Source organism: Pseudomonas sp. UBA3153 (genome assembly GCF_002364635.1).
Taxonomy (GTDB): Bacteria; Pseudomonadota; Gammaproteobacteria; order Pseudomonadales; family Pseudomonadaceae; genus Pseudomonas_O; species Pseudomonas_O kuykendallii.
Genome location: NZ_DEYR01000045.1, coordinates 1 through 55,466 on the forward strand (window position 1 = coordinate 1; position 55,466 = coordinate 55,466).

Here is a 55,466-nt window from a genome sequence, read left to right on the forward strand (position 1 = left end):
GCGTCGGCACGCACCTTGAGCACCTCGGCGAAGCGCTCCAGCACGCCGACACGCTCCTCCAGCGGGCGCCGCGCCCAGGCCGGGAACGCCGCGCGGGCGGCCTGCAGTGCCGCCTCGACCTGCTCGGCGCTGGCCGCGCGGCCGCTCCACAGGCACTCCTGGGTCACCGGGTTGAGCGATTCCAGGGCCTCGCCCTGCCCCGCCTGCCAGGCGCCGGCGATGTAATGCGTACTCATGGCGGAAACTCCTCGACCGCGCCTGGGCTCAGGCGCTCAGCGGCACGGCGCGCACCTGGGCGCCGGGGGTCAGTTGCAGGCGCCGCGCGGTCATCGGGTCGACCACCAGGGTGCCGGCGGCCATCCGCGCGGGGGCGGCGGTGATCCGGCAATCCTGGCGCTTGCGGTTGTGGATGAGGAACGGCGTGGCATCGTCGCCCGGCGTACCGACGGCCAGCACCAGCGGCTGGCTGTCGCGAACCGCGCGGATCTTCGCCGTCTCGCATTCGATGGCCGGGCCGGCGTCGAAGATGTCGACGTAGCCCTGGTGGCTGAAGCCTTCGCTCTTGAGCATCGCCAGCGCCGGTTCGGTGTCCGGGTGGACACGGCCGATCACGTTGCGCGCGTCCTCGGAAAGGAAGCAGGCGTAGAGCGGGAACTTGGGCATCAGCTCGGCGATGAAGGCCTTGTTGCCGACCCCGGTCAGGTAGTCCGCCTGGCTGAACTCCATCTTGAAGAAGTGCCGGCCCAGGCATTCCCAGAACGGCGAATGGCCGGCCTCGTCGGACATTCCGCGCATCTCGGCGATGACCTTCTCGCCGAACAACTGGCGAAACTCGGCGATGAACAGGAAGCGCGCCTTCGACAGCAGCCGGCCATTCAGACCGCTGCGGTGGTCGGCATGCAGGAACAGCGAGCACAGCTCGGAGTTGCCGGTGAGGTCGTTGGCGAGGAACAGCGTCGGAATCTGCCGATGGATGTTCAGCTCCTGCGAGGCGCTGACGGTGAGCCCCACGCGGTAGTTGTACCAGGGCTCGCGCAGGCCGACGGCGCCGGCGATGGCGGAGATGCCGACCACCTGCCCCTCGTCGTCCTCGAGCACGAACAGATAGTCGGCATCGGCCCGCTCGGCCTCGCCGCGGAAGGTCTTCTCCGCCCAGCCGACGCGGTGCGCCAGGCGCGCCTCGTTGGCCGGCAGGGTGGTCAGCCCGGCGCCGGTACTGCGCGCGAGGTCGACCAGCGCCGGCAAATCGGCGCTGCGTACGGGACGAACGATCATGGAATTCTCCGCAAGACTGCCGCGCTCATCACACCGCCACCAGGCGCACGGAGGCGCCGTCGCCGGCACCCAGCGCTTCGGCCGCGGCGCCAGGCAGGGACACCGGCTTGCCGGGCACCCAGTCCAGCTCCACCACCAGCGCCCGGAAATCCTGCAACTGGCCATTGGAGACCAGGTACGGACGACCGCCACGGATCGGCTCGCGACGCTCCTCGAGAATCGCCACCGGAACCATGCGGCTCTGGGCGATCGAGCGGATGCCCGACGTCCGCGCATGCAGGGTCGGCCCGCCGTCGAAGATGTCGATGTAATGGTCGGTTTCGAAGCCTTCGCGCATGAGGATGTCGAAGGTGATCTGCGCGCGCGGGTGCACCTGGCCCATCGCCTCCTGGGCGGAATCCGGCAGCAGCGGCACGTAGATCGGGTAATGCGGCATCAGCTCGGCGAGGAAGGTACGGCTCTTCAGGCCGCAGAGGCGCTCGGCCTCGGCGTAGTTGATGTCGAAGAAATTGCGCCCGACCGCGTCCCAGAACGGGGAATCGCCGTTCTCGTCGCTCTGCCCGACGATCTCGGTGACGATGGCGTCGGCGAAGCGCTCCGGATGATTGGCGACGAACAGCAGGCGCGCCCGCGACACCAGCTCGGCGGCGATCGAATCGACCAGGCCCGGCTCGATGTAGAAGCTGGTCAGCAGGCTGTTGCCCGTGAGGTCATGGCACAGCGAGAGGACGTGGGTCTTGTTGTGGATCTTCAGCTCGCGCGCGGCGTGCACGAAGGTCTCGTTGCGAAAGCTGTAGAAGGGCTCGGAATAGCCGGCGGAGGCGACGATTCCTGAACAGCCGACTAGGTGGCCGCTGTCGCTGTCCTCGAGGACAAAGAAATAGGTCTCCTCGCCGTTGAAGCTGACTTCGGCGGCGAACGAGGCCTCGGAGGCGCCGATCTTTTCGCCGAGGCGACCGCTGTCGTCGGGCAGCGACGTGACACCGACCGGGCTGTCCGCGGCCAGGCGCTGCACTTCGGCCAGATCGGACATTTGCGCGGGGCGCATCACCAGCATTCTGAGACTCCTCCAGAAAAACGCGCCGCCAGAGGGCGGCGCGCGAACACGGGTAGCGGCGCGCCGAAGCGCGACGCCGGGCTTGGATCAGGCGGAAGTCAGCTTGACCACCGCCCGCTCGAAGCGCGCCAGGCCTTCGTCGATATCGGCGTCCTCGATGACCAGGCTGGGCGCGAAACGGACCACGTCCGGCCCGGCCTGAAGCACCATCAGCGCCTCTTTCTCGGCGGCGACGAGAACATCCTTGGCCTTGCCCTTCCAGGCATCGGCAAGCACGCAGCCGATCAGCAGGCCGAGGCCGCGAACTTCGCTGAACAGGCCGTACTGCTGGCCGATGCGCTCCAGCGCGGTGCGGAAGCGCTGGTGCCGCGCCTTCACGCCGTCGAGGGTCTCGCGGGTGTTGACCACGTCCATCACCGCGCAGCCGACGGCGCAGGCCAGCGGATTGCCTCCGTAGGTGGTGCCGTGCACGCCGACCGAAAAATGCTTGGCCAGGTCGGTGGTGGTGAGCATCGCGGCGATCGGGAACCCGCCGCCAAGGCTCTTGGCGCTGGTGAGGATGTCCGGCGTCACGCCGAAATGGGTGTGGGCGAACAGCTCGCCGCTGCGGCCCATGCCGCTCTGCACTTCGTCGAAGATCAGCAGCGCGTTGTGCGCATCGCAGAGTTCGCGTGCGCCCTGCAGGAAGGATTGCTCGGCCAGCAGCACGCCGCCCTCGCCCTGGATCGGTTCCAGCACCACCGCGCAGGTCTTGTCCGAGATCGCCGCCTTGAGCGCGTCCAGGTCGTTGAACGGAATGTGGCTGATGCCCTGGATCTTCGGCCCGAAGCCGTCGGAATACTTGGCCTGGCCGCCGACGCTCACAGTGAACAGGGTGCGCCCGTGGAAGCTGTTCAGCGCGGCTATGATCTCGTACTTCTCGTCGCCGAAGCGGTCATGGGCAACGCGGCGCGCCAGCTTGAAGGCGGCCTCGTTGGCCTCGGCGCCGGAGTTGCAGAAGAACACCCGCTCGGCGAAGGTCGCGTCGACCAGCTTCTGCGCCAGGCGCAGGGTCGGCTCGTTGGTGAACACGTTGGAGACGTGCCAGAGCTTGTTGGCCTGCTCGGTCAGCGCGCCGACCAGGGCGGGATGGCAGTGGCCGAGCACGTTCACCGCGATGCCGCCGGAGAAATCGACGAGTTCTCGGCCGCTCTGGTCCCAGACTCGCGAGCCCTGGCCGCGCACCGGAATGAAGGCGGCAGGTGCGTAGTTGGGAACCATGAACTGGTCGAAATCGGCGCGTTCTACTTGCGCGTGCGGAGCGGACATCGAGGTTTTCTCCTGCCATGAATGGCCAGTGGTGAGCGGATTGTAGGGACTGCACCGGGGCCGTCATTGCCGCCATGCGACAACTTGTTATAGCGGCCACCCGGCCGTTCGCCGTGCTTTCAGCAATGCGACAGAAAGCGTCGGGACTGCGCAGTTTAAACGCACTGCCCGGGCCGTTGGCGCTGCCGGGGAAATTTTCCGTGGGGAGTTTTGCAGAACGCGCCTACCGAGGTTGGTGGGCTGAAGCCCACCCTACGGCACTGCCTGGACCGTTGGCGTCGTCGGGGAAATTTTCCGTGGGGAGTTTTGCAGAACGCGCCTACCGGGGTTGGAGGGCTGAAGCCCACCTACGGCACTGGCCGGGTAACGGTGGGCTGAAGCCCACCCTACAGGTCCGTAGGATGGTTTAGCCGCGCAGCGGCGTAACCCATCGCATGACCCGCAAGACCGACAGCGACGCTACTCGCGTTCGCCCGATCCGCTCAGCTCGAAGGGGTTGGCGCTGCGCCGCTGGTTGCGGTCTTCGCGCGGGGTGGCGCCGAAGAAGTTGCGGTAGGCGCTGGAGAAGTGCGGGCCGGAAGAGAAGCCGCAGGACAGGCCGATCTGAATGATCGACTTGCTGGTCTGCATCAGCATCTGCCGCGCCTTGTTCAGGCGCAGCTCCAGGTAGTACTGGCTCGGCACGCGGTTGAGGTACTGCTTGAAGATGCGCTCCAGCTGCCGGCGCGAGACGCAGACGTGCTGGGCGATTTCGTCGGTGGTCAGCGGCTCCTCGATGTTCGCCTCCATCAGCAGCACCGCCTGGGTCAGCTTCGGGTGGCTGGAGCCGAGGCGGTTCTGCAGCGGGATGCGCTGGCGTTCGCCGCCCTCGCGGATGCGCTCCACCACCAGCTCCTCGCTCACCGCGCCGGCCAGTTCGGCACCGTGGTCGCGCGCCAGCAGGGCCAGCAACAAGTCGAGAACGGCGAGGCCACCGCAGGCCGTGAGGCGATCACGATCCCAGTCGAAGAGGTGGCTGGTGGCGATCACCTTGGGAAAGCGCTCGGCGAAATCGTCATGCCAGCGCCAGTGCACTGCGGCGCGGTAGCCGTCGAGCAGGCCGAGCTGGGCCAGCGGGTAGACGCCTGCGGACAACCCGCCGATCACGCAGCCGCTGCGCACCAGTTGCTTGAGCGCCGCGGCGAGCGGCGCGGAGACGTTCAGCGGCGGCTCGTCGGCCACCACGAAGAGCCGCTGCAGGCCTTCCAGGCGTCCGCTCCAGGGCTCGCCCGGCAGGCGCCAGGCGTCGGCCGCCGGGGTTTCGGCCTGCAGGAAGGACAGCTCGTAGACGACCTCCGGATGCAGCCGCTGCGCCACGCGCAGCGCTTCTTCGGCCAGGGACAGCGTCATTGCCCGGGTCTCGGGCCAGATCAGGAAGCCGATTCGATAAGAGGTCATGGCGGTCGAGTCTAGGGCTTATTTGAGGCTGCCGGAAAGAAACTGCTTGAGTCGTTCGGACTGCGGATTCGCCAGCACCTCGCGCGGGTTGCCGCGCTCCTCGACCAAACCCTTGTGCAGGAACACCAGCTGGCTGGAGACCTCGCGGGCGAAACCCATTTCGTGGGTCACCACCAGCATGGTGCGCCCCTCCCCGGCCAGGTCCTGCATCACCTTGAGCACGTCGCCGACCAGCTCCGGGTCGAGCGCCGAGGTCGGCTCGTCGAACAGCATCACCTCCGGCTCCACCGCCAGCGCGCGGGCGATCGCCACGCGCTGCTGCTCGCCGCCGGACATGTGCGCCGGATAGGCGTCCTTGCGGTGCGCCACGCCGACCTTGGCCAGGTAGTGTTCGGCCTTCTCCAGGGCTTCCTTCTTCGGCATGCCGAGCACGTGCACCGGCGCCTCGATGACGTTCTCCAGCGCGCTCATGTGCGACCACAGGTTGAAGTGCTGGAACACCATCGACAGCCGCGAGCGCATGCGCTGCAACTGGCGCTCGTCGGCGGCCTTCAGCGCGCCGTGCTTGCCGGGCTTGAGCTTGAGCGCCTCGCCGTTGAGCAGGATGCTGCCGGCGTGCGGCTGTTCGAGGAGGTTGATGCAACGCAGGAAGGTGCTCTTCCCCGAGCCTGAGGAACCGATGATGCTGATCACGTCGCCGGCCTTGGCCGCCAGCGACACGCCCTTGAGCACCTCGTGGTCGCCGTAGCGTTTGTGCAGATCCTGGACTTCGAGCTTGTACATGTTCTCTCTCTGGTCAGTCGCTGAGCAGGCGACCCTGGCGAATGGGTTGGCGGCCGGCGACCTTGGTCAGCCACAGCCCCGGACGGGCGAAACGCATGCGCTCGCGGACGAAGAGCACGCCGTCGACCTGGGAACGCACGACGCTGTGGCGGCCGTCCAGCGGGTCGATCACCTCGAACAGCGGATCGCCGACGCGCACCTGCGCGCCGAGCGGCTGGAGGAAGCTGACCACTCCGGCATGCGGCGCCAGGGCGAATTCGGCGCCCTCGAAGGGCGTCGCCTCGCAGCAGTCGGCCGGCGCCGCCGGCCAGTCGCCGGCGATCAGCCCCTGTTCGGCGAGGAACGCGAGAATCGCCTCGGCGCTGGCCTCGGCCTGCTCGCGGCCGGTGTCGCCCATGCCACCCAGTTCGACGGTGGTCGCCAGGCAGGCCAACGGCACGCTGGCCTCGGCGAAACGCCGCGCCAGGCTCAGCCAGGGCATCGAGCAGGCTTCATCGAAGGAATTGCCGCCGGACTCCTCGGCCAGCAGCACCGCGCCGGCGCCCAGGCGCGCGGCCAGCGAGCGCCACCGCGGCCCGTGCTGCGGAATCGCGTACAGGTGGGTCAGCGCTTCCATGTCGCAATGCAGGTCGAGCACTACGTCGGCGTCGCAGGCGTGGCCGAGCAGCAGACGCTGCAGCCCTTCCAGCTCGGAAGGTGCGGCGGGCATGCACGCCAGCGCCTCGCGCATCGCCGCGCGGATCAGCCGCACGTTGGCCGCGGCGTCGGCGCCGAGCATCCGCTCCAGCGCCGGTGCGATGAGTTCGGCGAGGTCGAGGAAACCCCGGTTGAAGTTCTTCCCGCTGCCGAATTCGAAGCGCCCGAGATGGCTCGCCTGCAACAGCTGGCCGAGGCCGATCGGGTTGGCCACCGGCACCAGTTCGATGGTGCCGGTGAGGCGGCCCTGGGCTTCCAGATCGAACAGGCGCCGCTTGAGCTCGACCGCCACGCGCATGCCGGGCAGTTCGTCCGCGTGCAACGACGCCTGCACGTAGGCCTTGGCCGTGCCGCTGCCGAAACGGAACACGCTGAGGGTGCGCTGGGTGCCTGGCGTGCCCCAGGGCAGCGGATGATCGATGCGTTGCATGGCGCTCTCCTCAGGACGCCCGGGGCGCCAGGTAGGCCAGCCAGCGACGCTCGGCCAGCTTGAACAGGCGCACCAGGATGAAGGTCAGGCAAAGATAGAACACGCCGGCGGTGATGAACGCCTCGAACGGCAGGTAGTACTGCGAGCTGACGGTGCGCGCCGCGCCGGTGATGTCGATCAGGGTGACGATCGAGGCGAGGCTGGTGGTGTGCAGCATCATGATCACTTCGTTGCTGTACTGCGGCAGCGCGCGACGCAGCGCCGAGGGCAGCAGGATGCGCCGGTACAGAAGCGCGCGCGACATGCCCATCGCCCTGGCCGCCTCGATCTCGCCGTGCGGCGTGGCCTTGAGGCTGCCGGCGAGGATTTCCGCGGTGTAGGCGCTGGTGTTGATGGCGAACGCCAGGCAGGCGCAGAAGGTGGCGTTGGACAGGTACGGCCAGAGCAGGCTCTCGCGCACCAGGGTGAACTGCGCCAGCCCGTAGTAGACCAGAAACAGCTGCACCAGCATCGGAGTGCCCCGGATGACGTAGGTGTAGAGCCAGGCCGGGAAGTTGATCGCCGGCTGCCGCGACACGCGCATCAGCGCCAGCGGGATCGCCGCCGCCAGACCGACGACGAGGGCGATGGCCAGCAGCTTGAGCGTCACCAGCACGCCACCGAAGTACAGCGGCAGGCTGTCCCAGATGACCGAGAAGTCAAGGATCATGCGCGGCCCTCCGTGATCGACCTGAGGTTCATAGCTCGGCCACCTTGATGCCGGCGCTGTAGCGCTTCTCGAGGAAACGCAGGGCGAGCAGCGACACGCTGGTCAGCACCAGGTAGAGCGCGGCGACCGCGAGGAAGAAGGTGAACGGCTCGCGGGTGGCGTCCGCCGCCTGCTTGGCCTTGAACATCATGTCCTGCAGGCCGACCGCGGAAATCAGTGCGGTGGCCTTGGTCAGCACCAGCCAGTTGTTGGTGAACCCGGGAATCGCCAGGCGGATCATCTGCGGCACGAGGATGCGGAAGAACACCTGGCGCCCGCTCATGCCATAGGCGGCGCCGGCCTCGGCCTGGCCCTTGGGAATCGCCATGAAGGCGCCGCGGAAGGTTTCCGAGAGGTAGGCGCCGAAGATGAAGCCGAGGGTGAAGACCCCGGCGACGAAGGGATTGATGTCGATGTAGTCCTCGTAGCCGAGCAGCGGCGCGAGGCGGTTCACCAGGTCCTGGCCGCCGTAGAAGATCAGCAGGATCAGCACCAGGTCGGGGATGCCGCGGATCACCGTGGCGTAGGTCTCGCCCAGCAGCGCCAGCCAGCGCAGCGGCGACAGCCGGCAGGCCGCGCCGAGCAGGCCGAGGCCGATGGCCACGGCCATCGAGGTCAGCGCCAGCAGCAGGGTCAGCCAGGCGCCATCGACGATGGTCGCCCCGTAGCCGTTCAACATCGAGCAGTCCTCAGGCGAAGCGGCGCGCCAGATGCGCGCCGCACGGGTGAGCGACGAAGGCAGGACTCATCGCCCTGCCTTCATCAGACGCGTTCCTGGCGTCAGCCCTTACTTGCCGTAGACATCGAACGCGAAGTACTTGTCCTGCACCTGCTTGTATTTGCCGTTGGCGCGGATGGCCAGGATCGCCGCGCTGATCTTGTCGGCCAGCGCCTTGTCGCCCTTGCGCACCGCGATGCCCTGGCCTTCGCCGAAGTACTGCTCGTCGGTGAAGTCCGGGCCGATGAAGGCGAAGCCCTTGCCGGCGTCGGTCTTGAGGAAGCCGTCGTCGATGTTTACCGAGTCGGCCAGGGTGGCATCGAGGCGGCCGCTGGCGAGGTCGAGGAAGACTTCGTTCTGCGAGCTGTAGCGGACGATCTCGGCACCGGCCGGGGCGAAGACGTCGGTGGCGTAGCGGTCATACACCGAGGAGCGCTGCACGCCGATCTTCTTGCCCTTGAGGTCGGCCACGTCCTTGTAGGTCGCGCCGTCCTTCATCGCCAGCTTGGCCGGCGTGGAGTAGTACTTGCCGGTGAAGTCGACCGACTTCTTGCGCTCGTCGGTGATCGACATCGAGGAGAGGATGGCGTCGAACTTGCGCACCTTCAGCGCCGGGATCAGGCCGTCGAACTCCTGCTCGATCCACGTGCACTCGACCTTCATCTCTTCGCACAGGGCCACGCCGATGTCGTAGTCGAAGCCGCTGATCTTGCCTTCCGGCGTCTTGAAGGCGAACGGCGGGTAGGCCGCCTCGATGCCGATGCGCAGCGGCTTGTCGGCCATCGCCAGCGGTGCCAGCAGGGACAGCGCCAGTGCGCCGAACAGGACGATCTTGTTCTTCATCGAAAGCTCCATGATGCGGAAATGTCGGGTGCCGCGGGGTTGGCCCGCCGGAACGAAGGGAGTTGGCAGAGGCGCCGGCGACACGAACCTTTTGGGATCGGCGGCCCTCCTTTCGGGTGGGCGGCATTCTAGCGGCAGGCCGAAGCGCGATATTTCCTCAATGCGACAACTAATTACAGAAGCACCGAAAGCGCGCAGGGGCGATATTGACAGGCCGTCCGAAACGTGACCAACCGGACAGGAAACAGCCAACCGATGAACGAAGCAATTAGCGCACCGCAAGGGCCCGAGGGCTCTGGAACGCGCCTGTGCCCGCTGCGGGCGAGAGGCGGTAACCGCCATGGCGTTTCGATTCGCCACCGCCCGGGCAGGCGGTGACAGCCGAAATGAAAACGCCCCGCCCGGCGGAACCGGGCGGGGCGTCGTGGCCAGCGGGTCAGGCGACCTGCATGGTCTTGTGGGTGTTGATCAGGTGCTCCACCACGCTCGGATCGGCGAGGGTGGAAATGTCACCCAGCGCGCCGTATTCGGCCGTGGCGATCTTGCGCAGGATGCGCCGCATGATCTTGCCCGAGCGGGTCTTCGGCAGGCCCGGCGCCCACTGGATGACGTCCGGCACGGCGATCGGACCGATCTCCTTGCGCACCCAGGCCTTGAGCTCCTGGCGCAGCTGCTCGGAGTACTCCTCGCCACTGTTGAGGGTGACGTAGACGTAGATGCCCTGCCCCTTGATGTCGTGCGGCACGCCGACCACGGCGGCTTCCGCGACTTTCGGGTGGGCCACCATGGCGCTCTCGATCTCGGCGGTGCCCATGCGGTGGCCGGAAACGTTGAGCACGTCATCCACGCGGCCGGTGATCCACCAGTAGCCGTCTTCGTCGCGGCGCGCGCCGTCGCCGGTGAAGTACATGCCCTTGAAGGTCTTGAAGTAGGTGTCGACGAAGCGGTCGTGGTCCTTGTACAGGCTGCGCGCCTGACCCGGCCAGGAATCGATGATCACCAGGTTGCCCTCGGCCGGGCCGTCGATGATGTTGCCCAGGTTGTCCACCAGTGCCGGCTGCACGCCGAAGAACGGACGGGTCGCCGAGCCCGGTTTGAGCGCGGTGGCGCCCGGCAACGGGCTGATCAGCACCCCGCCGGTTTCGGTCTGCCACCAGGTGTCGACGATCGGGCAGCGGCTCTGGCCGACGCACTCGTGGTACCAGTGCCAGGCTTCCGGGTTGATCGGTTCGCCGACCGAGCCGAGCAGGCGCAGGCTGGAGCCGTCGGCACCTTCGACCGCGGCCTTGCCCTGGGCCATCATCGCGCGGATCGCGGTAGGCGCGGTGTAGAGGATGTTGACCTTGTGCTTGTCGATGATCTTGGCGACGCGGGTGATGTCCGGGTAGTTAGGGATGCCCTCGAACAGCAGTGTGGTGGCGCCGTTGGCCAGCGGGCCGTAGACGATGTAGCTATGGCCGGTGACCCAGCCGACGTCGGCGGTGCACCAGTAGACTTCGCCCGGGCGGTAGTCGAACACGCGCTCGTGGGTCAGCGCGGCGTACAGCAGGTAGCCGGCGGTGGTGTGCAGCACGCCCTTCGGCTTGCCGGTGGAACCGGAGGTGTAGAGGATGAACAGCGCTTCCTCGGCGCCCATTTCCTTCGGCGCGCACACGCTGCCGGCCACTTTCATCAGGTCCTCGAACCAGATGTCGCGGTGCTGGTTCCACTTGATGTCGGCCCCGGTGCGCTTGCACACGATGACCTTCTGGATGCTGTTGGTTTCGGGGTTGGTCAGCGCGTCGTCGACGTTGGCCTTGAGCGGGGTACGCTTGCCGCCGCGCAAGCCTTCGTCGGCGGTGATCACGACTTTCGACTTGCAGTCGATGATGCGGCCGGCCAGCGCTTCGGGCGAGAAGCCGCCGAACACCACCGAGTGGATCGCGCCGATGCGGGCACAGGCGAGCATCGCCACCACGGCCTCGGGGATCATCGGCATGTAGATGGTCACCACGTCGCCGCGATGGATGTCCTGGCCGCGCAGGGCGTTGGCGAACTTGCAGACCTGCTCGTGCAGTTCGCGGTAGGTGATTTCCTTGTGCTCGGACGGGTCGTCGCCTTCCCAGATGATCGCGATCTGGTCGCCGCGCTCTGCCAGGTGACGATCCAGGCAGTTGTAGGAAACGTTGAGGGTGCCGTCGGCGAACCACTTGATGTCGACATGGTGATCGTCGAAGGAGGTCTGCTTGACCTTGGTGAACGGCTGGATCCAGTCGAGACGCTTGGCCTGCTCGCGCCAGAAGCCATCCGGGTTGATGACCGATTGCTGGTACATGGCCTTGTAGGTGGCTTCGTCGGTCAGCGTGTTGGCTACGACCTCGGGACTGACGGGATAAAGAGAAGCGGCGCTCATGGACTAGGACCTCGGTAGATAGTTGTTTTTCTATGGTGTCTTTGTATCCGCCGGGCGCCCCCGGCAACCATTCGACCATTGTCTTACCGGGTTAAGACAATGGTCGCAGATGGCTGCCGGCGTCCGGAAAAGGCCGTTCGGGCGTGCAGGGAAGAGGTTTCCGGGCGCCCATAAAAAACCCGTGCCGGAGGGGCACGGGTCAAGGGGAACATCGTTCGCGGGGGCATCGGCATCCGCGGGACACCGATGCGCGCGGTCGCTCAGGTCATCCCGAGCATGTTCGGCAGGATCAGAGAGATCGCCGGGATATAGGTGATCAGGCCCAGGAAAACCATCAGCAGCAGCAGCCAGGGCATCGCCGCGCGGATCACCGCGGTCACCGGCATTCCGGTCACCGCCGAGGTGACGAACAGGTTGAGGCCCACCGGCGGCGTGATCAGGCCGATCTCCATGTTCACCACCATGATGATGCCCAGGTGGATCGGATCGATGCCCAGGTGCACGGCGATCGGGAAGAGGATCGGCGCGAGGATCAGGATCACCGCCGACGGCTCCATGAAGGCACCGGCGATCAGCAGCACGATATTCACCACCAGGAGGAACATCCAGGGCTGCAGCCCGGCCTCCATCACCCAGCCGGTGATGGTCTGGGGAATCTGCTCGGTGGTCAGGACGTGGGCGAAGAGCATGGCGTTGGCGATGATGAACATCAGCATGATCGACAGCTTGCCCGACTCCAGCAGCACCTTGGGCACTTCGCGGAACGTCATGTCCTTGTAGACGAACAGCGCAATGAAGGCCGAATACACCGCCGCCATGGCCGCCGCCTCGGTGGGCGTGAACATTCCGGAATAGATGCCGCCGAGGATGATCACCATCAACAGCAGGCCCCAGATCGCCTTGCGTGCGGCGGTGAGCCACTCGCGGAAAGACGCGCGCGGCAACGCCGGCAGGTTCTTCTTCACCGCGATGATGTAGATCGCCACCATCAGCACGACACCGAGCAACAGCCCAGGCACCACGCCGGCCATGAACAGCTTGCCGACGGAGGTTTCGGTGGCCGCGGCGTATACCACCATGACGATCGACGGCGGGATCAGGATGCCCAGGGTGCCGGCGTTACAGACGATGCCGGCACCGAAAGCCTGCGGGTAGCCGGACCGCACCATGCCGGCGATGGCGATGGAGCCGACCGCGGCCACGGTGGCCGGTGAGGAACCGGACAAGGCGGCGAACAGCATGCAGGCCAGCACAGCGGAAATTGCCAGGCCGCCACGGATGTGACCGACGCAGGCGTTGGCGAAGTCGATGAGGCGGCGCGCCACGCCACCGGTGGTCATGAAGGCGCCGGCCAGCAGGAAGAACGGAATCGCCAGCAGCGTGTAGTGCTCGGAGGTCTCGAACAGCTTGATCGCCAGCGAGCGCACAGAGTCCGGGCTGAACAGCAGGATCGTCATGGAGCCGGCCAGGCCAAGGGAAATGGCGATCGGCACACCGATGAACATCAGCAGGAACAGGGCCACGAAAAGGAAGAGGATGGTCATTACTTGACCTCCTCGTGTTCGGCCAGCTTGAGCGCATCGGCGGCTTCGTCGGCGAGGCCGAGCCCGGTCTGCTGGTCACGCAGGATGCGCACGAGGATCTCGACGAAACGGATGAACACCAGAGCGAAACCCACCGGAACCACCAGACCGATCATCCATTGCTGGATGCCGAAGTGGCCGAGGTCCTCGGCGCCGATGCCCGCGGAGTAAAGGGTCTCGGTCCACTCGAAACTGGCCTCGGCGAACAGGCCGGTATAGGCGAGACAGCACAGGCAGGCGATCACGCCGAGTACTTTCTGCGTGCCGCGCGAAGTCAGCTTGACCAGCGCATCGATGCCGATATGGCCGCCGGTACGCACGCCGTAGGCGATGCCGAGGAAGATCAGCCAGGCGAACAGTGCGCGAGTGGCGGCGCTGCTCCAGGTCATCGCCTGGGCACCGCTCATCACGCTGTCGCCCAATGCGAAGAAGAAACCGCTGGTGGCTTCCCAGCGATCACCGAGGGAATACAGAACGGTGTAGAGGTTGTTCATCACGACGTAGAAGAACGTCACCAGGGTCATGGCAGCCAGCAGGAAGGCAATGATGGCCTCCTCCAGGCGCGCCCAGAATCGCATCAGCGTTTGCATTAGAGTGCTCCGCGGAAAGACTGCGAGAGGGATGGCCGCCGCGCCCGGGCGCGGCGGCCATGGCGGATCAGGATGCCTTGTTGGATTCTTCGGCGGCCTTGATCAGATCGGCGCCGATCTCGCCCTGGAATTTCTCCCAGACCGGACGCATGGCTTCACGCCACTCGGCACGCTGCTCGGGCGTCAGCTGGATGATCTCGCTGGTCTTGGCGTCGATGATCTTCTGCTTGGAAGACTGGTTCAGCGCCTCGGCCTGTTTGTTCACCTCGACCGACACCTCGGCCATGATCTCTTCGAGTTGCGGGCGGATGTCATCCGGCAGCCCTTTCCAGAACTTGGCGTTGGTGATCACCATGTAGTCGATCAGGCCGTGGTCGGACTCGGTGAAGTACTTCTGCACCTCGTTCACCTTCTGGCTCTCGTAGTTCGACCAGGTGTTCTCGGTGCCGTTGACCACGCCGGTCTGCAGGCCCTGATAGACCTCGGCGAAGCTCATCTTGCGCGGGTTGGCGCGCACCGCCTTGAACTGCTCCTCGAGCACGCTGGAGGCCTGCACGCGGAACTTCAGGCCACGGGCGTCCTTGGGTTCGCGCAGCGGCTTGTTCGCCGACAGTTGCTTCATCCCGTTGTGCCAGTAGGCCAGGCCGAGGATGTTCTTGTCCTCCATCGAGGTCAGCAGTTCCTTGCCCTGCGGGCCGTGCTGGAAGCGGTCGACCGCAGCGATGTTGTCGAAGAGGAACGGCAGATCGAAGATCTGCACCTTCTTGGTGTACTGCTCGAACTTGGCCAGCGAGGGCGCCAACAGTTGCACGTCGCCCAGCAGCAAGGCCTCCATTTCCTTGCCGTCGCCGAACAGCGACGAGTTCGGGTAGACCTCCACCCGCACCTTGCCTGGCAGGCGTTCTTCCGCGAGCTTCTTGAATAGGTTGGCGCCCTGCCCCTTCGGCGTGCCGTCGGCGACCACGTGGGCGAATTTGATGACGATGGGATCGGCCGCCTGGGCAAAGCCGGACACACCGAGGGCGAGCGTGGCGGCGCAGAATAGCGCCTTGGGGAGCTTGAGCATGAAATCACCTTTTATTGTTTTTGGAATGTTGGATAAAGCATCCACCGCGAACGATAGACCCAAGCCGTGGAAACGGCCCGGATGCAATCCAGTAGCAGGAGGAAAGACCCCAGGCTACTGGTTCACCGCTCGACGACGGAGACCTTTTCCAGCAAAGCGATGAGCAGGTTGCATAACGTGGCGCGTTTCGTAAATTAGCTTTTTTATAATCCGGCGTTCGTCATTCGCGAACACCAATCCGAGCGTCGTCAGCGCGATGGCGAAGTGCCCGGTTTCCGCGCACTTCAGCGCTGCGCACATATCCCGTTACATCAAAAGCAGCAGCGCACTACCGACCAAAGTCTTAGTGCGCCGTAGCGCTGTTCAGGGCCTGGCGAACGCCAGCAGCCTTTGTGCGCGGGCCAATACGGGCGCATCGACCATCTGCCCGTCGACCTGATAGGCCCCCGCGCCGCCACTGCCGGCGTCGATGACCCGTTGCGCCCAGGCCAGCTCCTCGGCGCTGGGCGCCAGCGCCTGGTGAATCACCTCGACCTGCCGGGGATGAATGCACAACGCGCCGGCGAAACCCATGCCAGCCGCCAGGCGGATCGAGGCACGCAGCCCCTCGGTATCGCCTATGGCCGGATGCACGCCGTCCAGCGGCGCGGCCAGCCCGGCGCCGCGCGAGTGCAACAGCACCGAGTAGCGCGCCTGGTCGAGCACGCGTCCGGCGCCCTCGCTGCCGCTTTGCAGGTTGAGGTCCAGGGCCAGGTCCAGGCCGCCGAACGACAGGCGCTCCACACCCGGCGCGCCGGCGATCTCGGCCAGCGCCAGCAGGCCGCGCGCGCTCTCGATGATCGGCCACACCGGCTTGCCGACGGCGGCCACCGCAGCCACCTGCGCGGCGCTTTCCACCTTGGGCAGCAGCACGCCGGCGACGCCCGCCTGGGCCTTGCAGAACGCCAGGTCTGCGGCGTGCTCGGCGTGTTCCGGGGCGTTGACCCGCACCAGCAGGCGCACGCCGGGTTCGGCCGCGAGGAACGCCGCCAGGTTGTCGCGCGCCTGGCGCTTGAGCGGCTCCTCAACGGCGTCCTCGAAATCGACGATGACGGTATCGGCGCCACTGGCCAGCGCCTTGGCGAAACGCTCCGGGCGACTGCCGGGCACGAACAGGGCCGTGCGAAGGGGGGATGCACTCATGGTTCTTCTCTTGTTGTGGCGGGGAGCGTGGCGCTCCCCGGTCCTCTCCCGCGGGAAGAGGGATCGTTCGGAGGACGCGGCGTCTAGATGACGCCGCTGTCGCGCAGGCGCGCCACCTCGTCGCTGGAATAACCCAGCCCGGCGAGGATCTGCGCCGAATGCTGGCCGAGGCCGGGCACGGCGTCCATGCGCGGGCTGAAAGCGTTGCTGCGCCCCGGCGGCAGCAGCGACGGGAGCGTGCCCGCCGGGCTGTCGATCTCGCGCCAGCCGTCGCGCGCCTTGAGCTGCGGATGGGCCCAGACACCGGCCATGTCGTTGACGTGAGCGTTGGCGATCTGTGCCTGCTCCAGGCGCTCGATCACCTGCTCGGCGCTGAGTTTGGCGAAGGACTCGACGATGATCCCGCGCAATTCAGCGCGGTTGGTCGAGCGCTTGAAGTTGGCCGAGAAGCGCTCGTCCACCGCCAGCTCCGGCTGCAGCAGCACCTTGTCGCAGAACGCCGCCCACTCGCGCTCGTTCTGCAGGCCGAGCATCACCGTACCGCCGTCGCCGGCCGGGAACGGGCCGTAGGGGTAGATCGTCGAGTGCGCGGCGCCGGCACGGGGTGGCGGATTCGCCCCCTGGTAGGCGTAGTACATCGGGTAGCCCATCCACTCCACCAGGCTTTCCAGCATGCTCACGTCGATGCGGCTGCCCTGACCAGTGCGGCCGCGCAGCAGCAGCGCGGAAAGGATGCTGCTGTAGGCGTACATACCCGCGGCGATGTCGGCGATCGAGCAGCCGGCCTTGGCCATCTCCTCTTCGCCCGGCCCGCCGGTGACGGACAGGAAGCCGCCCTCGCTCTGGATCAGCAGGTCGTAGGCCTTCTTCTTCTCGTAGGGGCCGCCCTCGCCGTAGCCGGAGATGTCGCAGACGATCAGCTTCGGGAAGCGCTCGTGCAGCGCCTCGAACGACAGGCCCATGCGCGCCGCCGCGCCGGGTGCGAGGTTCTGCACCAGCACGTCGGCGTCCTGCAGCAGGGCGTCGAGGATCTTCGTCGCATCGTCCTGCTTGAGGTCCAGGCTCAGGCTTTCCTTCGAGCGGTTGGTCCAGACGAAGTGCGAGGCCAGGCCATTGACGCGCTCGTCGTAGCCGCGGGCGAAGTCGCCTACGCCAGGGCGTTCGACCTTGATCACGCGGGCGCCGAGGTCGGCCAGCTGGCGGGTGCAGAACGGCGCCGCGATGGCGTGTTCAAGGCTGACCACGGTGATGCCGTCCAGCGGACGCGGGTTGTGTGCGATGTCGTTCATGTCCGGTTCCTGTGTTTCTTGTTTGTGGCGGCGCCGGCCGCTCGGTGGATCGATGAAGCGCGATCCACCCTACGACTCGTTGGTGATCGCGGCGCCCGTAGGGTGCGCCCTGCGCACCGATCCGCGACTCAGGCCAACACGCCGAGGTCGTCCAGCTCGCGCAGGCGCCAGACCAGGGCGATCAGCGCGTCGGCCTGCTCGGGCGAACGCGCGCCGGCGAAGGCCAGCAGGCGGCGGAACTTGTCTTCCAGTTCGGGGCGGCTGAGGGTGTTGCCTGGATCGCCCTTCGGCTCGTCGATGGCGGCGGCCAGCCGGCGCCCGTCGGTGGTGGTCACCTCGACCCGGCCGAGCCAGCGCGCCGGGTAGGCGCCGTCGACCTCGGGGTCGAGCTGCATGCTGACCTTCTCGCGGAACGCCGAGACGTTCGGGTCGGTCAGCGCCAGGGTGTGGAATTCGGTGAGCTGCGCCTTGCCGTGCACGGCGATCAGGCCCAGCACCGTGCCCATGGAAAACTTCGCCTGGTGCACGGTCTGCGGTACCACCACGCGACCGAGCACGTCGATGGCGCCCTGGTGCACGCGGGTGGTGACCTGCTCGATCTGCTCATGGCTGAGCCCTTCGCGCTGCATCAGCTGCAGCAGGGCGTCGGCGGCCGGATGGGTGTGACGGCAGGAGGCGTGGAACTTGAACGAGGTCTCCACCAGCGCCCAGCGGCTGCCGAGGCGGTCGGACAGTTTGCTCGGGTCGGCATCGCTGGACATCCCGGCGGCCATGCCCTGCTCGCCCTCGAGGATGTTGCGCGCCCCGGTCAGGCCGTCCTCGGTCAGGTAGGCGGCGAGCAGCCCGTCGGCGGCGGCCTTGGCCGTGTGCAACTGCTTGGAGTCCGCCGCGTCGCGGAGGAACTCCCAGAGCCCGGAGGCCTGGGTGCCGGCGTTGCCGAGCAGGTTGGTGAACTGCTCCTGGTCGAATTCCAGCAGCTTGCCGACCGCCACCGCCGCGGCGAGGGTGCCGACCGTGGCCGTGGTGTGGAAGATGCGGTAGTGCGAGCGGCCCATGAATTCGCCGATGCGGATGCCCGCCTCGTAACCGGCCAGCGCCGCCAGCAGCAGCGCGCGGCCGGACTTGCCACGGTCCTGCGCGGCGGCCAGCACGGCGGGGAACACCACCGTCGCCGGGTGCAGCACCGAGCTGTTGTGCAGGTCGTCCTGCTCCACCAGGTGCGAGCTGGCACCGTTCACCAGGGCGGCGAAGTACGCCGAGCTGCGGCTGCCGTTGACCAGGATGTTCGCCGGGCCGCTGGCCGGGCCCATCTTCTGCGCATAGCGCTCGAACAGCGGAATCGGGTGCGAGCCCTGGCTGGCCAGCGCCGAGCCGAGCCAGTCGAGGAACAGGTCCTCGGTGCGCGCCAGCACGGCGTCGGGCACGTCTTCATACGCGAGATCGGCCAGGAAGGCGGTCAGTTGCCGGGTGTGTTCGCTCATTATTTTTGTCCTTCGTCCAGCGGATTCGAGAGTTCGATCAGGTTGAAATCGGGGTCGCGCACGTAGACCGAGCGGATCGGCTGCGTAGCGCCGGTGCGTCGCACCGGCCCTTCGAGGATCGCCACGCCTTGCGTTTCAAGGTGCGCGATGACCTCCTCCAGCGGCGTGGCGACGATGAAGCAGAGGTCCGCCGAGCCCGGCGTCGGGCGCTCGGCCTTGGGCTCGAATTCCCTGCCGGCCTGGTGCAGGTTGATCTTCTGCATGCCGAAACCGAGCGCCTTGCGCCCCTCGCCGAAGGTCACTTCCTGCATGCCCAGCACGCGGGTGTAGAAATCCACCGTGACGTCGAGGTCGGCGACGGTGAGTACCAGGTGATCCAGGTGGTCGATGTGCATCGTTGATCTTCCGTCCAGGCGGTCAGTGGCGCGGTGGTTGGTGGGCTGAAGCCCACCCTACAAAGAGGGTCCGGCGTAGGGTGGGCTTCAGCCCACCAATCTTCAGCCCACCGCCCCAGGTCAGAACGAACGCGGCAGTTCGAGCAAATGCTCGGCCACGTAGGACAGGATCAGGTTGGTGGAGATCGGCGCCACCTGGTACAGGCGCGTCTCGCGGAATTTGCGCTCGACGTCGTACTCGTTGGCGAAGCCGAAACCACCGTGGGTCTGCAGGCAGGCGTTCGCCGCCTCCCAGCTGGCCTTGGCCGCCAGGTACTTGGCCATGTTGGCCGCCGCCCCGGCATTGATGCCGCTGTCGTATTCGGCGCAGGCGCGCCAGCGCATTAGGTCGGCGGCCTCGATCTCGATGTGCGCCTCGGCGATGGGGAACTGCACGCCCTGGTTCTGCCCGATCGGCCGGCCGAACACCACGCGGTCGCGGGCATAGGCGCTGGCCTTCTCGATGAACCAGCGACCGTCGCCGATGCACTCGGCGGCGATCAGCGTGCGCTCGGCGTTGAGCCCGTCGAGGATGTACTTGAAGCCCTTGCCCTCTTCGCCGATCAGGCTGCTGGCGGGAATCTCCAGGTTGTCGAAGAACAGCTCGTTGGTCTCGTGGTTGACCATGTTGGCGATGGGCTGCACGGTCAGGCCGTGGCCGATGGCTTCGCGCAGGTCGACCAGGAAGATCGACATGCCCTCGGACTTCTTCTTCACCTCGGCCAGCGGCGTGGTGCGCGCCAGCAGGATCATCAGGTCGGAATGCTGGATGCGCGAGATCCACACCTTCTGCCCGTTGATCACGTACTTGTCGCCCTGGCGCACCGCGGTGGTCTTGATCTTGGTGGTATCGGTGCCGGTGGTGGGTTCGGTGACGCCCATCGACTGCAGGCGCAACTCGCCGCTGGCCAGCTTCGGCAGGTAGTAGCGCTTCTGCTCCTCGCTGCCGTGCCGCAGCAGGGTGAACATGTTGTACATCTGCCCGTGCACGGTGCCGGAGTTGCCGCCGCAGTGGTTCACCTCCTCGAGGATCACCGAGGCCTCGGCCAGGCCAAGGCCGGAGCCGCCGTATTCCTCGGGAATCATCGCCGAGAGCCAGCCGGCCTCGGTCAGCGCCTTGACGAAGGCTTCGGGAAAGCCCTTTTCCTCGTCGATCTTGCGCCAGTACTCGGCGGGGAACTCGGCGCAGAGCGCGCGCACGCCGTCACGGATGGCATTCAGTTCGTCCTGGTCGTAGGTCTTCATAGCGTCCTCTTGTTCTTGTCGGGCGCACCGGCGCCGATCGGATGGGGCGTCGTCACGGATGGACGGATTACGCCGGGTCGAATTCCACTTCCGCGCTCTGCGCGATGCCACCGGCGTTGCCGGCCCACAGCTCGGCCTTGCCCGGCGCGACGATGCGCCCGCCGACCTCGAACGGCTGCGGCGCGATCAGCGGACGAACGCCGCGGTAGGCGAAGCGGCGCAGGCGCGCCTGCGGGTTGGCGCGGCAGAACGCGCGCAGGTTCAGGGTGGCGATCATCGGGCCGTGCACCACCAGGCCGGAGTAGCCCTCGGTGCCGGTCACGTAGGGGAAGTCGTAGTGGATGCGATGGCCGTTGAAAGTCACCGCCGAGTAGCGGAACAGCAGGGTCGGCGTCGGCTCCACCGCTTCGCTCCAGTCGCCCGCCGCCGGCAACTCGCCGCTGGCCGTCTTCGGGGGCGTCGGTTCGCGGTAGACGATGTCCTGCTCCTCGCGGATCGCCAGGCGGCCGTCCTGCAAGTAGTCATGGCGCACGGTGACGAACAGCAGCGCGCCGGTGCGGCCGTGCTTTTCCTCGATGTGGGTGATGGTCGATACGCGCCCGGCTTCGCCGCCGGCACGCAGCGGCTCGTGAAACTCCAGCCGCCCGCCGGCCCACATGCGGTTGCGGTTGTCGGCCGGCGGCAGGAAGCCGCCGCGCGCCGGATGGCCGTCGCCGCCGAGGCCGCTTTCGGCGATCGGCTCCTGGAAGAAGCACCACTGCCACAGCGGCGGCAGTGCCTCGCCGTGGGCCGGCGTGGGCTCGTCGAAAGTGGCGGCGATGCGCTTGAGCAGGTTGCGGCTCAACTGATCGTGAGCCTCCTCGGTACGCCCGATCCAGGCACTGAAAGCAGAATCGCTCATGGGTGAATTTCCGCAGCGGTTATTGTTGTGGGCGGATCATGCTGCGCGACCGGCGTTCTGAGAATTTGCAATTACGTATACCAGCGTTCGGTTATGCTGAACGCAGTGCCGGGTTGAGCGGCACACACCGTAGGGTGGGCTTCAGCCCACCAATACTCGCCCGCGACTTAGCGCGTGGGCTGAAGCCCACCCTACGAATAGAACCCGTGGGCTACCGATTTACCGCAGGGCGGGCAACGGTCGGCTGAAGCCCTCCCTACGGACTGTTGTCAATTCGCGAGCACTCGACCTTGCGTTCTACGAGGGAAAACAGCGCATGCATTTCGATCTGGCCGACCTGCGGCTGTTCATCCACATCGCCGAATCGCCCAGCCTGACCCAGGGCGCGCGCCGCGCGTTTCTTTCGCCGGCCGCGGCCAGCGCGCGGATCAAGGCCCTCGAAGGCCAGCTCGGCAGCCGCCTGCTCTATCGCGACAGCCGTGGCGTAGAGCTGACTCCGGCGGGCGAGCGCCTGCTGCAGCACGCGCGTCTGATCATGCGCCAGGTCGATTACCTGAAGAGCGAGTTCGCCAGCAACGGCACCGAAACCGCCGGGCACATCCGCATCTACGCCAACACCACGGCGGTGACCGAGTTCCTTCCCGAGGTGCTGGCGCGCTTCCTCGCCGAGCGCCCGGCGGTCACGGTGGACCTGCAGGAAAAACTCAGCCGCGACATCGTCCGCGGCGTGCTCGACGGCGCCGCCGACCTCGGGATCATCGCCGGGCCGGTGGAAGCGACCGGGCTGCAGGTGCTGCATTTCAGCACCGACCACCTGGTGCTGGCGGTGCCGCTGGGCCATCCGCTGGCCAGCGAGCAGCGCGTCACCCTACGCCAGACGCTCGCCTACCAGCACATCGGCCTGCACGACGGCAGCACCCTGCTCAGCTTCCTCCGCGACCACGTCGAGCGCCTCGGCGAAACCCTTTCACTGCGCATCCAGATGTCCAGCTTCGAGGCGATCTGCCGGATGGTCGAGGCCGGCGTCGGCATCGGCATCATTCCCGAATCGGCGGCGCGCCGGCACAGCCGCACCATGCAGCTGGCGACGGTGGAGCTGGACGAACCCTGGGCCATGCGCGAGCGCAGCATCCTGGTGCGCGAGCTGGAGGCGCTGCCGGGTAGCGTGCGTGCCCTGATCGCCACCCTGCGCCCGGACGTTGTGCTGCCGCCGGTGTCCGAAACCACGGACAACCTGATCACGGAGCAACCATGAACGACCTCGGAAAACTCCCCTGCGAAGCCTGCCGCGCCGATGCGCCGGTCCTCGACGAGCAGGCGATTTCGGCCCTGCATGCACAGCTTCCGGACTGGTCCCTGGTGACTCGCGACGGTGTGCGGCAACTGGAGCGCGACTTCGCCTTCGCCGACTTCAAGGCGGCGCTGGCCTTCGCCAATGCCATCGGTGAACTGGCGGAGGCGGAAAACCATCATCCGGCGCTGCGGGTCGAGTGGGGCAAGGTGCGGGTCAACTGGTGGACCCACAAGATCCACGATGTCCACCGCAACGACTTCATCCTGGCGGCACGGTGCGACGAGGTGTTCGCGCGCCTCGGCGCCTGATGCGCAGTCAGGCCAGGGTCAGGCCATTGGCCGGCAGCGGCAGCGCGGTCTTGTAGAGCACCTGCTTGAGCGCGAAGCTCGAGCGGATGTTGGCCACGCCCGGCACCTTGGTCAGGTGATCGAGGATGAAGCGCTCCAGCGCCTGGATGGTCGGCACCAGCACCCGCAACAGATAGTCGGCGTCGCCGGTCATCAGGTAGCACTCCATCACTTCCGGCCGCTCGGCGATCGCCTGCTCGAAACGCTGCAGCGCGTCTTCCACCTGCTTCTCCAGGCTGACGTGGATGAACACGTTGACGTGCAGCCCTAGCAGGTCCGGCGCCAGCAGCGTCACCTGCTGGCGGATCAGGCCGAGTTCCTCCATTGCCTTGACCCGGTTGAAGCACGGCGTCGCCGACAGGTTCACCGAGCGGGCCAGCTCGGCATTGGTGATGCGGGCGTTCTCCTGGAGACGGTTGAGAATGCCGATGTCGGTTCGGTCGAGCTGGCGCATGAGAGAGATATTCTCCGCAAATAAGATTTTGGAGAGTGAATATCTTCAAAAAGCCATAAGCGCAATGAATTTGAGAAAAACTCTCCCCTCAGGGAGTAATAAAGTTTTCTCCAGCCACAACCCTAGCCGCGCTGGAGGATATCCATGGCCCACTCTCGCAACGCCTGCACCGCCACCCCGGACGCGCGCCGTTCGCTGTTCTCCACCCGCACCCAGGGCATCGCCCTGCTGCTGGTGGCGATCCTGGTCTGGGGCGCGAACTGGCCGGTGATGAAGACCGGTCTGGCGCACGTCACGCCGATCTGGTTCTCGGCCACCCGCTTCGTCCTCGGCTGCCTGTGCCTGTTCGTCGTGCAGATCGTCACCGGCACCCTGCGCCTGCCGCGCCGCCGCGACCTGCCGCTGATCGCCAGCGTCGGGCTGCTGCAGATGCTCGCCTTCACCGTGCTCGGCGCCATCGCCATGCTCGACATCCCGGCCGGGCGCTCGGCGGTGCTCGCCTACACCACGCCGCTGTGGGTGACGCCGGCGGCGATCCTGTTCTTCCGCGAACGGCTTTCCCCCCGCCAGCTGGCCGGCACCCTGCTCGGTGTGCTGGGCGTCGCCGTGCTGTTCAACCCGCTGGCGCTGGACTGGAGCGACGGCCGCCTGGTGAAGGCCAACCTGATGCTGCTCGCCGCCTCGTTCTGCTGGGCGCTGTGCATCCTTCACCTGCGCCACGCGAAGGGCAGCGCCAGCGCCTACCAACTGGCGCCCTGGCAGATGCTCACGGCGAGCGTGCCGCTGCTGGCGATCGCCTGGCTCGTCGAGGGGCCGTTCAGCGGCGATGGATCGCGCACGTTCTGGCAGGTGGCGTTGTTCGTCGGCCCGCTGGCGACGGCCTTCTGCTTCTGCGCGGTGAATGCGGCGAGCATGTGGCTGTCCACCACCAGCATGTCCTCGGCGATGCTCGGTGTGCCGGTGGTCGGCCTGCTCATGGCGGTGATCTTCCTGGGCGAAAGCCTCAGCCTGACGCTGGTCGCCGGCGTGCTGGCGATCGTCGGCGGCATCCTGCTGGTGACCGTCGCGCCGCGCGCCGACGGCGCACGCTGAGGGCGAAGCCATGCGCAAACCGCGTTTCAGCGACGAGCAGATCGCCGTGATTCTCGCCGAGGCGGCGGCCGGCGTGCCGGCCGCCGAACTGTGCCGGCGCCACGGCATGTCCGACACCACCTTCTACACCTGGCGTAGCCGGCGCTGGCAGCAGGACGAGCGGAAATCCGGCTGCGCCGAACTGCGCCGTGCGCTGGCGCAGCAACAGGAGCAGATTCGTCGCCTGCGGGCATGCCTGGAGAACCTCGCAGGCGGCGAATCGATCAGCGGCTGAGCGGCGTCTCAGACGCGGAAGTGGCCGACCATGGCCTGCAGCTGACCGCCGAGGCGCGCCAGTTCGACGCTCGACTTGGCGATTTCCTCGCCCGCCGTGGCGGTCTGCTCGGAAATGTCGCGCACGTTGACCACGCTGCGGCTGATCTCCTCGGCCACCGCGCTCTGCTGCTCGGCCGCCGCGGCGATCTGCTGGTTCATCGACTGGATGTTCGACACCGTGCCGGTGATGTTTTCCAGCGCGCTGCCGGCCTTGCGGCTCAACTCCACGCTGGTATCGGTGACCGCGCGGCTGCCCTGCATGATGGTGGCGACCTGTTGCGTGCCCTGCTGCAGGCCGGCGACCAGCACCTCGATTTCCTCGGTGGAGTTCTGCGTGCGTCGCGCCAGGGCGCGCACCTCATCGGCGACCACGGCGAACCCGCGTCCGGCCTCGCCGGCCCGCGCCGCTTCGATGGCCGCATTGAGCGCCAGCAGGTTGGTCTGCTCGGCCACCGCCTTGATCACATCGACCACGCTGCCGATCTTGTTGCTCTCGGTCTGCAGCACGCCCATGGCGTCCGAGGAGCGCACCACCTCCTGGGCCAGCCGCTCGATCTGGGCGATGGCCTCGATCACCACCCGGTCGCCCTCGCGGGCTTCGCCATCGGCCTGCGAGGCCGCCAGCGAGGCCTGTTCGGCGTTGCGCGCGACTTCCTGCACGGTGGCGGACATCTCGTGCATGGCCGTGGCGACCTGGTCGGTCTCGATCTTCTGCGTATTGACCCCGGCGGCGGTCTGCTCGGTCACCGCGGACAGCTCTTCGGCCGCGCTGGCGATCTGGGTGACGCCGTCGCGAATCCCGCCGATCAGCTCGCGCAGGGTCGCGCCCATGCGCTGGATGCCCTGCTGCAGCATGCCCAGTTCGTCGCGGCGCTCGACGACGAGGCTCTGCGCCAGGTCGCCGGCGGCGATACGTTCCACCGCGACCAGGGTATCGCGCAGCGGACGGGTGATCTGACGGGTGATGACCCACGCCGCGAGCACGCCGAAGAGCACCGCCAGCAGCGCCGCGACGATCTGCACGCTACGCGCCTGGGCGCTTTCGGCGTCGCGCCGGTCGACCTGCAGCTGGGTCAGACGCTCGTCGTACCTGACGATCTCCTCCGCCTGTTCGGTCAGTTTCCCGCGCACGTCGACGAGGTCGGCGTTGGCCTTGACGAAGGCCAGCAAGGCGTCGTGGTAGGCGCCCAGCGCACTGTCGATCTGGGTGACGAGCTGCGGATGGTCCGGGCCGAACACGGCCTTGAACGCGGCGAACGCGCGCTGGGTGTCGTCCAGCTGGGTCATCGCCGTGCGCTCGGTGTCGGCAGTCGGATTGCCGGTGTAGCCGCGCACCTGGTAGCGCACCATCTGCCAGTCTTCCCGGGTCTGGGTGATCGAGCGGAACTGCGAGAAGCGGCTCTCGTCGTCACCGGGCAACTGCAATACCTGGGCGTTGATGGTCTTGATCGCGTCGTTGATCCTGAGCGCATTGTCGCCCATCGTCAGGCGCGCCTGCTGGGTGGCCTTGTACGACTCGCGCATCAGGTTCAGCGAACGCTGGTAGTCGGCGATCACGGCCGACTGCTGCTCCAGCAGGCGCGTGCTCTCCGGGCTGATGAAGAGTTCGTGGATCTTGTCGTGGTCGCGAAGGTAGGTGTCCAGCGAGCGCTGTACGGCGGCGGCGGCCTTCTCGTCGCCGTTCGCCAGCATGTACTGCAGGCGGGCGATGCGCAGCGCCGTCAGCGCGTCGCCGAGCCGGTTGATCTGGCTCATCGCGTTGCTGCGTTGAATCACGCTTTCCAGGCTGTTCCAGCCTGCCGAGGCGAGGATTACGGTAAGGATCAGCACCATGCCGAAGCCAAGTCCCAGCTTGCGTGTGACGCTCAGGTTGTCGAGCCAGCTCTTCATGAACACTCCCAAAGATTTCGATTTTCGATTGTCGGTAATCGCTGGAATTGTTCTTGTAAGCCAGCAGCACGCAGAAGCCGCTGTCACGGCCGCTTGGTTGACACTACGCGGCGCCCGGGCGCCGCCACGGCGCTCAGGCCGGCGCCGGCGGTATCGCGTTCCCGGCGGTCAGCACCGCCTCCATCCAGTCCTCCACGGCGGCAGCGTCGACGCCCAGGCAGACGTCCACCGGCGGCGTGCCGCTCCAGCGCTCGCTGACGAACTCGCGACCGGCCTCGGCGAACACCGTCTGCCCCTCGGCGATGCCCTCGGTGACCACGTTGAGGTGCCCGCGCACGCTACGAAACAGCTCCGGCCGACGCAGCCAGGCCACCGCGCAACTGTCGTGCGGGCAGCAGCCATCGCGGCCGAGAAAGGTGCGATAGAAGCCCGCGTAGAAGTCGAAGGCGCGCGCCAGGACCGGTCCCAGGCGCGGCTGCGCATGGGCGATGCGCGCCATGCGCGGCGGGTCGATGAGGGTGCGGTGGGTGACGTCGAGGCCGACCAGCGTCAGCGGCCAGCCGGCGGTGAGCACACGCTGCGCGGCATGCGGGTCGGAGAAGATGTTGGCTTCGGCCAGCGGCGTGACGTTGCCGCCCTCGCGGATCGAGCCGCCCATCACCACCACCCGCGCCACCCGGCCGGCCAGGTGCGGATCGAGTGCCAGCGCCTGCGCCAGGTTGCCCAGCGGACCGACCGCGACCAGGGTGATCTCGCCGGGGCGCAGGCGGGTCTGCTCGATGATGAACTCGGCGGCGTTCTGCTCGATCGCCCGGCGTTGCGGTTCGGCGAGGTTCTGGTTGCCCAGACCGTCGGCGCCATGGATGTGCGCCGGAACCGGCAGTGGCTCCTTGCGCAGCGGCTTGCCGATGCCCCGCGCCACGGGCACGTCGACGCCGGCGTGCTCCAGCAGGAGCAGCGCGTTGCGCGTCGCCGTGTCGACGGAAACGTTGCCGAAGGTGGTGGTCACGCCGAGCAGCTCGATGCCCGGATCGGCGAGGATCAGCGCCAGTGCCTGGGCGTCGTCGATACCGGGATCGGTGTCGAAAATGATCGGAATGGGCACACGGCTCTCCAGGTGGGCGGACCGGCCGCGCGGGAAAATCGCGGATTCTACCGAGCGAATCTCCATATGGCACGCATTAAGTCATATTGCCGGCGTCAACTTAATGACCGCTGCCCAGAGTCAGATGTTGAAGAATTCCCCCGGCGTGCAGCCGAAGTGCTGGCGGAACGCGGTGATGAAGGCCGAGGTGGATTCATAGCCGCAGCTCAGGGCGACATCGGTGACCCGTTCGCCATTCTCCAGCGGTGCCAGCGCGTGCAGCAGGCGCAGACGCTGGCGCCAGGCGCGGAACGACAGCCCGGTCTCGCGCAGGAAGATCCGCGACAGGGTCTTCTCCGACACGCCGATGCGCGCCGCCCAGTAGCCGAGATCGCGCCCGTCGGCCGGGTCCGCCTGCAGGCTCTCGCAGAGCACCCGCAGGCGCTCATCCACCGGCAGCGGCAACGACAGGCTGACCTCCTTGGCCTGGCGCAACTGGTCCAGCAGCACCTGCACCAGGCGGCCGTCGGCGCCCTCCTCGGCATATTCGCTGGGCAGCGCGGTGAAGCTGCGAATCAGCTCGCGGGTCAGCGGCGAGACCTCCACCACCTGGCAGCGCGTCGGCATCCAGGGCGCCGCCGATTGTTCGATGTAGAGGCTGCGCATCTCCGCGCGGGCGTTGCTGCCGACCTGATGCTGCAGCCCGGCCGGGACCCAGATCGCCCGTTGCGGCGGCGCCACGTAGCTGCCCTCGGCAGTGTGCACGCCGAGCACGCCCTGGATCGCATAGGAAAACTGCACCCAGGGGTGGCTGTGCGGCGCCGACCAGGAATCGCTGCCGAGGGATTCCACCCGCGCGTAGACCGGCCTCGGCAGCCTTTCCAGCTGCGGAATCTCACGCGGAACGGTGGAATGTCCGTTTGGCGGCATATTCTGGCTTTCTAGCGTTAGTCGGAAGTTTCCCCGAGGCGTAGAGTCGCAGACCTGATCAACCCACGCCACCGCCGAGAGATTCCATGGCCCGTCCTCGCCTGCTGCCCGACAACCTCACCCTCGCCCTGATCGCCACGGTGATCACCGCCAGCCTGCTGCCGTGCAGCGGCTCGGTCGCCGAGGTGTTCCACTGGGCGACCACCTTCGCCATCGGCATGCTGTTCTTCCTCCACGGCGCCAAGCTGTCACGCGAGGCGGTGCTCGCCGGCTTCCTGCACTGGCGCCTGCACCTGCTGGTGCTGTGCTGCACCTTCGTGCTCTTCCCGCTGCTCGGCCTGGCGCTGAAACCGCTGCTGTCGCCGCTGGTCACGCCGCAGCTGTACCTCGGCATCCTGTTCCTCTGCGCGCTGCCGGCCACCGTGCAGTCGGCCATCGCCTTCACCTCGCTGGCGCGCGGCAACATCCCGGCGGCGGTGTGCAGCGCCTCGGCCTCGACCATGATCGGCATCTTCCTCACCCCGCTGCTGGTGCAACTGATGCTCGGTGTGCAGGGCAGCAACGGCGGCCTCGACGCCATCGGCAAGATCGTCCTGCAGCTCTTCGTGCCCTTCGTCGCCGGCCAGCTGGCACGTCGCTGGATCGGCCGCTGGGTGGATGCACACAAGGGTTCGCTGAAGTTCTTCGACCAGGGCTCGATCCTGCTGGTGGTCTACACCGCGTTCAGCGAGGCGGTCATCCAGGGGCTCTGGCAGTCGATTCCGCTGCCGGCGCTGGCCGGGCTGCTGGTGTGCTGCTGCATCCTGCTGGCCCTGTCGCTGGGCATGACCACGCTGCTCGCGCGCAAGCTCGGCTTCTCCAAGGAGGACGAGATCACCATCGTCTTCTGCGGCTCGAAGAAGAGCCTGGCCAGCGGCGTGCCGATGGCCAACGTCCTGTTCGCCAGCAGCGCGGTGGGCGCGATCATCCTGCCGGTGATGCTGTTCCACCAGATCCAGCTGATGGTCTGCGCGGTGCTCGCGCAAAGCTACGCGCGGCGTGCGGTCAGCGCAGCGGCTGAGGTAGAGACCACCCAGGCACGCGCCTGAACGCCGGGCGGGCCGAAGCCAGCCCCATCCGCGCGGCGAACGCCGTGAAGCCGATCAGACATCCACCCGCCCGCGCCCGGCCTTGATCGCGCCGCGCTTGGCCTTGCCCTCCAGGCGGCGCTTCTTCGAGCCGAGGGTGGGTTTGGTCGGGCGGCGCTTCTTCTCCACTTTGCCGGCGTCGCGGATCAGCTCGGCCAGGCGCTCCAGGGCGTCGGCGCGGTTCTGTTCCTGGGTGCGGTACTGCTGCGCCTTGATCACCACCACGCCCTCGCCGGTGATGCGACTGTCGCGCAGCGCCAGCAGGCGTTCCTTGTAGAACGGCGGCAGCGACGACGCCTGGCTGTCGAACCGCAGGTGCACCGCGCTGGAGACCTTGTTGACGTTCTGCCCGCCAGCGCCCTGGGCGCGGATCGCGGTGAGTTCGATCTCGTCATCGGACAGGTGGACGGCGTTGGAGATTTCCAGCATGGCGGGCGTTCGTCGTTGGGCGGGTGACTACCCTACCTCAGACCGCGACGCCTGACCTTCGATCCGCGCGCAACGCCGCGCCGAAGACATCCGCGGAAACCTTTTCCAACGATCCGTTGCCCACCGCACGGGCGCCGATGGATTACCGTGGCGGTCAAGGTCGGCGAACGAGGCAACCATGGATTCGATAACCCAGGCGGTACTCGGCGCCACGCTCCAGGCCGCCCTGCTCGGCCGCTGGCAGGGACGCAAGGCGCTGCTCTACGGCGCCGCGCTTGCGACCCTGCCGGACCTCGACGTGGTGATCGACTACGGCGACGCGGTGGCGGGAATGACCTACCACCGCAGTTTCAGCCATTCCCTGCTGGTGCTGACCGGCCTGGCGCTGGCGCTCACCCTGCTGCTGCGCTGGCGCCCGCATCCCGGTTATTCCGCCGGGCGGCTGTTCGTCACGCTGTGGCTGGTGCTTGCCACCCATCCGCTGCTGGACGCCTTCACCAGCTACGGCACCCAGCTGTTCTGGCCGTTCACGCCGACGCCGACCGCCCGGTCGACGGTGTTCATCATCGATCCGCTGTACACCGCGCCGCTGCTGGTGGCGGTGATCGGCGGGCTGCTCCACGGCCTGCGCGACAAGTCCCCGCGCCTGCCCCTGCTGGCTCGCGCTGTCCAGTCTGTACCTGGGATTCACCGTCGTCGGCAAGCAGATGGCCGAGCAAGCGGTGGAGAAGGAACTGGCGCGCCAGGGCATCCACGCCGACGCGCTGTTCAGCGGGCCGACGCCCTTCAACAGCCTGCTCTGGCGGGTCATCGTGCGTGACGGAGCGGATTACCACGAGGCGGTGGTCGGCTGGTTCGACAGCCAGCCGCCGCGGATCGAGCGCTTCGCCCGCGGCACCGGCTTGCGCGCCGTGCTGGCCGATTCGCCGCAGGAAAAGCGCCTGGAATGGTTCACCGGCGACTGGCTGCGCTACGACGAGATCGACGGCCAGCTGATCGTCACCGACCTGCGCCTGGGCATGACCGGCTTCCATCCCTTCCGCTTCCCGCTGGCGGAGCGACGCGACGGGCAGTGGCAGCTGATCCCCTACGTCGAACGCCTGCCGATGGAGCGTGGCGGCGCGGCGCAGATGAAGCAGGTGTGGGCGCGCATCTGGCAGCAGCAACCGCCGCTGCCGCTGCGCGAATGGGCGGAAACGCTGAAGCGGACGAGTCGCCCTGTTGGAGCGTAAGCCTTGGGCGCCACGCTGCTGCGGTATTGGTGCGCGCGGCGCACCCTACGAGAGCATCGGCTCCCGACCTCATCGCGCGAAGCACCGCACCCTACGAATTGCATTGGCATTCCGACCGCATCGCCCGGAGCATCGCACCGTAGGGTGCGCGATGCGCACCCTACGAATTGCATTGGCATTCCGACCGCATCGTGCGAAGCACCGCACCGTAGGGTGCGCCATGCGCACCGGCACCTTCGGTGCGCGCGGCGCACCCTACGAAAGCATCGGTTCCCGACCTCATCGCGCGAAGCACCGCACCGTAGGGTGCGCCATGCGCACCGGCACCTTTGGTGCGCGCGGCGCACCCTACGAAAGCATCGGCTCACAACCTCATCGCACGAAGCGTCGCACCGTAGGGTGCGCCATGCGCACCGGCACCTTTGGTGCGCGCGGCGCACCCTACGAATTGCATTGGCATTCCGACCGCATCACGCAAAGCACCGCACCGTAGGGTGCGCCGTGCGCACCGACGCGGTGGCCCTGCGCCCCGGAAGGCCAGGTCAGCCTTCGAGCCGCGCCAGGCGCTCTTCCAGCGCGGCGACGCGGGCTTCCAGTTCGGCCAGGCGTTCGGCCTGACCACCCCGAGCGGTGGAGGATTCGCCGCCTTCGGCGCGCGCGGCGATGATCGCCTGCAGCTCCTCCGGGTCCACCAGCAGGTGCATGAAACGCTCCTCGCGCTGGCCGGGCTGGCGCTGCAGCTGGACCGCCATCTGACGTGAAGCCAGGCGTTCGAGATGATGCTGGACCTGCCCCACATCCTCGAAATCGTGCATGCGGCCGCTGCGCGCGAGCAGCTCGCCGAGGGTCTGCGGGCCACGCAACAGCAGCAGGCCGAGCAGCACCAGTTGCGGCGCGACCAGTCCGAGGGTCTTGTCCGCGCGCTGTTCCCAGCGGTCGGCGCGGCTGCCCATCACCAGGCGCACCAGCCCGCGCCCTTCGAGGCTACGCAGGGCCTGGCCGACCTGGCCGGGGGTCAGTTCCATCACCGGCTCGCGGCTGGTCTTCTGGTTGCACGCGAGAACCGCCGCATTGAGGGTCAGTGGATAGCTTTCCGGGGTGGTGAGCTGCTTTTCGATCAGGCTGCCGAGCACGCGCGCTTCGGCGGCGTTGAGGGGTTCGACGGGCTGGATGTCCGTTTCTTCGGTCATTGCGGACGCTCTCCGGTTGAGGGTTCGGGCGAAGTTTACCGGCTTCATGGCCTCCGGCAGAGGCGCTTTTCGCCAGGGTTGCAGGCGTCGCCAGCGCCCGTGCTTCTTGGCTAAGATGCCGACGCCTCCACCCTCGAGCATGCCATGGCCCGCGCCACGCCCCCCGACCTGAACAGCACCAGCAAGCCCCTGCGCGGGCTGGCGCGCAGCTATCCGCGCGGCCTCTACATCGAGCCGCACCAGCACGCCTGGGGCCAGGTGCTCTACGCGATCTCCGGCGTGATGTGGCTGGAGACCGGGCGCGAGGCGCTGCTGGTGCCGCCGCAGCGCGCGGTGTGGCTGCCGCCGGGGGTGACGCACGGGATTCGCGTGGTCTCCGAGCTGGAGATGCGCAACATCTATCTGCGCCCGACGCTGGCCGAGGCGCTGGAGCCGCAGGTACGCATCGTCGAGGTCAGCCGCCTGCTGCGCGAGCTGGTGCTGGCGCTGGTCGAGCAGGAGCGCCAGGACGATCCCGGCTACTACGAGGCGCTGGCCAACCTGGCCCTGCTCGAACTGCGCCGCGCGCGGCATTCCTGGTTGCGCGTGCCACTGCCCGACGACGCCGACCGCCGCCTGCTCGGCCTGTGCCAGGCGGTGATGGCAGCGCCGTCGCTGGAGATTTCCTTCGAGCGCCACGCCGAACAGGCCGGCGCCAGCGTGCGCACCCTGACCCGCCTGTTCCAGCGCAGCCTCGGCCTGGGCTTCGCCGAATGGCGCCGCCAGGTGCTGCTCGCCACCGCCGTCGCCGCGCTGATCCAGGGCACGCCGGTGAGCACGGTGGCGCGCTCGCTGGGTTATCAGCCGAGCAGCTTCAGCGACATGTTCCGCCGCGAACTGGGCGTGGCGCCCTCGGACTACCTGCGCCGCGACGGCGACTGAGCGGCGAGATTGGCCGATAGGCAGAAGCCTATGGCCGGAGCGTGACGGCGCGCCTGCATAGACTGGCCGCCATCGCCCACGCCACCCGGAGGTTTCGATGAACTACCTGATCTCGCTGCTCATCGGCCTGGGTGTCGGTGCGCTCTACGCCCTGCTCGACTTCAAGTCGCCCGCGCCGCCGGCCATCGCCCTGGTCGGACTGCTCGGCATGCAGATCGGCGAAGCCCTGTTGCCGCTGGGTCGCCAGTTTCTCGCCCAGTGGCTGCACTGACCCCCGAAGAGGAATCCCCATGAAAGCTCTGCTATTCGCCCGCACCGGCGACCTCGCCGCCCTCGAACTGCGCGACATCCCACCGCCACGCCCCGCCGAAGGCGAGGTGCTGGTGCGCGTGGAAGCCGCCGGGCTGAACCCCAGCGACGTGAAGAACGTGCTCGGCCGCTTCCCCTACACCACCCTGCCGCGCGTGCCGGGTCGCGACTTCGCCGGTGTGGTCGTGGAAGGCCCGGGCGACCTGCTCGGCGCCGCCGTATGGGGCACCGGCAAGCCGCTCGGCTTCGCCCGCGACGGCAGCCACGCGCAGTTCATCGCCCTGCCCGCCAGCGGCGTGGCGCACAAGCCGCAGCGGCTGAGCTTCGTCCAGGCCGCCGCCCTCGGCGTGCCCTACACCACGGCCTGGGACGCGCTGGAGCGCGCCGCGGTCGACGCCGGCACGCGTTTCCTGGTGATCGGCGCCAACGGGGCGGTGGGCAGTGCCGCCCTCGCGCTGGCCAGGGCGCGCGGCGCCGAGTTGCTCGCGGCGGTGCGCAAGCCCGAACAGGCCGATCGCCTGAACGCCGCCGGCATCCCGGCCATCGTGCTGGAGCAGCAGGAGCACCTGGGCGCCCAGGTACAGGCACACTTTCCCGGCGGCGCCGAGGTGATCTTCGATACCACCGGCTTCTGGCTGCCGGCGGCGGTTCCGGCGCTGGCGGATTTCGGTCGCATCGCGATCATCGCCGCGCCGGTCGACGGCCAGGTGCAGTTGCCCGCGTTGGCGCTGTATCGCCGCGGAGGCTCGGTGGTCGGGGTCAACTCGTTGCTGTACGACGCCACCCAGTGCGCGGCGATGCTGGATGCGTTCGGCCGCCTGTTCGACGAGGAACGCCTGCCACTGCCGACGGGATTGCGCGAAATGCCGCTGGAGCAGGGCCTGGCGGCCTACGCCGAGGTGAACGCCGGCAGCGCGGAGAAGATCATCCTGCGTCCCTGATGCCTCGGAAAGACCGGGCGCGGATCAGCCCCGGACGTTGCGCTCCAGCCAGCGGGTCAGCAGCGGCGCCAGGTGCTCCAGCGGCTGGTAGCCGTTGGTCAGCAGCGCCATCTGCCCGTCGTGCTCGGCGAGCAGCGTGGGGAACCCGGCGATGCCGAGGTTCTGCGCCCAGGCGAAGTCACCGGCGGTCTGCTCGCGGATTTCCAACTCGTCGAAGGCCGCGGCGAATTCGATCCACGGGATGCCCGCACGCTCGGCCAGTTCCACCAGCACCGGCGGCAGGGTGACGTCGCGGCCCTCCTGGTAGAAGGCGCGCTGGATCAGCTCCAGCAGCGGCCAGACGCTGTCCTCGTCCAGCTCGCGCGCCGCGACCAGCGCGCGGCAGGCCGGCTCGGTGTCGTAGACGAACCCCTCCGGCAACCCCTCGTTGAAATTGAACAGTTGCCCGGTGGTGGCATTCACCGCCTGCCAGTAACCCAGCGTGCGCACCCGCGCCGCTGGCTCCATCGCCGCGCGCTCGTGGCGCAGCCCGCCGACCACCAGGTGCGTGGGCACGCCGACGGCCAGCGCCTGTTCGGCCAGCGCATCGACCACCGGGGCGAACCCCCAGCACCAGGAACACATCGGGTCCATCACGTAGATCAGGCGAGCGGCCATCGGTTGCTCCGAATCGGGTCTGTGGAACGTCAGTCGGCCTGGCGCGGATCGCGGCCCAGCGGGTGCGGCTGGTTGCGCGCCTTGGCCAGTTCGATCTGTTTCTGCCGTTCGCGGGCGCCGGCGCGGGTCTTCTCGCTCAGGCTGTCCCAGCAATGCGGGCAACTGATGCCGGGCGCGTAGTGCTCGGATTCGCGGTCCGCGACCGAGATCGGCGTGCGGCACGCGTGGCACTGGTCGTAGTCGCCCTCGGAGAGATCGTGGCGCACGGTGACCCGGTTGTCGAAGACGAAACAGTCGCCGCGCCAGCGGGTTTCGCTCTCCGGCACTTCCTCGAGGTATTTGAGGATGCCGCCCTTGAGGTGATAGACCGCCTCGAAACCCTCGCCGAGCATGTAGCTGGAGGCCTTCTCGCAGCGGATGCCGCCGGTGCAGAACATCGCCACCTTCTTGTGCCGCGCGGGGTCGAAGTGCGCCTTGACGTACTCGGGGAAATCGCGGAACGACTTGGTCTGCGGATCGACCGCGCCCTCGAAGCTGCCGATCGCCACTTCGTAGTCGTTGCGGGTATCGATCACCAGCACCTCGGGGTCGTCGATCAGCGCGTTCCAGTCCTTCGCCTCGACGTAGGTGCCGACGCGGGCGTTGGGGTCCACACCCGGCACGCCGAGGGTGACGATCTCCTTCTTCAGCTTGACCTTGGTGCGGTAGAACGGCTGCTCCTCGCAGAAGGACTCCTTGTGGTCCACGTCGGCCAGGCGCGGGTCGCGGGCGAACCAGGCGAACAGCGCGTCGATGGCGGCGCGCGAGCCGGAGACGGTGCCGTTGATGCCCTCCTCGGCGAGCAACAGGGTGCCCTTGATGCCGTTTTCGAGCAGGGTCTGCAGCAGCGGTTCACGCAGCGCGACGTAGTCCGGCAGGGAAACGAACTTGTACAGCGCCGCGACGACGATCTTGTCGGTCATGGATTTACCTTTCAGTGGTCACCCTCGCAAAGGGCGGACTCAGCGCACGGACGCAAGGCCCGAAGCGCCTCATGAAAACGCCCGGATCGGCGTGGTCGCGCAGTCTACGTTTCCGCGTCGCGCTCGTGTAGCCGGCCGGCGAAAAAGCCCGGCGGTTTTCGACGGCCTGCGCCCGCGCAGGCGTCAGGGCTCCCCGACCGCCGGCCCGTTGCGCTAGCGGATGAACTCGGCGAGATCGGCCATCGGCATCGGCTTGCCGAACACGTAGCCCTGGGCGAACTGCACGCCGGCGTCACGCAGGATGTCGCGCTGGCGCTCGGTTTCCACGCCCTCGGCGATCATCTGCAGGCCCAGGCTGCGGGCGATCTGGATGATGTGGAAGGCCATCTGGGTTCTCGAGGCGTCGTTGCCCAGGTCATCCACGAAGCTCTTGTCGATCTTGAGGAAGTCCAGATCGTAGGTGGCGAGGTAGGACAGGCTGGAATTGCCGGTGCCGAAGTCGTCGATGGCCACCTTGAATCCCTGCTGGCGAATCCTCGCCAGGATTCCGCGGGCCTTTTCCGGGGACATCAGGCCGCTCTCGGTGGCCTCGATGATGATGTTGTGCGAGGCCGCGCCGCATTCGCGGACCAATGCCTGCAGGCGCGACTCGGTCTGCGGCGAATGCAGGTCCTCGGCGGAGAAATTGATCGCGATGTGGGTCTGCGGGTTGTTGCGCAGCAGCTCGGCGGTATCCCGCGCGACCATCTGCAGGACGCTGGCGGTGATCTTCTGGATCATCCCGCTCTTTTCCGCGGCGGGAATGAACACCATCGGCGGGACCACCACGCCGTCGCTGCGACGCCAGCGGATAAGCGCTTCGGCGCCCGTGCAGCAGCCATGGCGCAGGTCGATCACCGGCTGGTAGAGCAGGAAGAATTCGTGGCGCTTGAGCGCCGCCTGCAACTCCGTCTTGAACGACAGCCGATTGCGCGCGATGAGGAACACCAGCGTCGCCAGCAGCACGCCGACCAGCAGCCCGATGGGCATCCTGCGCCAGGCGGCGCTCCTGACCAGGCCCTCGACCTGGTCGCGCGTCATGGCGGCGAAAACCTCGTTTTGCCCGTTATGCGACGGGCGCACCACGACGAAGTGCTCGGCATCGGTGAACTCGGCGGGCTTGCCATCGTAGTGCGCCAGCCACTCGCGCTTGAACACGCCCCGCGTGCGAAGCATCCGCGGCGGGTGACCGCCGACCTGGCTCAGCGAAAGGGTCGAATTCTGGTCGAGGATGTCGATCACCAACTGCGGCGCGATGATCGCTGCGTACTCGTCGTGCGCGTTGATGTTGAAGAGCGCGCCGGGCACGCCGGGCAACGCCACCCCGCCCCACGACCAGATGTGGGGCGGGTTGATCCGCTGCGGCGGGCCCAGTTCCACCGGTGCCTCGAACGTGGCCATGGTGGAACACATCAGGCGGGTGCCGTCCAGGTAGCCGAAGCCGGCCAGGTAGCTGGAGCGGGCGACGACCACCCGCATGCGCGCCAGTTGCTCCTCCGAGCAGGGCAGTAGCGGCGGACCCGATCGAAGCAGGAGCACCGCCATATCGATCTGCGCGCGCGTGGCATCGGAGCGACGCAGGACATCGAGGGCCAGACTTTCAAGGTAGGCGTTCGCCTCGTCGTGGCCATCCTGCTGCGCCAGCCGGTACGCCACTACGAGCGGCGTGGCGAGGGCGAGAACGCCGGTCACCAGCGCAAACGAAAGCAGGGTTTTCTTCCGCATCGGCGCACTCGATTGTTCTCAAGTGACTGGAGTGTAGTCAGCGGAACGACTACCACTGGGGAAGATTGAAGGCCCGGATTCGCTCCGGGCGGGCATCAATGATCGTGCTTGGAACCGCCCAGGCAGGTGGGCGATTCCGGCGCGGAGCCCTGCGCCGCCCATTCCTCCGGGGTGTAGGTGTGCAGCGCGAGCGCGTGGAACTGGCCCATCAGCTCGCCGAGTGCCGCGTAGACCTTCTGATGCCGGCGCACCGCATTCAGCCCGGCGAACTCCGGGCTGACGATGACCGCCTTGAAGTGCGTATCTTCGCCCCGGCTGTGCATGTGGCTCTCATTGACCAGTTCGAGGTGATGGGTGGACAGGCCACCCAGCGCCTCGCGGATGCGCTCCTGCATCATCATTTCGCGGGGCTCCCGGATTTAGCCGGGCTGCCGGCGCCGAGTTCGCTGCTCATGTCCTGCAGGAGTTTGTTGACCTCCGGCACCGCGCTTTCCAGCTTGGCCTGGGTCAGTTGCGCGGATTGCGCGGTGAGGGTCGGCATCTTCTCGAGAACCTTCTTGCCCAGCGGCGACTGGTAGAAGTCGATCAGGTCCTTGAGTTCCTTCTCGGTGAAATTGCTGGTGTACAGCGCAACCATGTCCGGCTTGATCTTGTTCCAGCCCACGGCCTTGTCCAGCGCGGCGTTGGCCTTGGCCTGGTAGCTCTCCAGCGTGGCCTTCTTCGACTCCGGCGCCTTCGCCTCGGCGAAGCGCTGGGCGAACATCTGCTGCACCTGGGAGTAGACCGGCGTGGTCAGTTTGTCGGCATGCGCGAGCTTGAGGAATTTTTCCGCCTGGGCGTTGTGGCTGGCCGTATCGGCCATGGCCGGGGCGCTCACGGCGGCGAAGAGTGCGGCGGCACACAGGGTGCGGAATAACGTCATCGAGTGTTCCTTGCGTAGAGAATTCGGGCTGTTTGACAGCGCGGAACGGCATTCTGCGCCCAAGCCGGTGCCGGCCTCAAGGCGCGCCGGGCCCAGCGAAGCGGCGCGGAACGCCCGCTCGTTCGTGCATCGCCGCGCGGCGATCCTGTAGGCTCGGGCGGAACCCCGCGCCTCGCCGCGCAGACTAAAACTGCCTGAACGTACTGGAAGGACGCCGCCATGAGCCGCACCGAAACCGATAGCCTGGGCGCCATCGAGGTCCCCGAAGACGCCTATTGGGGCGCACAGACCCAACGCTCGCTGATCAACTTCGCGATCGGCGACCAGCGCATGCCCCTGGCCCTGCTGCACGCGCTGGCCCTGGTGAAGAAAGCCTCGGCGCGGGTCAACGACCGCATCGGCGAGCTGCCCTCCAACATCGCCCGGTTGATCGAGCAGGCCGCCGACGAGGTCCTGGCCGGCAAGCACGACGACCAGTTCCCGCTGGTGGTCTGGCAGACCGGCAGCGGCACGCAGAGCAACATGAACGTCAACGAGGTGATCGCCGGTCGCGCCAACGAGATCGCCGGCGGCCAGCGCGGCGGCAAGACACCGGTGCACCCCAACGACCACGTCAACCGCGCGCAAAGCTCCAACGACTGCTTCCCCACCGCCATGCACATCGCCGCCGCGCAGGCGGTGCATGACCAGTTGCTGCCGGCCATCGCCGAACTCGCCGACGGCCTCGCCGAGCAATCGGCGCGGCACATCAAGCTGGTCAAGACCGGCCGCACGCACATGATGGACGCCACGCCGATCACCTTCGGCCAGGAACTGTCCGGCTTCGTCGCCCAGCTGCACTATGCGGAGAAGGCGATTCGCGCGACCCTGCCGGCGGTCTGCGAGCTGGCCCAGGGCGGCACCGCGGTGGGCACCGGCCTCAACGCGCCGCATGGCTTCGCCGAAGCCGTCGCCGCAGAGCTGGCCGCGTTGTCCGGTCTGCCCTTCGTCACCGCGCCGAACAAGTTCGCCGCCCTCGCCGGCCACGAGCCGCTGGTGGCCCTCGGCGGCGCGCTGAAGACACTCGCCGTGGCGCTGATGAAGATCGCCAACGACCTGCGCCTGCTCGGCTCAGGCCCACGCGCCGGCTTCGCCGAGGTCAAGCTGCCGGCCAACGAGCCGGGCAGTTCGATCATGCCCGGCAAGGTCAACCCTACCCAGTGCGAAGCGCTGTCGATGCTCGCCTGCCAGGTGATGGGCAACGACGCCACCATCGCCTTCGCCGCGAGCCAGGGCCATCTGCAGTTGAACGTGTTCAAGCCGGTGATCATCCACAACCTGCTGCAATCGATCCGCCTGCTCGCCGATGGCTGCCGCAACTTCAACGAACACTGCGTCGCCGGTCTGGAACCGGACGCCACGCAGATGGCCGCGCACCTGGAGCGCGGGCTGATGCTGGTGACCGCGCTGAACCCGCACATCGGCTACGACAAGGCCGCCGAGATCGCCAAGAAGGCCTACGCCGAAGGCAGCACCCTGCGCGAAGCGGCCCTGGCGCTGGGACACCTGACCAGCGAGCAGTTCGACCAGTGGGTACGCCCGCAAGACATGCTGGGAAACACGCCATGAGCGATGCGCGCAGCGGCGCAACGCGCCTGGAAGGCGACGGCAAACGCATCCTGATGATCTTCGGCACGCCGAAAGCCGCCAGCTTCTGCCACGCGCTCGGCGAGACCTACGCCAACGCCGCGCGCAGCAAGGGACACGCGGTGCGCGTCCTGGCGCTGGGCGAGCTGCAGTTCGACCCGATCCTGCACGACGGCTACGAGCACAGCCAGACGCTTGAGCCGGATCTGCTCGAGGCGCAGCGGGAGATCCACTGGGCCGAACACCTGGTGTTCGTCTACCCGGTCTGGTGGGGCGGCGTGCCGGCGCTGCTCAAGGGCTTTCTCGACCGGGTGTTCCTGCCCGGCTTCGCCTTCAAGTTCCGCGGCCGCTCGCAAGCATGGGACAAGCTGCTCACTGGCCGCAGCGCCGACCTGCTGGTGACCCTGGACACGCCGAGCTGGTACTTCCGCTGGGTCTACGGCGCCCCGGCGCACCGGCAGATGGTGCGCACCGTGCTGGGCTTCTGCGGAATCAGGACGCGCCGCCTGAGCGAGTTCTCGCCGATCCGCACTTCCACCGAGGAACAACGCCAGACGTGGCTGCGCAAGGCGGAAAAACTCGGCCTGAGCGTTTAGTGCGCGCGACGCCCGAGGAGCGCTGGCGCGGAACCGAACGGCATGCGCCGGGTCCATGATCTGCGCGACATGATGGCACTGCGCCAGAACAGCACACCGTCCGTCCGCCACCGCCCCGCTGAGAGCCGGACGGACGGTAGACTCAGCCGCATCGACAGGGAGAACGACAACATGCTCGGACAGCGCAAAGTGGATGCAACCCCCGCCAACCATTTCCGCAGCGAGCGGATCAGCGTGGTCAACGGCCGCTACTTCTTCTCCACCCGCGAAGGCACCCTGGAAGGCCCGTTCTTCAGCAAACAAGACGCCGAACGCGAAGTATCCCGCTTCATCGCCCGCCACGAATGCGCGCGGAATATCTCGGAGTACAAGGTGTTGCGGTGAGGGCCGAACTCACTATCGGACACCTCCGCCTTTCTCCACACCCTCTGCGACGGGGGCTGACCGGCAACGACCGTCGCACGTCACCTCGGCTGAGCTGAGTGCACAGCGCCACCTGCGTCCGCATCCCCGCCCAAAGCCTCGAGCAGATACGCCGGCGAGTTGGCCGTCAGCAGGCGCTGCGCACTCGCCGCAGCTACCGCAGCCCGCGTCATCATCGTCTGTTCGTGGGCCCGCACGGCGGCGTGCCAGTCATGGCTGCACAGCGCATCGGCCAGGTCGGCGGCGTCGCGCAAGGCCAGGTTGGCGCCCTCGCCCGCCGGCGGCATCAGGTGCGCGGCATCACCGATCAAGGTGACCGTCGGGCGATGCACCCAGCGATGCTCCGGCGGCAACATGTAGATCGGCCAAGGCCGCACCGCATCGTCGGCCTCGGCGATCAGCCGGCGTAGGTCCGGATGCCAATCGGCGAAGTGCCGCAGCAGGTCGGCACGCGACAGCGACGGCGCCAGCTCGCCCTCCTCCAGTACCTGCGGCAACGAGGCGTACACGCGGACATGGGCATCGGCATTGCGCTGGGCGAACAGGGTGTACTGGCCGCGCTTGGCGATCAGCGTACCGTGCCCGACCAGCGCGGACAGCTGCGGATGGGCACGGTCGATATCCGCCAGCGAGAGTTCGTACAGGCTGATGCCGGCGTGCAACGGTCGAACGTCGGTGAGCAGCACGCGCAGCCGGGACCATGCACCGTCAGCGCCGACAACGAAGTCGAAACGCCCGACCTGACCATTGCCGAAGCGCAGTTCGACCTCCTCGTCCACGAGTGAAGCCTGCTGCAACGCATGGCCCCAGTGCACGCGGCCTGGTAGTGCCGCCAGCAGCAGGTCACGCAAATGCCCGCGGTCGATTTCCGGGCGGTCGCCGGCCTGGCCGTCATCCTCCAGCAGCAGCCGGCCTTCGGCGTCGAAAAGCCGCGTGCCCTGGTCCTCATAGCGCGCCCAACGCTGGAAATCCTCGAACAGACCGGCGCTGCGCAGCGCGGCCTGGCCGGTCTCCGCATGCAGATCGAGCATGCCGCCCTGGGCGCGCGCATCGGCGGCGGCGCCGGCCTCGAACAACGTGAACGGTCTGCCGGCGCGGTGCAACCGGTACGCCAGCAACAGGCCGGCCGGACCGGCACCTACGACAGCGATACGGGGAAACACCGACACGGCTAGCCTCCTGGGCTTCAACATAGGGCCCTATGATCAGTATCATAGGAGCCTATGTCAATCAGCCGGAGCGAACGTATGGAGCGTCCCGACCCAAGGAACGTCCCGTCTTTTCTGATCAAGCGAGTGGCCCGCGAGCTGAGCCGGATGGCGGAGATCGAGCTGCGCCCGCTGGGTCTGGGAATGGCCAGCCTGCCGGTGGTGGAGGCACTGCGCCAGGGCAAGGCCGCGACCCAGGCCGAGCTGGCACGCCTGCTGCGAGTGGAGCAACCGTCGATGGCGCAGACCCTGGCGCGGCTGGAGCGCGATCAGTTGATCCGGCGCTTTCCCGATCCGCACCACCCGCGTGCGCAGCGCATCGAACTCACCCCGCTGGCGCTGCAGCGCCTACCGCAGGCACGCACGATCCTCAACGATGGCAATACCCGCATGCTGGCCGGTTTCAGCCCCGATGAAGCCCTGCTGCTGACCAGCTTCCTGCAGCGGCTCAGTGCCAACCTCGATCGCCAGTCATGAGTGGGTTGCGCCGTAGGTAGCCAGAAGCCTCGTGCTCAAGCGAGGCCCCATCGAGACACCCTCGCATTCAACGCGTAAATCGTTTCGCAGTTTCCCTCCCGACAGCCAACCGCGGATTCGCCGTGCGTGCGCGTTCTGCTGTGCCAGGTCAATGGTCGCGTGGACGCAATTGCGTTCACTGGGCGACCGCGGCGGCGGGCGCCGGGTGCTCTGGAATGGGCTTTCCGGCTTTCCGTGTCGTCGCTCAGACGAGGAGAAACACGCATGGCTTACGCAACGACCAACCCCTACACCGGTGAAACACTGGCCACCTTTCCCGACGCGACGGATGCCGAAGTCGGCGCCGCGCTGGACGTCGCTCAGGCGACTTTCCTGAACTGGCGCGAGCAGCCCATCGCGGCCCGCCTGGCGGTGCTGCAGAAGGCCGCCGACCTGCTGCGCGCGGATGCCCAGGGCTATGCGCGGTTGCTGACCCTGGAAATGGGCAAGCTGTTCAGCGAGGCACAGGCCGAGGTGGAGCTGTCGGCGGCGATCTTCGAGTACTACGTGGAGAACGCCGAAGCGCTGCTGGCCCCCGAAGCGCTGCCATCGAAGGACCCGGCGGTGCTCGAGGCGCAGCTGGTGCACGAGCCGCTGGGGATCATCCTGGCCATCGAGCCGTGGAACTTCCCTTACTACCAGATCGCCCGGATCATCGCCCCGCAGCTGGCGGTGGGTAACGTGGTGGTCCTCAAGCATGCCTCCAACGTGCCGCAATGCGCCGCGCTGTTCGAGCGGCTGATGCGCGAGGCCGGGCTGCCCGAAGGCGGCTTCACCAACCTGTACGCGACCCGCGGGCAGATCGAAGCCATCCTCAACGACCCGCGCGTGCACGGCGTGGCGCTGACCGGGTCGGAAGCGGCCGGGGCGTTGGTGGCGGCGCAGGCCGGCAAGGCGCTGAAGAAGTCGACCATGGAGCTGGCGGCGCCGACGCCTTCATCGTGCTCGACGATGCCGACCTCGACAAGGCGGTGAAGTGGGCGGTGTTCGGTCGCCACTGGAACGCCGGCCAGGTGTGCTGCTCGTCCAAGCGCATCATCCTGCTGGAGTCGATCTACGACGCTTTCCTCGACAAGTACCACGCCGGCGTGGCCGCGCTGAAGGCCGGCGATCCGATGGACGCGCAGACCAGCCTGGCGCCGCTGTCCTCCCAGGGCGCTGCCGATGACGTGCGTCGCCAGGTGGAACAGGCCGTCGCGCACGGCGCCACCGTCAGCCTGATCGGTGCCGAAGTCCCGGCGCAGGGCGCCTTCGTGCGGCCGGTCATGCTCACCGGCCTGACCCCGGAAAACCCGGCGTACTACGAGGAATTCTTCGGCCCGGTTTCGCTGATCTTCAAGGCCCGCGACTAAGCCGAGGCGATCGCCATCGCCAACGACTCGCCCTTCGGCCTGGGAGGTTCGGTGTTCACCCGCGACATCCAGCGCGGCAAGGCAGTGGCCCGGCAGATCTCCACCGGCATGGTCTACATCAACCATCCGACCGCGGTGAAGGCGGACCTGCCGTTCGGCGGCGTGCGCCGTTCCGGCTACGGCCGCGAACTGATCGGTCTGGGCCTCAAGGAGTTCGTCAACCACAAGCTGATCGGGGTGACGGATATCGACGGCGGCTTCTGAGCCCTTTGCCGCGGAACGCCACGCATCCGAGCCGGTGGAAAACGCTTCGCGGTTTTCCACCCCACGGTCACGCGGACATTGAAACAACCACCAGATCGACCGATACGCCGTAGCCCGGCGTATCGATCCCCGTAGGTGCCTTCAGCGCACCGCTTCGAACAGCCCCGTTGCGCCCATTCCGCCGCCTACGCACATGGTGACGATGCCGTAGCGCAGCGAGCGGCGTTGCAGTTCGCGGATCAGGTGGCCGACCTGGCGCGAGCCGGTCATGCCGAAGGGATGGCCGATGGAGATCGAGCCGCCGTTGACGTTGTACTTCTCGTTATCGATGCCCAGGCGGTCGCGGGCGTAGAGGCATTGCGAGGCGAAGGCTTCGTTGAGCTCCCAGAGGTCGATGTCGTCGATGGACAGGCCGCGCGCCTTGAGCAGCTTGGGCACCGAGAACACCGGGCCGATGCCCATTTCGTCCGGTTCGCAGCCGGCGACGGTGAAGCCGCGGAAGAACGCCCTGGGCTTGAGGCCCAGCTCCAGTGCCTTGTCCAGGCTCATCACCAGGGTCATGGAGGCGCCGTCGGAAAGCTGCGAGGCGTTGCCGGCGGTGACCGAGCCGTCCTCGGCGAACACCGGCTTGAGCGCGGCGAGGCTTTCGTAGGTGGTGTCCGGGCGGTTGCAGTCATCGCGATCGACCACGCCGTCGACCATCTTCTTCTCGCCGCTGGCCTTGTCCTCGACCTGGTAGCGCACGTTCATCGGCACGATCTCGTCGTCGAACAGCCCTTCCGCCTGCGCCCGCGCGGTGCGCTGCTGGCTCTGCAGGGCGTAACGGTCCTGCGCCTCGCGGCTGACGCCATAGCGGCGCGCGACGATCTCGGCGGTCTGCCCCATCGGGTAGTAGATGCCGGGCAGGTTCTCCTGGATCAGCGGGTTGTACAGGTGATCGGTGTTGACGCTCTTCAGCGTCAGGCTGATCGACTCGACGCCACCGGCGACGATGGCGTCGCTGCAGCCGGAAGCGATCTGGTTGGCGGCGATGGCGATGGCCTGCAGGCCCGAGGAGCAGTAGCGGTTGAGGGTCATGCCGGCGACGTCCTTGCCGAGCTTCGACAGCACGGCGACGTTGCGACCGATGTTGTAGCCCTGGGCACCTTCGTTGGAGCCGGCGCCGACCACGCAGTCGTCGATCAGCGCCGGGTCGATGCCGGTGCGCGCCAGCAGCGCATTCACGCAATGCGCCGCCATGTCGTCGGGACGGGTCTGGTTGAATTTGCCGCGAAAGGACTTGGCAAGGCCAGTCCGCAGGCTGTCGACGATGACTACTTCACGCATGGCACACCTCGGATTCTTGTTCGATGAGGTGGCCGAGAATAGGACCGCCGCCGGGCCGCGGCGACGATCATTCATCCGGCGTATGCGCCGGCATCCCCCGGGTTTCGACGCGTCAATCCTTGTCGAGCACCGCCGCCAGCGCGTCGTTGAGGGTGCGCAGCACCTTGATCCTGGCGAAGCGCTTGTCGTTGGCCTCCACCAGCGTCCAGGGCGCCAGCTGGGTGCTGGTGCGGTCGACCATGTCGCCGACGGCGTCGCTGTACTGCGCCCACTTCTCGCGGTTGCGCCAGTCTTCCGGGCCGATCTTGAAGCGCTTGTGCGGGATCTTCTCTCGCTCCTCGAAGCGCGCCAGCTGGGTGTCCTTGTCGATGGCCAGCCAGAACTTCACCAGCACCACGCCGTTGCGCACCAGGGTTTCCTCGAAATCGTTGATCTCGCCGTAGGCGCGCAGCCAGTCCGCCGGGCTGCACAGGCCCTCGATGCGCTCCACCAGCACGCGGCCGTACCACGAACGGTCGAAGATGGTGAACTTGCCGCGGGGCGGAATGTGCCGCCAGAAGCGCCACAGGTAGGGCTGTGCGCGCTCCTCTTCGGTGGGCGCGGCAATCGGCACGATGTGGTACTGGCGCGGGTCGAGCGCGGCGGCGACACGGCGGATCGCGCCGCCCTTGCCCGCTGCATCGTTGCCCTCGAAGGCGGCGATCAGCGCGTGCCGGCGCATTCGCTTGTGGCGCATCAGCCTGGCCAGGCGCGCCTGCTCCAGGGTCAACTGGCGCTGGTAGTGCTCATTCTCCAGCATCTGGCGCATGTTCAGGCTCGCCAGCAACTGGTGCTCTTCGAGGTTGGCGCCGATGGTCGCCGCATGCGGCTGCTCGACCTTGATGGCGGGCGCACGCAACGCGGCCTGCAGGCCCTCGAGCAGCAACCGGCCCACGGTCAGCGCGCGGTAGTTCTGGTCGTTGCCTTCGATGATGTACCAGGGCGCATAGTCGCGGCTGGTCTGGCGCAACATGTGCTCGCCGTGGCGGACGAACTTGTCGTAGGTCTTCGACTGCTGCCAGTCCAGCGGGGTGATCCGCCAACTGCGCAGCGGGTCCTCGGCGAGGGCCTTGAGGCGGGTCTTCATCTGTTTCTTGGAGAGGTGAAACCAGAACTTGAAGATCAGCGCGCCCTCGTCGCAGAGCATCCGTTCGAAGCGCTGCGCGGCGTCGATGGCCTGCTCCAGCCCGGCATCCTTGATCTCGCCGGCGACCCGCGCCTGCAGCATCTGGCTGTACCAGTTGCCGAAGAACACGCCGGTCCGTCCCTTCGGCGGCAGGCGCCGCCAGTAGCGCCATTCCGGCGGCCGGGCGAGTTCCTCGTCGGTCTGCACGTCGAAGGTTTCCACCTGGATCAGCCGCGGGTCCATCCATTCGTTGAGCAGTTTGACCGTCTCGCCCTTGCCCGCGCCCTCGATGCCATTGATCAGTACGATCACCGGGAAACGCGCCTGCTCCTTGAGTGCGTACTGCGCATCCAGCAGCCCTTCGAGCAGCGCCGGCAGCGCTTCCTCGTACTCCTTGCGGCCGATGCTGTGGCCGATTTCCGCCGATTCGAACATCTGTGTCTCCTCTGTCCCAACCCAGCCTAACGGATTTGCCGCTGCGTCGATAAGCCGTCCGCGGCGCGGCGGGCCGTAGCGGCTACAATGCGCGCCCCGCTGCCAGGTAACCGCATGAACGACACTCCCCAAGCCCAGCTCGACTGGGACGACCAGGGCCAGCCGCTGTCCCGCGAATTCGGCGATGTCTACTTCTCCCGCGCCAGCGGCCTGGAAGAAACCCGCCACGTGTTCCTCGCCCACAACGCGCTGGCCGAACGCTTCGCCGCGCTGCCGGCGGGCGGGCGCCTGTGCATCGGCGAGACCGGCTTCGGCACCGGGCTGAATTTTCTCTGTGCCTGGCAGTTGTTCGATGCCTGCGCGAACGCCGAGGCGCGCCTGCATTTCGTCAGCGTCGAGCGCTACCCGCTCGCGCATGAGGACCTCGCCCGCGCACTGGCCCTGTGGCCGGAGCTGGCGCCCTGGGCGGAACCGTTGCTGGCGCAGTACGTCGGCATCCATCCCGGCTTCCAGCGCCTGAGCTTCGCCGGCGGCCGCGTGGTGCTGACGCTGTTGATCGGTGACGTGCTGGACTGCCTGCCGCAACTGGACGCACGCATCGACGCCTGGTTCCTCGACGGTTTCTCACCGGCTAAGAACCCGCAGATGTGGACCGCAGAACTCTTCGCCCAGCTCGCCCGCCTGTCCGCCGCCGGCGCGAGCCTGGCGACCTTCACCTGCGCCGGTTTCGTCCGCCGCGGCTTGAACGAGGCCGGCTTCGCCATGGCCAAGGTCAAGGGCTTCGGCCACAAGCGCGAGATGCTCGCAGGGCACTACGACGGCCAGCCGCAGGACAGCGCCAGGCCCTGGTTCGCCCGCCCGTGCTGGCGCCCGCAGACCCGAGAGGCGCTGGTGATCGGCGCCGGCCTCGCCGGTTGTGCCAGCGCCGCCAGCCTCGCCGCGCGCGGCTGGCGGGTGACGCTGATCGAGCGGCATGCCGAGGTCGCCCAGGAAGGTTCGGGCAACCCGCAGGGCGTGCTCTACCTCAAGCTCTCCGCGCACGGCACCGCCCTCTCGCAACTGGTGGTGAGCAGCTTCGGCCACACCCGCCGGCTGCTGGAGCAGGTCGAGCGCGGTCGCTACTGGGAGCCGTGCGGTGTGCTGCAGATCGCCTTCGACGCCGCCGAAGCCGCGCGCCAGCAGCGCCTCGCCGAGGCGTTCCCGCACAGCCTGCTGCGCCTGCTGCCGCGCGAGGAAGCCGAAGCGCTGGCGGGTGTCGGCCTTCCCGCCGGCGGGCTGTTCTTCCCCGAGGCCGGCTGGGCGCATCCGCCGGCGCTGTGTCGCGCGCTGATCGATCATCCGAACATCCGTCTGCTCAGCCATAGCGAAGCGCTGCGCCTGGAACGCGAAAGCGGCCGCTGGAAGGTCTTCGCCGAGAACGGGCTGCTGGCGGAAGCGGAGGTCGTGGTGCTGGCCGGCGCTGCGGACATCCAGCGTTTCCCGGTCGCCGCCGAGCTGCCGCTCAAGCGCATCCGCGGACAGATCAGCCAGATTCCCGCCACCGCGCCCAGCCAGGCGCTACGCACGGTGCTCTGCGCCGAGGGTTACATCGCCCCGGCGCGCGGCGAGGAACACACGCTGGGCGCGAGCTTCGGTTTCGATGACCCGGACCTGACGCCGACCGCCGCCGATCATGCCGGCAACCTGCGCATGCTCGAAGAGATCTCCCCGGACCTGGCCGCGCGCCTGGATGCCGCGCGGCTCGACCCGCACCAGTTGCAGGGCCGCGCCGCATTTCGCTGCACCAGCCCTGACTACCTGCCGATGGTCGGCCCGCTGGCGGATGCGCCGGCCTTCGCCGAGGCCTACGCGGTGCTCGCCAAGGACGCCCGCCAGGTACCGGACACGCCCTGCCCCTGGCTCGACGGCCTCTACATCAACGCCGCCCACGGCTCGCGCGGCGTGCTCACCGCGCCCCTGTCCGGCGAACTGCTCGCCGCCTGGCTGGACGACGAACCGCTGCCGCTGCCGCGCGAGGTGGCCGAGGCCTGCCACCCGAACCGGTTCATGTTGAGGAAGCGGGTACGCGGCAAAGGGTGAGCACCCGAGGGTGAAGGCGATGGGTATCGCGGGCTCAACCCATCCTACGACGCTGCGCCGGGGTTCACTCGCGCCATCGCCGCTTGGCCCACTGAAGAGGCGAGCGTGGGTGGGTCGATACGACCCAGAGCGAACGGCGATCTTTCAGGGCGCGATGCGCTCAACCCATCCCACGAACCGCCAGCGCCCCGCGCCGATCAACCCGCGCCGTTCACCTGCTCGGGCATCTCGAACAGCTCAGCCGCCCGCAGCAAGCCGGCCAGCAGCGCATGGCGTTCCCATTCAGGGAGGCTGGCGAAGCGCTGCAGGACGTGGTCGGGGAGCAGTGGCGGGGCTTCGCCGAGGGCTTCGCGGCCGGCCTCGCCGAGGACCAGCCACTGCTTGCGGCGGTCCTGCTCGTCGCGGCGGCGGGAGAGCATGCCGCGGCCTTCGAGGCGCTCCAGCACGCCGGACAGCGAGGCCGGCGAGAGGCTGACGAAGCGCGCCAGCTGGCTCGCCGTGAGTTCCTTCTCCACGGCCAGCACCTGCAGGATCAACAACTGGAGAGGAGTCAGTCCGCCGTAACGCGAGAGCCGCTTGGCGTGCACTTCGGCCGACTGCTGCAGCCGCCGCAGGGCCTGAAAAACGGATAGCGCGTAGGTATCGCTGAGGTTTTTATTAGTTTCGGTCATAACTTTCCTGGCCGTCTTCTTCCGTGAACACCTATCGATGAATGCATAGAACTACTTTGACCTGAAATCGGTCACTAGTTCTGATTCGCGATATCAACGCCGCGAAACAAACACACCCACACCCCAACGGAGAACCGGTAAGGATCATGTGCGGAATAGCAGGAGAGCTGCGCTTCGATAAGCGCCCGAGCGACTTGGCAGCCGTCGAGCGCATCACCCAACACCTCGCCGATCGCGGCCCCGATGCCTGTGGCTTCCACAGCGAAGGCCCGCTGGGCCTCGGCCACCGGCGGCTGAAGATCATGGATCTGGAAGCCGCCTCGGGACAGCCGATGGTCGACCCGTCGCTGGGCCTGTCGATGGTCTTCAACGGCGCCATCTACAACTATCCGGAGCTGCGCGCCGAGTTGCAGGCGCTGGGTTACACGTTCTTCTCCGAAGGCGATACCGAGGTGCTGCTCAAGGGCTACCACGCCTGGGGCGAGGCGCTGCTGCCGAAGCTCAACGGCATGTTCGCCTTTGCCATCTGGGAGCGCGACTCCGGCCGGCTGTTCCTCGCCCGCGACCGCCTCGGCGTCAAGCCGCTGTACCTGTCGCGTACCGGCGAGCGCCTGCGTTTCGCCTCGACCCTGCCGGCGCTGCTGCAGGGCGGCGACATCGCCAAGATCATCAACCCCATCGCGCTCAACCACTACATGAGCTTCCACGCCGTGGTGCCGGCGCCGCATACGCTGATCGCCGGTATCGAGAAACTGCCGCCGGCCACCTGGCTGCGCGTCGAGGCCGATGGCCGCAGCGAGCAGAAGACCTGGTGGACGCTGGAGTACGGGCAGACAGCCGAGGAAGCGGCGCTGAGCTTCGAGGACTGGCAGACGCGCACGCTGGATACCCTGCGCGAGGCGGTGGCGATTCGTCAGCGCGCCGCGGTGGACGTTGGCGTGCTGCTCTCCGGCGGCGTCGATTCGAGCCTGCTGGTGGGCCTGCTGCGCGAAGCCGGCGCGGCGGACAACCTGCTGACCTTCTCCATCGGCTTCGAGGATGCCGGCGGCGAGCGCGGCGACGAGTTCCACTATTCCGACCTGATCGCCAAGCACTACGGCACGCGCCACAACCAGTTGCGCATCGACGAGAAGGAAATCATCGAGCAACTGCCGGCCGCCTTCGCCGCGATGAGCGAGCCGATGGTCAGCCACGACTGCATCGCGTTCTATCTGCTCTCCCGCGAGGTCGCCAAGCACTGCAAGGTGGTGCAGAGCGGCCAGGGCGCGGACGAGCTGTTCGCCGGCTATCACTGGTATCCGCAGGTGGATGGCGCCGCCGACCCGGTGGCGGCGTATCTGCAGGCGTTCCGCGATCGCGACTTCGCCGAGTACGCCGATACCGTGCAGGACAAATGGGTCGGCGACGACCATTCCGGCGATTTTGTGCGCCAGCATTTCGCCCAGCCCGGCGCCAGCGCGGCGGTGGACAAGGCGTTGCGCCTGGACAGCACGGTGATGCTGGTGGACGACCCGGTGAAGCGCGTCGACAACATGACCATGGCCTGGGGCCTGGAGGCGCGCACGCCCTTCCTCGACTACCGGGTGGCGGAACTGTCCGCGCGCATCCCAGGGAAATTCAAGCTGCCCGACGGCGGCAAGCACGTTCTCAAGGAAGCCGCGCGGCGGGTGATTCCCGCCGAGGTGATCGACCGGCCCAAGGGCTATTTCCCGGTGCCGGGACTCAAGCACCTGCAGGGCGCGACGCTCGGCTGGGTGCGTGACCTGCTGCTCGACCCGAGCCAGGACCGCGGCCTGTTCAACCCGCAGATGATCGACCGCCTGCTCAGCGACCCGCAGGGCCAGCTCACCCCGCTGCGCGGTTCGAAACTTTGGCAACTGGCGGCACTCAACCTTTGGCTGACCCAGCAAGGCCTGTAGCACCGCTGGCATTCGGCCCGCGGCCCGGATGAGCGTGCCCGCGAGACCGGCGCTGCGCAAACGATTTCCCCGCGGCACGCTGCGCGCCGCGGTTTTCAGGAGGCTTCATGCAAAAGTCACAAGCCTACGGCCAGCGTCTGCTGCGCGGCCAGGCACCGTCCTACGAACGCCTGCAGGCGCAGCGCGCGGAGGACGGCCTCGACGGACCCGGAGGCCCGGTCGCCCTGCAGTGCGGCTGGGGCCGGCTGCTGATCGGCCACACCTATCCCGACCCGGCGCACCTGGCGCGCGACCTGCTCGCCGAGAAGACCGGCGAGCGCGACATCGCCCTCTACGTCGCCGCCCCGCAACAGGTGCTGGCGCAGGCACCGCAGCAACTGTTCCTCGACCCCTCCGACACCCTGCGCATCTGGTTCTCCGACTACCGCCCGGCCCGCCGGCCCTTCCGCGGCTTCCACCTGCGCCGCGCCCAGAGCGCCAGCGACTGGGCCTCGGTCAATCGTCTCTACCAGAGCCGCGGCATGCTCCAGGTCGACCCGCAGAAGATCACCCCGCGCGAGGAAGGTGGCCCGGTGTACTGGCTCGCCGAGGACAGCGATACCGGCACGGCGCTGGGCACGGTGATGGGCCTGAACCACCAGGAAGCGTTCGCCGATCCGGAAAACGGCTCCAGCCTGTGGTGCCTGGCGGTCGATCCGCAGTGCAGCCGGCCGGGCGTCGGGGAGGCGCTGGTGCGTCATCTGATCGAACATTACCTGTCGCGCGGGCTGGCCTACCTCGACCTCTCGGTGCTGCACGACAACCGTCAGGCCAAGGCGCTCTACGCCAAGCTCGGCTTCCGCACGCTGTCGACCTTCGCAGTGAAGTGCCGCAACGGCATCAACCAGACGCTGTTCCTCGGCCCCGGTCCGGACGTGGAGTTCAATCCCTACGCGCGGATCATCGTCGACGAAGCGCTGCGCCGCGGCATCGAGGTGCAGGTCGACGATGCGCCCGCCGGGCTCTTCACCCTGGTCCACGGCGGCCGCAAGGTGCGCTGCCGCGAGTCGCTCTCGGACCTCACCAGCGCGGTGAGCATGACGCTGTGCCAGGACAAGCGCCTGACCAACAGCTACCTGCGCCGCGCCGGCCTGTCGCTGCCGACGCAGCAGCTCGCCGGCAGCGACGAGGACAACGCCGCCTTCCTCGAAGCCCACGGCAGCGTGGTGGTGAAGCCGGTGGACGGCGAACAGGGCCAGGGCGTCGCAGTCGATCTGCGTACCGTCGAGGAGCTGCAAGCCGCCATCGAGGCCGCGCGCCAGTTTGACAGCCGCGTGCTGCTGGAGAGCTTCCACGAAGGCCATGACCTGCGCATCCTGGTGATCGGCTTCGAGGTGGTCGCCGCTGCCATCCGCCGCCCGGCCACGGTGATCGGAGACGGCCGCAGCAGCATCCGCAAGCTGATCCAGAGCCAGAGCCGCCGGCGCCAGGCCGCCACCCACGGCGAGAGCAAGATTCCGCTGGACGACGAAACCGAGCGCACCCTGCGTGCGGCCGGCCACGACTACGACACGGTTCTGGGCGAAGGCATGCAACTGGCGGTGAGGCGCACCGCCAACCTGCATACCGGCGGAATTCTCGAGGATGTCACCGCGCAACTGCACCCGACCCTGGTCGACGCCGCCGTGCGCGCGGCCCGTGCGCTGGACATCCCGATGGTGGGTCTCGACCTGATGGTCAAGGCCGCCGACCAGCCGGAGTACGTGTTCATCGAGGCCAACGAACGCGCGGGCCTGGCCAACCATGAGCCGCAGCCCACTGCCGAACGCTTCGTCGACCTGCTGTTTCCGCTGAGCAAGATCTAGAGCCCCGCCTGGCGAGGGATTGCCAGGCCAGCCACGACAGCCCCTCACCTCGGATTCGATTCGGCTGAATGATTCCGCACCTTCCGGGTCGGAATAGCTGTAAGCCGCACCCTGCCAAACCGGCCCGTGCGCCCTCGCCGCCCAGCCGTAAGGGAGAACACCATGACCGCAAGACTGCCCGAACCGGACATGCAGTACATGCAGAAGGTCCTGCTGGAAATGCTCGCCATTCCCAGCCCCACCGGGTTCACCGACACCATCGTCCGCTACGTCGCCGAGCGCCTCAACGAGCTCGGCATTCCCTACGAGCTGACCCGCCGCGGCACCATCCGCGCGACGCTCAAGGGACGCCGCTACAGCCCGGACCGGGCCATCTCCGCGCACCTCGACACCATCGGCGCCAGCGTGCGGGAAATCCACGCCAACGGTCGCCTGGCGCTCGCCGCGGTGGGCTGCTGGTCGAGCCGCTTCGCCGAGGGCAGCCGGGTCAGCGTGTTCACCGACCGCGGCGTGCTGCGCGGCAGCGTGCTGCCGCTGATGGCCTCGGGGCATGCCTTCAACACCGCCGTCGACCAGTTGCCGGTCAGTTGGGAGCACGTCGAGTTGCGCCTCGATGCGCTGACCGACTCCCTGGAGGAAACCCGCGCGCTGGGCGTCTCCATCGGTGATTTCGTGGCCTTCGACCCGTTGCCGGAGTTCACCGAGAGCGGCCATATCAGCGCCC

51 protein-coding genes and 3 pseudogenes (1 of these 54 running past the window's edge) are annotated in these 55,466 nt (G+C 67.5%); 18 read left to right on the forward strand and 36 right to left on the reverse strand.

What is annotated here, in order from left to right:
• From B2X67_RS11060 to B2X67_RS11155, 20 genes are all read right to left on the reverse strand, one after another.
• A partial coding sequence (locus B2X67_RS11060) for an aldehyde dehydrogenase family protein (protein ID WP_286785521.1) occupies positions 1-236 on the reverse strand: 236 nt, incomplete at its 3' end.
• 28 nt (positions 237-264) lie between these two features.
• Positions 265-1,275, reverse strand: a complete 1,011-nt coding sequence (gene astA, locus B2X67_RS11065) for an arginine N-succinyltransferase (protein WP_286785522.1) — start codon at positions 1,273-1,275, stop codon at positions 265-267.
• 28 nt (positions 1,276-1,303) lie between these two features.
• Positions 1,304-2,332, reverse strand: a complete 1,029-nt coding sequence (aruF, locus tag B2X67_RS11070; RefSeq protein WP_286785523.1) for an arginine/ornithine succinyltransferase subunit alpha — start codon at positions 2,330-2,332, stop codon at positions 1,304-1,306.
• 87 nt (positions 2,333-2,419) lie between these two features.
• Entirely contained in the window at positions 2,420-3,640 is a 1,221-nt protein-coding gene (locus B2X67_RS11075; protein WP_286785524.1) for an aspartate aminotransferase family protein, read from the reverse strand.
• A 459-nt stretch (positions 3,641-4,099) separates the two neighbouring features.
• Positions 4,100-5,077 (reverse strand): transcriptional regulator ArgR, encoded by a 978-nt coding sequence (gene argR / locus B2X67_RS11080; protein ID WP_273228821.1) that lies wholly within the window; start codon positions 5,075-5,077, stop codon positions 4,100-4,102.
• Positions 5,078-5,095: 18 nt separating this feature from the next.
• The gene (locus B2X67_RS11085; protein ID WP_286785525.1) at positions 5,096-5,860 is read right to left on the reverse strand and encodes an ABC transporter ATP-binding protein; all 765 of its coding nucleotides are present in this window, start codon (positions 5,858-5,860) and stop codon (positions 5,096-5,098) included.
• Between the two features lie 13 nt (positions 5,861-5,873).
• Complete coding sequence (locus B2X67_RS11090) at positions 5,874-6,986, reverse strand: succinylglutamate desuccinylase/aspartoacylase family protein (protein ID WP_286785526.1); 1,113 nt, start codon at positions 6,984-6,986, stop codon at positions 5,874-5,876.
• Between the two features lie 10 nt (positions 6,987-6,996).
• Positions 6,997-7,695, reverse strand: a complete 699-nt coding sequence (locus B2X67_RS11095; RefSeq protein ID WP_273228824.1) for an ABC transporter permease — start codon at positions 7,693-7,695, stop codon at positions 6,997-6,999.
• A 28-nt stretch (positions 7,696-7,723) separates the two neighbouring features.
• Positions 7,724-8,413, reverse strand: a complete 690-nt coding sequence (locus B2X67_RS11100) for an ABC transporter permease (RefSeq protein WP_286785527.1) — start codon at positions 8,411-8,413, stop codon at positions 7,724-7,726.
• A 108-nt stretch (positions 8,414-8,521) separates the two neighbouring features.
• Positions 8,522-9,295: an ABC transporter substrate-binding protein gene (locus tag B2X67_RS11105; RefSeq protein ID WP_286785528.1), complete on the reverse strand. Its 774-nt coding sequence runs from the start codon at positions 9,293-9,295 to the stop codon at positions 8,522-8,524.
• Between the two features lie 436 nt (positions 9,296-9,731).
• Positions 9,732-11,687 (reverse strand): acetate--CoA ligase, encoded by a 1,956-nt coding sequence (acs, locus tag B2X67_RS11110; protein WP_282344842.1) that lies wholly within the window; start codon positions 11,685-11,687, stop codon positions 9,732-9,734.
• Between the two features lie 260 nt (positions 11,688-11,947).
• On the reverse strand, positions 11,948-13,231 hold the full coding sequence (dctM, locus tag B2X67_RS11115) for a C4-dicarboxylate TRAP transporter large permease protein DctM (RefSeq protein ID WP_286785529.1): 1,284 nt from the start codon (positions 13,229-13,231) through the stop codon (positions 11,948-11,950).
• Positions 13,231-13,860 carry a TRAP transporter small permease gene (locus tag B2X67_RS11120; protein WP_286785530.1) on the reverse strand — a complete coding sequence of 210 codons (630 nt, stop codon included), beginning with the start codon at positions 13,858-13,860 and terminating at the stop codon, positions 13,231-13,233. The genes dctM and B2X67_RS11120 overlap by 1 nt, the downstream gene beginning before the upstream one ends.
• Before the next feature lie 67 nt (positions 13,861-13,927).
• Positions 13,928-14,926, reverse strand: coding sequence for a C4-dicarboxylate TRAP substrate-binding protein DctP (gene dctP / locus B2X67_RS11125; protein WP_286785531.1), 999 nt, complete (start codon positions 14,924-14,926; stop codon positions 13,928-13,930).
• Between the two features lie 363 nt (positions 14,927-15,289).
• On the reverse strand, positions 15,290-16,108 hold the full coding sequence (locus B2X67_RS11130) for an HpcH/HpaI aldolase/citrate lyase family protein (protein ID WP_273228836.1): 819 nt from the start codon (positions 16,106-16,108) through the stop codon (positions 15,290-15,292).
• A gap of 83 nt (positions 16,109-16,191) precedes the next feature.
• Complete coding sequence (locus B2X67_RS11135) at positions 16,192-17,397, reverse strand: CaiB/BaiF CoA transferase family protein (protein ID WP_273228837.1); 1,206 nt, start codon at positions 17,395-17,397, stop codon at positions 16,192-16,194.
• A 128-nt stretch (positions 17,398-17,525) separates the two neighbouring features.
• Positions 17,526-18,878 (reverse strand): MmgE/PrpD family protein, encoded by a 1,353-nt coding sequence (locus tag B2X67_RS11140; RefSeq protein ID WP_273228839.1) that lies wholly within the window; start codon positions 18,876-18,878, stop codon positions 17,526-17,528.
• The gene (locus B2X67_RS11145; protein ID WP_286785532.1) at positions 18,878-19,273 is read right to left on the reverse strand and encodes a VOC family protein; all 396 of its coding nucleotides are present in this window, start codon (positions 19,271-19,273) and stop codon (positions 18,878-18,880) included. The genes B2X67_RS11140 and B2X67_RS11145 overlap by 1 nt, the downstream gene beginning before the upstream one ends.
• A gap of 120 nt (positions 19,274-19,393) precedes the next feature.
• Positions 19,394-20,557 (reverse strand): acyl-CoA dehydrogenase family protein, encoded by a 1,164-nt coding sequence (locus tag B2X67_RS11150; RefSeq protein WP_090230183.1) that lies wholly within the window; start codon positions 20,555-20,557, stop codon positions 19,394-19,396.
• A gap of 67 nt (positions 20,558-20,624) precedes the next feature.
• On the reverse strand, positions 20,625-21,458 hold the full coding sequence (locus B2X67_RS11155) for an FAS1-like dehydratase domain-containing protein (RefSeq protein ID WP_273228842.1): 834 nt from the start codon (positions 21,456-21,458) through the stop codon (positions 20,625-20,627).
• 316 nt (positions 21,459-21,774) lie between these two features.
• Here B2X67_RS11155 and B2X67_RS11160 point away from each other — a divergent pair, with 316 nt between their 5' ends.
• On the forward strand, positions 21,775-22,713 hold the full coding sequence (locus tag B2X67_RS11160) for a LysR family transcriptional regulator (protein ID WP_273228844.1): 939 nt from the start codon (positions 21,775-21,777) through the stop codon (positions 22,711-22,713).
• Positions 22,710-23,060, forward strand: coding sequence for a 4a-hydroxytetrahydrobiopterin dehydratase (locus B2X67_RS11165; protein WP_273228846.1), 351 nt, complete (start codon positions 22,710-22,712; stop codon positions 23,058-23,060). The genes B2X67_RS11160 and B2X67_RS11165 overlap by 4 nt, the downstream gene beginning before the upstream one ends.
• Positions 23,061-23,067: 7 nt before the next feature.
• On the opposite strand, the gene bkdR is transcribed toward B2X67_RS11165, so the two are convergent.
• Positions 23,068-23,553, reverse strand: a complete 486-nt coding sequence (bkdR, locus tag B2X67_RS11170; RefSeq protein ID WP_090230193.1) for a Bkd operon transcriptional regulator BkdR — start codon at positions 23,551-23,553, stop codon at positions 23,068-23,070.
• Positions 23,554-23,697: 144 nt separating this feature from the next.
• Between bkdR and B2X67_RS11175 the strand changes: the two genes are divergently transcribed.
• Entirely contained in the window at positions 23,698-24,645 is a 948-nt protein-coding gene (locus tag B2X67_RS11175; protein WP_273228848.1) for a DMT family transporter, read from the forward strand.
• Between the two features lie 10 nt (positions 24,646-24,655).
• Positions 24,656-24,919, forward strand: a complete 264-nt coding sequence (locus tag B2X67_RS11180; protein ID WP_273228849.1) for a transposase — start codon at positions 24,656-24,658, stop codon at positions 24,917-24,919.
• A gap of 8 nt (positions 24,920-24,927) precedes the next feature.
• Here the strand turns inward: B2X67_RS11180 and B2X67_RS20870 are convergent, their stop codons facing one another.
• From B2X67_RS20870 to B2X67_RS11195, 4 genes and pseudogenes are all read right to left on the reverse strand, one after another.
• Complete coding sequence (locus tag B2X67_RS20870) at positions 24,928-25,791, reverse strand: methyl-accepting chemotaxis protein (protein ID WP_376747749.1); 864 nt, start codon at positions 25,789-25,791, stop codon at positions 24,928-24,930.
• A pseudogene (locus B2X67_RS20875) lies at positions 25,783-26,850 on the reverse strand (methyl-accepting chemotaxis protein); the annotation flags it as partial. The gene B2X67_RS20870 and the pseudogene B2X67_RS20875, both read right to left, overlap by 9 nt.
• A gap of 133 nt (positions 26,851-26,983) precedes the next feature.
• The gene (locus B2X67_RS11190; RefSeq protein WP_286785534.1) at positions 26,984-27,955 is read right to left on the reverse strand and encodes a nucleoside hydrolase; all 972 of its coding nucleotides are present in this window, start codon (positions 27,953-27,955) and stop codon (positions 26,984-26,986) included.
• A 120-nt stretch (positions 27,956-28,075) separates the two neighbouring features.
• Entirely contained in the window at positions 28,076-28,864 is a 789-nt protein-coding gene (locus tag B2X67_RS11195; protein ID WP_286785535.1) for an AraC family transcriptional regulator, read from the reverse strand.
• Between the two features lie 86 nt (positions 28,865-28,950).
• On the opposite strand from B2X67_RS11195, the gene B2X67_RS11200 reads away from it, so the two are divergent.
• Complete coding sequence (locus B2X67_RS11200; RefSeq protein ID WP_286785536.1) at positions 28,951-29,952, forward strand: bile acid:sodium symporter family protein; 1,002 nt, start codon at positions 28,951-28,953, stop codon at positions 29,950-29,952.
• 54 nt (positions 29,953-30,006) lie between these two features.
• On the opposite strand, the gene arfB is transcribed toward B2X67_RS11200, so the two are convergent.
• On the reverse strand, positions 30,007-30,420 hold the full coding sequence (gene arfB, locus B2X67_RS11205; protein ID WP_286785537.1) for an alternative ribosome rescue aminoacyl-tRNA hydrolase ArfB: 414 nt from the start codon (positions 30,418-30,420) through the stop codon (positions 30,007-30,009).
• A gap of 178 nt (positions 30,421-30,598) precedes the next feature.
• On the opposite strand from arfB, the pseudogene B2X67_RS11210 reads away from it, so the two are divergent.
• A pseudogene (locus tag B2X67_RS11210) lies at positions 30,599-31,652 on the forward strand (metal-dependent hydrolase).
• 542 nt (positions 31,653-32,194) lie between these two features.
• Here the strand turns inward: B2X67_RS11210 and B2X67_RS11215 are convergent.
• Complete coding sequence (locus B2X67_RS11215) at positions 32,195-32,842, reverse strand: YceH family protein (protein WP_286785538.1); 648 nt, start codon at positions 32,840-32,842, stop codon at positions 32,195-32,197.
• A 144-nt stretch (positions 32,843-32,986) separates the two neighbouring features.
• Between B2X67_RS11215 and B2X67_RS11220 the strand changes: the two genes are divergently transcribed.
• From B2X67_RS11220 to B2X67_RS11230, 3 genes are all read left to right on the forward strand, one after another.
• Complete coding sequence (locus B2X67_RS11220) at positions 32,987-33,763, forward strand: AraC family transcriptional regulator (protein WP_286785539.1); 777 nt, start codon at positions 32,987-32,989, stop codon at positions 33,761-33,763.
• A gap of 97 nt (positions 33,764-33,860) precedes the next feature.
• Positions 33,861-34,034, forward strand: coding sequence for a DUF1427 family protein (locus B2X67_RS11225; RefSeq protein WP_090230219.1), 174 nt, complete (start codon positions 33,861-33,863; stop codon positions 34,032-34,034).
• Between the two features lie 19 nt (positions 34,035-34,053).
• Complete coding sequence (locus tag B2X67_RS11230; RefSeq protein WP_286785540.1) at positions 34,054-35,013, forward strand: quinone oxidoreductase family protein; 960 nt, start codon at positions 34,054-34,056, stop codon at positions 35,011-35,013.
• 24 nt (positions 35,014-35,037) lie between these two features.
• Here B2X67_RS11230 and B2X67_RS11235 read toward each other — a convergent pair whose 3' ends face one another.
• From B2X67_RS11235 to B2X67_RS11255, 5 genes are all read right to left on the reverse strand, one after another.
• A complete protein-coding gene (locus tag B2X67_RS11235) occupies positions 35,038-35,670 on the reverse strand; it encodes a DsbA family protein (protein WP_286785541.1) in 633 nt (210 codons plus the stop codon).
• Positions 35,671-35,699: 29 nt separating this feature from the next.
• Positions 35,700-36,632, reverse strand: a complete 933-nt coding sequence (locus tag B2X67_RS11240; RefSeq protein WP_286785542.1) for a rhodanese-related sulfurtransferase — start codon at positions 36,630-36,632, stop codon at positions 35,700-35,702.
• 213 nt (positions 36,633-36,845) lie between these two features.
• The gene (locus B2X67_RS11245) at positions 36,846-38,396 is read right to left on the reverse strand and encodes an EAL domain-containing protein (protein ID WP_286785543.1); all 1,551 of its coding nucleotides are present in this window, start codon (positions 38,394-38,396) and stop codon (positions 36,846-36,848) included.
• Between the two features lie 95 nt (positions 38,397-38,491).
• Entirely contained in the window at positions 38,492-38,797 is a 306-nt protein-coding gene (locus tag B2X67_RS11250; protein ID WP_273228870.1) for a BolA family protein, read from the reverse strand.
• A complete protein-coding gene (locus tag B2X67_RS11255; RefSeq protein WP_090230233.1) occupies positions 38,794-39,318 on the reverse strand; it encodes a DUF2059 domain-containing protein in 525 nt (174 codons plus the stop codon). Before B2X67_RS11255 ends, B2X67_RS11250 begins: the two co-directional genes overlap by 4 nt.
• A gap of 219 nt (positions 39,319-39,537) precedes the next feature.
• On the opposite strand from B2X67_RS11255, the gene B2X67_RS11260 reads away from it, so the two are divergent.
• The 3 genes from B2X67_RS11260 (at position 39,538) to B2X67_RS11270 (ending at position 41,924) form a co-directional block, all read left to right on the forward strand.
• A complete protein-coding gene (locus B2X67_RS11260; RefSeq protein WP_273228872.1) occupies positions 39,538-40,926 on the forward strand; it encodes a class II fumarate hydratase in 1,389 nt (462 codons plus the stop codon).
• Positions 40,923-41,540 carry an NAD(P)H-dependent oxidoreductase gene (locus B2X67_RS11265; RefSeq protein WP_273228873.1) on the forward strand — a complete coding sequence of 206 codons (618 nt, stop codon included), beginning with the start codon at positions 40,923-40,925 and terminating at the stop codon, positions 41,538-41,540. Before B2X67_RS11260 ends, B2X67_RS11265 begins: the two co-directional genes overlap by 4 nt.
• Before the next feature lie 171 nt (positions 41,541-41,711).
• Positions 41,712-41,924, forward strand: coding sequence for a DUF6316 family protein (locus tag B2X67_RS11270; protein WP_273228938.1), 213 nt, complete (start codon positions 41,712-41,714; stop codon positions 41,922-41,924).
• An 80-nt stretch (positions 41,925-42,004) separates the two neighbouring features.
• On the opposite strand, the gene B2X67_RS11275 is transcribed toward B2X67_RS11270, so the two are convergent.
• Positions 42,005-43,156: an FAD-dependent oxidoreductase gene (locus B2X67_RS11275; RefSeq protein WP_286785544.1), complete on the reverse strand. Its 1,152-nt coding sequence runs from the start codon at positions 43,154-43,156 to the stop codon at positions 42,005-42,007.
• A 54-nt stretch (positions 43,157-43,210) separates the two neighbouring features.
• Between B2X67_RS11275 and B2X67_RS11280 the strand changes: the two genes are divergently transcribed.
• Together B2X67_RS11280 and B2X67_RS11285 are read left to right on the forward strand one after the other, a co-directional pair.
• A complete protein-coding gene (locus B2X67_RS11280) occupies positions 43,211-43,648 on the forward strand; it encodes a MarR family winged helix-turn-helix transcriptional regulator (protein ID WP_286785545.1) in 438 nt (145 codons plus the stop codon).
• Between the two features lie 264 nt (positions 43,649-43,912).
• A pseudogene (locus B2X67_RS11285) lies at positions 43,913-45,303 on the forward strand (NAD-dependent succinate-semialdehyde dehydrogenase).
• Positions 45,304-45,444: 141 nt separating this feature from the next.
• On the opposite strand, the gene B2X67_RS11290 reads toward B2X67_RS11285, so the two are convergent.
• Both B2X67_RS11290 and pap read right to left on the reverse strand, forming a co-directional pair.
• Positions 45,445-46,629: a thiolase family protein gene (locus tag B2X67_RS11290; protein ID WP_286785546.1), complete on the reverse strand. Its 1,185-nt coding sequence runs from the start codon at positions 46,627-46,629 to the stop codon at positions 45,445-45,447.
• Between the two features lie 112 nt (positions 46,630-46,741).
• Positions 46,742-48,229, reverse strand: coding sequence for a polyphosphate:AMP phosphotransferase (gene pap / locus B2X67_RS11295; RefSeq protein ID WP_273228881.1), 1,488 nt, complete (start codon positions 48,227-48,229; stop codon positions 46,742-46,744).
• A gap of 114 nt (positions 48,230-48,343) precedes the next feature.
• On the opposite strand from pap, the gene mnmC reads away from it, so the two are divergent.
• Positions 48,344-50,308: a bifunctional tRNA (5-methylaminomethyl-2-thiouridine)(34)-methyltransferase MnmD/FAD-dependent 5-carboxymethylaminomethyl-2-thiouridine(34) oxidoreductase MnmC gene (gene mnmC, locus B2X67_RS11300; protein ID WP_286785547.1), complete on the forward strand. Its 1,965-nt coding sequence runs from the start codon at positions 48,344-48,346 to the stop codon at positions 50,306-50,308.
• 197 nt (positions 50,309-50,505) lie between these two features.
• Here mnmC and B2X67_RS11305 read toward each other — a convergent pair whose 3' ends face one another.
• Positions 50,506-50,979, reverse strand: a complete 474-nt coding sequence (locus tag B2X67_RS11305; protein WP_286785548.1) for a MarR family winged helix-turn-helix transcriptional regulator — start codon at positions 50,977-50,979, stop codon at positions 50,506-50,508.
• Between the two features lie 146 nt (positions 50,980-51,125).
• On the opposite strand from B2X67_RS11305, the gene B2X67_RS11310 reads away from it, so the two are divergent.
• The 3 genes from B2X67_RS11310 to B2X67_RS11320 form a co-directional block, all read left to right on the forward strand.
• Positions 51,126-52,898, forward strand: coding sequence for an N-acetylglutaminylglutamine amidotransferase (locus B2X67_RS11310; RefSeq protein ID WP_286785549.1), 1,773 nt, complete (start codon positions 51,126-51,128; stop codon positions 52,896-52,898).
• A 107-nt stretch (positions 52,899-53,005) separates the two neighbouring features.
• Complete coding sequence (gene ngg / locus B2X67_RS11315; protein WP_273228889.1) at positions 53,006-54,742, forward strand: N-acetylglutaminylglutamine synthetase; 1,737 nt, start codon at positions 53,006-53,008, stop codon at positions 54,740-54,742.
• A 162-nt stretch (positions 54,743-54,904) separates the two neighbouring features.
• On the forward strand, positions 54,905-55,466 hold the 5' portion of the coding sequence (locus B2X67_RS11320) for an osmoprotectant NAGGN system M42 family peptidase (protein ID WP_286785550.1). The gene runs 623 nt beyond the window's last position; only the first 562 of its 1,185 coding nucleotides appear in the window; its start codon is at positions 54,905-54,907; its stop codon lies off the right edge, out of view.

What these genes read in the sequence shown, in the direction of transcription:
- B2X67_RS11235 (WP_286785541.1), bottom strand. Translation starts at nt 35,670, where the DNA reads ATGGCCGCTCGCCTGATCTACGTGATGGACCCGATGTGTTCCTGGTGC.
- B2X67_RS11140 (WP_273228839.1), bottom strand. Translation starts at nt 18,878, where the DNA reads ATGAGCGAACACACCCGGCAACTGACCGCCTTCCTGGCCGATCTCGCG.
- B2X67_RS11120 (WP_286785530.1), bottom strand. Translation starts at nt 13,860, where the DNA reads ATGCAAACGCTGATGCGATTCTGGGCGCGCCTGGAGGAGGCCATCATT.
- B2X67_RS11305 (WP_286785548.1), bottom strand. Translation starts at nt 50,979, where the DNA reads ATGACCGAAACTAATAAAAACCTCAGCGATACCTACGCGCTATCCGTT.
- B2X67_RS11175 (WP_273228848.1), top strand. Translation starts at nt 23,698, where the DNA reads ATGGCCCACTCTCGCAACGCCTGCACCGCCACCCCGGACGCGCGCCGT.
- B2X67_RS11215 (WP_286785538.1), bottom strand. Translation starts at nt 32,842, where the DNA reads ATGACCGAAGAAACGGACATCCAGCCCGTCGAACCCCTCAACGCCGCC.
- B2X67_RS11240 (WP_286785542.1), bottom strand. Translation starts at nt 36,632, where the DNA reads ATGACCGACAAGATCGTCGTCGCGGCGCTGTACAAGTTCGTTTCCCTG.
- B2X67_RS11260 (WP_273228872.1), top strand. Translation starts at nt 39,538, where the DNA reads ATGAGCCGCACCGAAACCGATAGCCTGGGCGCCATCGAGGTCCCCGAA.
- B2X67_RS11310 (WP_286785549.1), top strand. Translation starts at nt 51,126, where the DNA reads ATGTGCGGAATAGCAGGAGAGCTGCGCTTCGATAAGCGCCCGAGCGAC.
- B2X67_RS11250 (WP_273228870.1), bottom strand. Translation starts at nt 38,797, where the DNA reads ATGATGATGCAGGAGCGCATCCGCGAGGCGCTGGGTGGCCTGTCCACC.
- B2X67_RS11090 (WP_286785526.1), bottom strand. Translation starts at nt 6,986, where the DNA reads ATGCAACGCATCGATCATCCGCTGCCCTGGGGCACGCCAGGCACCCAG.
- mnmC (WP_286785547.1), top strand. Translation starts at nt 48,344, where the DNA reads ATGAACGACACTCCCCAAGCCCAGCTCGACTGGGACGACCAGGGCCAG.
- arfB (WP_286785537.1), bottom strand. Translation starts at nt 30,420, where the DNA reads ATGCTGGAAATCTCCAACGCCGTCCACCTGTCCGATGACGAGATCGAA.
- aruF (WP_286785523.1), bottom strand. Translation starts at nt 2,332, where the DNA reads ATGCTGGTGATGCGCCCCGCGCAAATGTCCGATCTGGCCGAAGTGCAG.
- B2X67_RS11075 (WP_286785524.1), bottom strand. Translation starts at nt 3,640, where the DNA reads ATGTCCGCTCCGCACGCGCAAGTAGAACGCGCCGATTTCGACCAGTTC.
- B2X67_RS11245 (WP_286785543.1), bottom strand. Translation starts at nt 38,396, where the DNA reads ATGCGGAAGAAAACCCTGCTTTCGTTTGCGCTGGTGACCGGCGTTCTC.
- B2X67_RS11220 (WP_286785539.1), top strand. Translation starts at nt 32,987, where the DNA reads ATGGCCCGCGCCACGCCCCCCGACCTGAACAGCACCAGCAAGCCCCTG.
- B2X67_RS11230 (WP_286785540.1), top strand. Translation starts at nt 34,054, where the DNA reads ATGAAAGCTCTGCTATTCGCCCGCACCGGCGACCTCGCCGCCCTCGAA.
- B2X67_RS11085 (WP_286785525.1), bottom strand. Translation starts at nt 5,860, where the DNA reads ATGTACAAGCTCGAAGTCCAGGATCTGCACAAACGCTACGGCGACCAC.
- B2X67_RS11155 (WP_273228842.1), bottom strand. Translation starts at nt 21,458, where the DNA reads ATGAGCGATTCTGCTTTCAGTGCCTGGATCGGGCGTACCGAGGAGGCT.
- B2X67_RS11270 (WP_273228938.1), top strand. Translation starts at nt 41,712, where the DNA reads ATGCTCGGACAGCGCAAAGTGGATGCAACCCCCGCCAACCATTTCCGC.
- B2X67_RS11165 (WP_273228846.1), top strand. Translation starts at nt 22,710, where the DNA reads ATGAACGACCTCGGAAAACTCCCCTGCGAAGCCTGCCGCGCCGATGCG.
- pap (WP_273228881.1), bottom strand. Translation starts at nt 48,229, where the DNA reads ATGTTCGAATCGGCGGAAATCGGCCACAGCATCGGCCGCAAGGAGTAC.
- B2X67_RS11225 (WP_090230219.1), top strand. Translation starts at nt 33,861, where the DNA reads ATGAACTACCTGATCTCGCTGCTCATCGGCCTGGGTGTCGGTGCGCTC.
- dctM (WP_286785529.1), bottom strand. Translation starts at nt 13,231, where the DNA reads ATGACCATCCTCTTCCTTTTCGTGGCCCTGTTCCTGCTGATGTTCATC.
- B2X67_RS11255 (WP_090230233.1), bottom strand. Translation starts at nt 39,318, where the DNA reads ATGACGTTATTCCGCACCCTGTGTGCCGCCGCACTCTTCGCCGCCGTG.
- B2X67_RS11095 (WP_273228824.1), bottom strand. Translation starts at nt 7,695, where the DNA reads ATGATCCTTGACTTCTCGGTCATCTGGGACAGCCTGCCGCTGTACTTC.
- B2X67_RS11275 (WP_286785544.1), bottom strand. Translation starts at nt 43,156, where the DNA reads ATGTTGAAGCCCAGGAGGCTAGCCGTGTCGGTGTTTCCCCGTATCGCT.
- B2X67_RS11195 (WP_286785535.1), bottom strand. Translation starts at nt 28,864, where the DNA reads ATGCCGCCAAACGGACATTCCACCGTTCCGCGTGAGATTCCGCAGCTG.
- B2X67_RS11280 (WP_286785545.1), top strand. Translation starts at nt 43,211, where the DNA reads ATGGAGCGTCCCGACCCAAGGAACGTCCCGTCTTTTCTGATCAAGCGA.
- B2X67_RS11150 (WP_090230183.1), bottom strand. Translation starts at nt 20,557, where the DNA reads ATGAAGACCTACGACCAGGACGAACTGAATGCCATCCGTGACGGCGTG.
- B2X67_RS11265 (WP_273228873.1), top strand. Translation starts at nt 40,923, where the DNA reads ATGAGCGATGCGCGCAGCGGCGCAACGCGCCTGGAAGGCGACGGCAAA.
- ngg (WP_273228889.1), top strand. Translation starts at nt 53,006, where the DNA reads ATGCAAAAGTCACAAGCCTACGGCCAGCGTCTGCTGCGCGGCCAGGCA.
- B2X67_RS11200 (WP_286785536.1), top strand. Translation starts at nt 28,951, where the DNA reads ATGGCCCGTCCTCGCCTGCTGCCCGACAACCTCACCCTCGCCCTGATC.
- astA (WP_286785522.1), bottom strand. Translation starts at nt 1,275, where the DNA reads ATGATCGTTCGTCCCGTACGCAGCGCCGATTTGCCGGCGCTGGTCGAC.
- B2X67_RS11145 (WP_286785532.1), bottom strand. Translation starts at nt 19,273, where the DNA reads ATGCACATCGACCACCTGGATCACCTGGTACTCACCGTCGCCGACCTC.
- B2X67_RS11105 (WP_286785528.1), bottom strand. Translation starts at nt 9,295, where the DNA reads ATGAAGAACAAGATCGTCCTGTTCGGCGCACTGGCGCTGTCCCTGCTG.
- B2X67_RS20870 (WP_376747749.1), bottom strand. Translation starts at nt 25,791, where the DNA reads ATGGGCGCGACCCTGCGCGAGCTGATCGGCGGGATTCGCGACGGCGTC.
- B2X67_RS11180 (WP_273228849.1), top strand. Translation starts at nt 24,656, where the DNA reads ATGCGCAAACCGCGTTTCAGCGACGAGCAGATCGCCGTGATTCTCGCC.
- acs (WP_282344842.1), bottom strand. Translation starts at nt 11,687, where the DNA reads ATGAGCGCCGCTTCTCTTTATCCCGTCAGTCCCGAGGTCGTAGCCAAC.
- dctP (WP_286785531.1), bottom strand. Translation starts at nt 14,926, where the DNA reads ATGCTCAAGCTCCCCAAGGCGCTATTCTGCGCCGCCACGCTCGCCCTC.
- B2X67_RS11130 (WP_273228836.1), bottom strand. Translation starts at nt 16,108, where the DNA reads ATGAGTGCATCCCCCCTTCGCACGGCCCTGTTCGTGCCCGGCAGTCGC.
- bkdR (WP_090230193.1), bottom strand. Translation starts at nt 23,553, where the DNA reads ATGCGCCAGCTCGACCGAACCGACATCGGCATTCTCAACCGTCTCCAG.
- B2X67_RS11135 (WP_273228837.1), bottom strand. Translation starts at nt 17,397, where the DNA reads ATGAACGACATCGCACACAACCCGCGTCCGCTGGACGGCATCACCGTG.
- B2X67_RS11160 (WP_273228844.1), top strand. Translation starts at nt 21,775, where the DNA reads ATGCATTTCGATCTGGCCGACCTGCGGCTGTTCATCCACATCGCCGAA.
- argR (WP_273228821.1), bottom strand. Translation starts at nt 5,077, where the DNA reads ATGACCTCTTATCGAATCGGCTTCCTGATCTGGCCCGAGACCCGGGCA.
- B2X67_RS11290 (WP_286785546.1), bottom strand. Translation starts at nt 46,629, where the DNA reads ATGCGTGAAGTAGTCATCGTCGACAGCCTGCGGACTGGCCTTGCCAAG.
- B2X67_RS11100 (WP_286785527.1), bottom strand. Translation starts at nt 8,413, where the DNA reads ATGTTGAACGGCTACGGGGCGACCATCGTCGATGGCGCCTGGCTGACC.